General features: G+C 61.6%; 48 protein-coding genes and 2 tRNA genes (1 of these 50 cut by a window edge). 20 read left to right on the forward strand and 30 right to left on the reverse strand.

Annotated elements, in window-relative coordinates:
* Positions 1–77: 77 nt before the first annotated feature.
* Positions 78–1,469 (reverse strand): RNA-binding domain-containing protein, encoded by a 1,392-nt coding sequence (locus HMPREF3166_RS07715; RefSeq protein WP_070488542.1) that lies wholly within the window; start codon positions 1,467–1,469, stop codon positions 78–80.
* A 245-nt stretch (positions 1,470–1,714) separates the two neighbouring features.
* On the opposite strand from HMPREF3166_RS07715, the gene HMPREF3166_RS07720 reads away from it, so the two are divergent.
* Positions 1,715–2,398, forward strand: a complete 684-nt coding sequence (locus HMPREF3166_RS07720) for a TetR/AcrR family transcriptional regulator (protein WP_246816964.1) — start codon at positions 1,715–1,717, stop codon at positions 2,396–2,398.
* A gap of 8 nt (positions 2,399–2,406) precedes the next feature.
* Here the strand turns inward: HMPREF3166_RS07720 and HMPREF3166_RS07725 are convergent, their stop codons facing one another.
* Together HMPREF3166_RS07725 and HMPREF3166_RS07730 are read right to left on the reverse strand one after the other, a co-directional pair.
* Positions 2,407–4,326 (reverse strand): alpha/beta-hydrolase family protein, encoded by a 1,920-nt coding sequence (locus HMPREF3166_RS07725; RefSeq protein WP_049050534.1) that lies wholly within the window; start codon positions 4,324–4,326, stop codon positions 2,407–2,409.
* A gap of 15 nt (positions 4,327–4,341) precedes the next feature.
* Positions 4,342–4,602: a hypothetical protein gene (locus HMPREF3166_RS07730; RefSeq protein ID WP_049050535.1), complete on the reverse strand. Its 261-nt coding sequence runs from the start codon at positions 4,600–4,602 to the stop codon at positions 4,342–4,344.
* Between the two features lie 232 nt (positions 4,603–4,834).
* Between HMPREF3166_RS07730 and HMPREF3166_RS07735 the strand changes: the two genes are divergently transcribed.
* On the forward strand, positions 4,835–5,419 hold the full coding sequence (locus HMPREF3166_RS07735) for a hypothetical protein (protein WP_070488543.1): 585 nt from the start codon (positions 4,835–4,837) through the stop codon (positions 5,417–5,419).
* On the opposite strand, the gene HMPREF3166_RS07740 is transcribed toward HMPREF3166_RS07735, so the two are convergent.
* From HMPREF3166_RS07740 to HMPREF3166_RS07750, 3 genes are read right to left on the reverse strand one after another with little or no spacing between them, the layout of a single operon-like run.
* Positions 5,416–6,183 (reverse strand): anti-sigma factor, encoded by a 768-nt coding sequence (locus HMPREF3166_RS07740; RefSeq protein WP_070488545.1) that lies wholly within the window; start codon positions 6,181–6,183, stop codon positions 5,416–5,418. The genes HMPREF3166_RS07735 and HMPREF3166_RS07740 overlap by 4 nt on opposite strands.
* On the reverse strand, positions 6,180–6,776 hold the full coding sequence (locus tag HMPREF3166_RS07745; protein WP_070488547.1) for a sigma-70 family RNA polymerase sigma factor: 597 nt from the start codon (positions 6,774–6,776) through the stop codon (positions 6,180–6,182). The genes HMPREF3166_RS07740 and HMPREF3166_RS07745 overlap by 4 nt, the downstream gene beginning before the upstream one ends.
* A 34-nt stretch (positions 6,777–6,810) precedes the next feature.
* On the reverse strand, positions 6,811–7,218 hold the full coding sequence (locus tag HMPREF3166_RS07750) for a hypothetical protein (RefSeq protein ID WP_246816965.1): 408 nt from the start codon (positions 7,216–7,218) through the stop codon (positions 6,811–6,813).
* Between the two features lie 313 nt (positions 7,219–7,531).
* Here HMPREF3166_RS07750 and HMPREF3166_RS07755 point away from each other — a divergent pair, with 313 nt between their 5' ends.
* Entirely contained in the window at positions 7,532–7,801 is a 270-nt protein-coding gene (locus tag HMPREF3166_RS07755) for an antitoxin VbhA family protein (RefSeq protein WP_049050538.1), read from the forward strand.
* A gap of 134 nt (positions 7,802–7,935) precedes the next feature.
* Here the strand turns inward: HMPREF3166_RS07755 and HMPREF3166_RS07760 are convergent, their stop codons facing one another.
* Positions 7,936–9,666 (reverse strand): ATP-binding protein, encoded by a 1,731-nt coding sequence (locus HMPREF3166_RS07760; protein ID WP_070488548.1) that lies wholly within the window; start codon positions 9,664–9,666, stop codon positions 7,936–7,938.
* A gap of 351 nt (positions 9,667–10,017) precedes the next feature.
* Here HMPREF3166_RS07760 and HMPREF3166_RS07765 point away from each other — a divergent pair, with 351 nt between their 5' ends.
* Positions 10,018–11,919, forward strand: a complete 1,902-nt coding sequence (locus tag HMPREF3166_RS07765; protein WP_049050540.1) for a hypothetical protein — start codon at positions 10,018–10,020, stop codon at positions 11,917–11,919.
* A gap of 163 nt (positions 11,920–12,082) precedes the next feature.
* Here the strand turns inward: HMPREF3166_RS07765 and HMPREF3166_RS10455 are convergent, their stop codons facing one another.
* The 5 genes from HMPREF3166_RS10455 to gyrA form a co-directional block, all read right to left on the reverse strand.
* Positions 12,083–12,286, reverse strand: coding sequence for an integrase core domain-containing protein (locus tag HMPREF3166_RS10455; protein WP_080722669.1), 204 nt, complete (start codon positions 12,284–12,286; stop codon positions 12,083–12,085).
* A 221-nt stretch (positions 12,287–12,507) separates the two neighbouring features.
* Positions 12,508–12,580 (reverse strand) — tRNA-Ala (locus HMPREF3166_RS07770).
* A gap of 65 nt (positions 12,581–12,645) precedes the next feature.
* Positions 12,646–12,722 (reverse strand) — tRNA-Ile (locus HMPREF3166_RS07775).
* A 104-nt stretch (positions 12,723–12,826) separates the two neighbouring features.
* Complete coding sequence (locus HMPREF3166_RS07780; RefSeq protein WP_070488550.1) at positions 12,827–13,522, reverse strand: DUF3566 domain-containing protein; 696 nt, start codon at positions 13,520–13,522, stop codon at positions 12,827–12,829.
* Between the two features lie 156 nt (positions 13,523–13,678).
* Positions 13,679–16,192 (reverse strand): DNA gyrase subunit A, encoded by a 2,514-nt coding sequence (gene gyrA / locus HMPREF3166_RS07785; protein ID WP_070488552.1) that lies wholly within the window; start codon positions 16,190–16,192, stop codon positions 13,679–13,681.
* A 413-nt stretch (positions 16,193–16,605) separates the two neighbouring features.
* Here gyrA and HMPREF3166_RS07790 point away from each other — a divergent pair, with 413 nt between their 5' ends.
* Positions 16,606–17,229, forward strand: coding sequence for a cell surface protein (locus HMPREF3166_RS07790; RefSeq protein WP_070488554.1), 624 nt, complete (start codon positions 16,606–16,608; stop codon positions 17,227–17,229).
* A 140-nt stretch (positions 17,230–17,369) separates the two neighbouring features.
* Here the strand turns inward: HMPREF3166_RS07790 and HMPREF3166_RS07795 are convergent, their stop codons facing one another.
* The 6 genes from HMPREF3166_RS07795 to dnaA form a co-directional block, all read right to left on the reverse strand.
* Entirely contained in the window at positions 17,370–18,371 is a 1,002-nt protein-coding gene (locus HMPREF3166_RS07795; RefSeq protein ID WP_246816966.1) for an alpha/beta fold hydrolase, read from the reverse strand.
* 9 nt (positions 18,372–18,380) lie between these two features.
* Positions 18,381–20,405, reverse strand: coding sequence for a DNA topoisomerase (ATP-hydrolyzing) subunit B (gene gyrB, locus HMPREF3166_RS07800; RefSeq protein WP_035003291.1), 2,025 nt, complete (start codon positions 20,403–20,405; stop codon positions 18,381–18,383).
* A gap of 110 nt (positions 20,406–20,515) precedes the next feature.
* Positions 20,516–21,043: a DciA family protein gene (locus HMPREF3166_RS07805; RefSeq protein WP_246816967.1), complete on the reverse strand. Its 528-nt coding sequence runs from the start codon at positions 21,041–21,043 to the stop codon at positions 20,516–20,518.
* Positions 21,033–22,301 (reverse strand): DNA replication/repair protein RecF, encoded by a 1,269-nt coding sequence (recF, locus tag HMPREF3166_RS07810; RefSeq protein WP_070488558.1) that lies wholly within the window; start codon positions 22,299–22,301, stop codon positions 21,033–21,035. The genes HMPREF3166_RS07805 and recF overlap by 11 nt, the downstream gene beginning before the upstream one ends.
* A gap of 60 nt (positions 22,302–22,361) precedes the next feature.
* Entirely contained in the window at positions 22,362–23,546 is a 1,185-nt protein-coding gene (gene dnaN, locus HMPREF3166_RS07815; protein WP_034985185.1) for a DNA polymerase III subunit beta, read from the reverse strand.
* A 607-nt stretch (positions 23,547–24,153) separates the two neighbouring features.
* A complete protein-coding gene (dnaA, locus tag HMPREF3166_RS07820; protein ID WP_070488560.1) occupies positions 24,154–25,923 on the reverse strand; it encodes a chromosomal replication initiator protein DnaA in 1,770 nt (589 codons plus the stop codon).
* A 706-nt stretch (positions 25,924–26,629) separates the two neighbouring features.
* Between dnaA and rpmH the strand changes: the two genes are divergently transcribed.
* The 9 genes from rpmH (at position 26,630) to HMPREF3166_RS07860 (ending at position 34,015) form a co-directional block, all read left to right on the forward strand.
* Positions 26,630–26,773, forward strand: coding sequence for a 50S ribosomal protein L34 (gene rpmH, locus HMPREF3166_RS07825; protein ID WP_005292556.1), 144 nt, complete (start codon positions 26,630–26,632; stop codon positions 26,771–26,773).
* A gap of 84 nt (positions 26,774–26,857) precedes the next feature.
* Positions 26,858–27,259: a ribonuclease P protein component gene (rnpA, locus tag HMPREF3166_RS07830; RefSeq protein ID WP_070488562.1), complete on the forward strand. Its 402-nt coding sequence runs from the start codon at positions 26,858–26,860 to the stop codon at positions 27,257–27,259.
* A 91-nt stretch (positions 27,260–27,350) separates the two neighbouring features.
* Complete coding sequence (gene yidD / locus HMPREF3166_RS10010; protein ID WP_080722668.1) at positions 27,351–27,593, forward strand: membrane protein insertion efficiency factor YidD; 243 nt, start codon at positions 27,351–27,353, stop codon at positions 27,591–27,593.
* A gap of 87 nt (positions 27,594–27,680) precedes the next feature.
* A complete protein-coding gene (yidC, locus tag HMPREF3166_RS07835; RefSeq protein ID WP_070488564.1) occupies positions 27,681–28,655 on the forward strand; it encodes a membrane protein insertase YidC in 975 nt (324 codons plus the stop codon).
* A 233-nt stretch (positions 28,656–28,888) separates the two neighbouring features.
* Entirely contained in the window at positions 28,889–29,557 is a 669-nt protein-coding gene (gene rsmG / locus HMPREF3166_RS07840; RefSeq protein WP_035003274.1) for a 16S rRNA (guanine(527)-N(7))-methyltransferase RsmG, read from the forward strand.
* 97 nt (positions 29,558–29,654) lie between these two features.
* Positions 29,655–30,593 (forward strand): ParA family protein, encoded by a 939-nt coding sequence (locus HMPREF3166_RS07845; RefSeq protein ID WP_035003272.1) that lies wholly within the window; start codon positions 29,655–29,657, stop codon positions 30,591–30,593.
* 260 nt (positions 30,594–30,853) lie between these two features.
* Positions 30,854–32,131 carry a ParB/RepB/Spo0J family partition protein gene (locus tag HMPREF3166_RS07850; protein WP_035003270.1) on the forward strand — a complete coding sequence of 426 codons (1,278 nt, stop codon included), beginning with the start codon at positions 30,854–30,856 and terminating at the stop codon, positions 32,129–32,131.
* Between the two features lie 127 nt (positions 32,132–32,258).
* Positions 32,259–32,840, forward strand: a complete 582-nt coding sequence (locus tag HMPREF3166_RS07855) for a nitroreductase family protein (RefSeq protein WP_049050551.1) — start codon at positions 32,259–32,261, stop codon at positions 32,838–32,840.
* 203 nt (positions 32,841–33,043) lie between these two features.
* Positions 33,044–34,015 carry a hypothetical protein gene (locus HMPREF3166_RS07860; protein ID WP_035003266.1) on the forward strand — a complete coding sequence of 324 codons (972 nt, stop codon included), beginning with the start codon at positions 33,044–33,046 and terminating at the stop codon, positions 34,013–34,015.
* Here the strand turns inward: HMPREF3166_RS07860 and HMPREF3166_RS07865 are convergent.
* The 7 genes from HMPREF3166_RS07865 to HMPREF3166_RS07895 all read right to left on the reverse strand — a co-directional run bounded on the left by HMPREF3166_RS07865 (position 33,989) and on the right by HMPREF3166_RS07895 (position 45,423).
* Complete coding sequence (locus HMPREF3166_RS07865) at positions 33,989–35,176, reverse strand: N-acetylmuramoyl-L-alanine amidase (protein WP_035003397.1); 1,188 nt, start codon at positions 35,174–35,176, stop codon at positions 33,989–33,991. The genes HMPREF3166_RS07860 and HMPREF3166_RS07865 overlap by 27 nt on opposite strands.
* Positions 35,177–35,351: 175 nt before the next feature.
* Positions 35,352–35,675, reverse strand: a complete 324-nt coding sequence (gene trxA, locus HMPREF3166_RS07870; RefSeq protein ID WP_035003263.1) for a thioredoxin — start codon at positions 35,673–35,675, stop codon at positions 35,352–35,354.
* Positions 35,676–35,871: 196 nt separating this feature from the next.
* Complete coding sequence (gene trxB / locus HMPREF3166_RS07875; RefSeq protein WP_049050553.1) at positions 35,872–36,906, reverse strand: thioredoxin-disulfide reductase; 1,035 nt, start codon at positions 36,904–36,906, stop codon at positions 35,872–35,874.
* Between the two features lie 38 nt (positions 36,907–36,944).
* Positions 36,945–37,562 (reverse strand): RNA polymerase sigma factor, encoded by a 618-nt coding sequence (locus HMPREF3166_RS07880; protein WP_049050554.1) that lies wholly within the window; start codon positions 37,560–37,562, stop codon positions 36,945–36,947.
* 198 nt (positions 37,563–37,760) lie between these two features.
* Positions 37,761–41,642 carry a murein biosynthesis integral membrane protein MurJ gene (locus tag HMPREF3166_RS07885; protein ID WP_246816968.1) on the reverse strand — a complete coding sequence of 1,294 codons (3,882 nt, stop codon included), beginning with the start codon at positions 41,640–41,642 and terminating at the stop codon, positions 37,761–37,763.
* 53 nt (positions 41,643–41,695) lie between these two features.
* Positions 41,696–44,506, reverse strand: coding sequence for a hypothetical protein (locus HMPREF3166_RS07890; protein WP_070488567.1), 2,811 nt, complete (start codon positions 44,504–44,506; stop codon positions 41,696–41,698).
* Positions 44,507–44,607: 101 nt separating this feature from the next.
* Positions 44,608–45,423, reverse strand: coding sequence for an NUDIX hydrolase (locus tag HMPREF3166_RS07895; RefSeq protein ID WP_070488569.1), 816 nt, complete (start codon positions 45,421–45,423; stop codon positions 44,608–44,610).
* A gap of 551 nt (positions 45,424–45,974) precedes the next feature.
* Between HMPREF3166_RS07895 and HMPREF3166_RS07900 the strand changes: the two genes are divergently transcribed.
* From HMPREF3166_RS07900 to HMPREF3166_RS07920, 5 genes are read left to right on the forward strand one after another with little or no spacing between them, the layout of a single operon-like run.
* Positions 45,975–47,471: a CCA tRNA nucleotidyltransferase gene (locus tag HMPREF3166_RS07900; RefSeq protein ID WP_239316835.1), complete on the forward strand. Its 1,497-nt coding sequence runs from the start codon at positions 45,975–45,977 to the stop codon at positions 47,469–47,471.
* Positions 47,468–48,310 (forward strand): hypothetical protein, encoded by an 843-nt coding sequence (locus HMPREF3166_RS07905; protein WP_070488571.1) that lies wholly within the window; start codon positions 47,468–47,470, stop codon positions 48,308–48,310. The genes HMPREF3166_RS07900 and HMPREF3166_RS07905 overlap by 4 nt, the downstream gene beginning before the upstream one ends.
* On the forward strand, positions 48,311–49,063 hold the full coding sequence (locus tag HMPREF3166_RS07910) for an AzlC family ABC transporter permease (RefSeq protein ID WP_035003245.1): 753 nt from the start codon (positions 48,311–48,313) through the stop codon (positions 49,061–49,063). It begins immediately after the preceding gene.
* On the forward strand, positions 49,064–49,456 hold the full coding sequence (locus HMPREF3166_RS07915; RefSeq protein ID WP_070488572.1) for a branched-chain amino acid transporter permease: 393 nt from the start codon (positions 49,064–49,066) through the stop codon (positions 49,454–49,456). It begins immediately after the preceding gene.
* Between the two features lie 48 nt (positions 49,457–49,504).
* Positions 49,505–50,065, forward strand: coding sequence for an NUDIX hydrolase (locus HMPREF3166_RS07920; RefSeq protein ID WP_070488574.1), 561 nt, complete (start codon positions 49,505–49,507; stop codon positions 50,063–50,065).
* A 21-nt stretch (positions 50,066–50,086) separates the two neighbouring features.
* On the opposite strand, the gene HMPREF3166_RS07925 is transcribed toward HMPREF3166_RS07920, so the two are convergent.
* The 5 genes from HMPREF3166_RS07925 to HMPREF3166_RS07945 form a co-directional block, all read right to left on the reverse strand.
* Positions 50,087–51,100, reverse strand: a complete 1,014-nt coding sequence (locus tag HMPREF3166_RS07925; protein ID WP_070488576.1) for a bile acid:sodium symporter family protein — start codon at positions 51,098–51,100, stop codon at positions 50,087–50,089.
* 132 nt (positions 51,101–51,232) lie between these two features.
* Positions 51,233–52,714, reverse strand: a complete 1,482-nt coding sequence (locus HMPREF3166_RS07930) for an MFS transporter (protein WP_371327269.1) — start codon at positions 52,712–52,714, stop codon at positions 51,233–51,235.
* 100 nt (positions 52,715–52,814) lie between these two features.
* Positions 52,815–53,849, reverse strand: a complete 1,035-nt coding sequence (locus HMPREF3166_RS07935) for a nucleoside hydrolase (protein WP_070488578.1) — start codon at positions 53,847–53,849, stop codon at positions 52,815–52,817.
* 1 nt (position 53,850) lies between these two features.
* Positions 53,851–54,780 carry a ribokinase gene (locus HMPREF3166_RS07940; RefSeq protein ID WP_034985164.1) on the reverse strand — a complete coding sequence of 310 codons (930 nt, stop codon included), beginning with the start codon at positions 54,778–54,780 and terminating at the stop codon, positions 53,851–53,853.
* Positions 54,781–54,875: 95 nt separating this feature from the next.
* On the reverse strand, positions 54,876–55,502 hold the full coding sequence (locus HMPREF3166_RS07945) for an SdpI family protein (protein WP_070488580.1): 627 nt from the start codon (positions 55,500–55,502) through the stop codon (positions 54,876–54,878).
* A gap of 84 nt (positions 55,503–55,586) precedes the next feature.
* Between HMPREF3166_RS07945 and HMPREF3166_RS07950 the strand changes: the two genes are divergently transcribed.
* A protein-coding gene (locus HMPREF3166_RS07950; RefSeq protein ID WP_070488582.1) for a leucine--tRNA ligase crosses the window boundary here: on the forward strand, positions 55,587–57,671 show its 5' portion. It continues 864 nt past the right edge of the window; the window shows 2,085 of its 2,949 coding nt (coding positions 1–2,085); the start codon lies at positions 55,587–55,589; the stop codon falls past the right edge of the window.

Below are 57,671 nucleotides of genomic sequence, written 5' to 3' on the forward strand. Positions count from 1 at the left end.
TACGTTGTTTATCGCAGGTCAGAGGCTCGAAATTTGTTTCTAGTAGGTTTCGAGTACCTTTCGAGTAGCTTTCCTAGCTACCTAAGCGGCCCCTTTACAGACCACACGGCACGCGGATCGCGCGGTCCATTTCCACGCCAATGAACCAGCCCAGCATCACGCATGGCCTGCAATGCACGGCGCACTGGCGGGGCCGACAAGCCCAGCGCCTCGGCAACATCACCCGTGGACATTGGCCGACCACTCATTTCTAGAGCAGCAAGCACATCCTCGGAATGACGAGGGAGACCACCCAGCACTTGGGCGTCTAAACGCTGTGTTGCGTTCAATGTAAGAACTACGCTGCCACTAGTTTGCGTATATACCGGATCAGCAAACCCAACCCGCCGCATACTTGCAAACATACGTCGGATTCCCTCACCCAGTTCCTGGCCAATGCGGAGCTCAGCGGTTACTCGCGCAATCAGAGGGTTGCGCGCAAAGCGGGCAATGGACTCCGGTTTAGTCGGATCTACAAGGCCGGGGAAGCGCCCCGGGCTAGAGACCTCAATCCGGCTCGGGAAAATTTCGAAACGAATGTGATCCCCGACCATGCTGTACGAGCGATGCACCACCGCGTTGACCAACCCCTCAAGCCAAACGTCGTGAGGGATAAGGTTCTCATCCTCGAAAAGACCCGCGCCGGTGAGCCGTCGAGTATTTGGCAGCATTCCGCTAATTGCTTCCTGAGCTGCTTGAATCTGTTGCGGTATCGGACCATCAAAACGCTGGTCATCCATCAACTGCTGCATCTGGCCAGGCAATCGCTCGTCCTCGCCAAAACGTAAAACCCGGATGTGTGCGTTCGGGAAGAACTCTTGAGGATTGTGCCCGAAAAGCAATATCGCAGCAGCACGTGGCCTGCCTTCCCGGTCAATCAGGTTGCGCGCCTTCAGAGCATCTTCGGCACTCGAAGAACCAATGGTCTCGGCATAAGTCTCAACCAGATCCATGTTGAGGTCGTTCGGGGTAGCGTTCGCGGGAACCGTGGCATCGTATTGCTGCTCACCCTTGGTGTAACGAAGCTCCAGAATGTCATCAGCCCTCAAGTGCTTCGTTTCATCACCCACTCGCAAGAAGCAGTCCCCTGACTTCAGGTAATGGACCCGCTCACTGGGCAAGACGTGGAAAAGATACACCTGCGTACGATCATCCACGTCGCACAACTCGATCTGGACGCGAACCGTCGGATCCGTGTGATCCAACGACGTCTGCCGCAGAGCATTGTCTTGGGTAGCGGTCGGCTTTCCTTCGAATTGCCGGTCCGAAATGCCAACCGCAATTACGCCGCCCTCAGAATTGGCCATGCCGACAATTGTCTTAGCCAAGTCCTTCGGCTTAATGCGGAAAGATTTGCGCTCGAACCACTGGTCTTCGGGGAACTGCAGAAGCTGGTTCGGCTCCTCGTGGAGATTTCGCTGCACACTCACAATCTAACATTCTACTCGAAACATTTTCGAGTACGTTGTTTATCGCAGGTCAGAGGCTCGAAACTTGTTTCTAGTAGGTTTCGAGTACGTTTCGAGTAGCTTTCAAGTAGCTCCTTTCGCAACCTTGGAAGCCGATAGGTTAGCCTGAAAGAAAGCTATGCATACCCGCAATAACAGCGATGCTGGGGCGGGCGTGGTTGTAACGGTAGGCGTCACCAAGAGAAGAAAGAGGAGTGAATCCGCGCGTGCGAACAGGCGAGCAACACATCGATACCGCCGCGTGGATGCAGGCCATCTTCAACCGCAGCGAGCAGGCCGACACACGCCGCGAACGGACCAAGCAGGCGCTGCTACGGGCCGGCATCGAGCTGATCGCCGAGGAGCAGACGGATCTTTCCATCCTGGCGATCACCCAGAAGGCCGGGGTCTCGAACGGCAGCTTCTACAACTTCTTTAAAGACCGCACGCAGTTCTTCGACGCGGTCGCCGAGTACGCGGTAAACAACCTGGCCAGTATTTTTGACCTGGCGGCGGACCAGGATCTGGACTCGATCGACGCGGCGGCGACGAACATCCGCATCCTGGCGTATGCGCATCGCCTGGTGCCGACGCTCTCGAAGTCGATTGTGCGCCGCTCCCCAGACTTCTACACCATGCCCAACGAGCTGGTGCGCAAGCTGCGCGAACGGATCAGCGCGGGTGTGAACGACGGTTCCTTCCACGTGGCCAGCACCGAAACGGCAGCGGCGATTATCTTCGGCGCCAACGCGATGCTGGGGCAGCGCCTGCATGAGGATCCGACGTTGAACAGCAGGACCGCCGGGGACGACCTGGCGCTGGATCTGCTGCGCATGCTGGGGGTTAGCGAGGAGCGCGCCCTGCAGGCCATCGCACGGCCGATCGACGAATACCTGACGCCACCGCAATAGGCGCGGGGCTAGTCCTCCCGTGCCACGCCGAAGCCGAAGCGGTCGAGGAAGCGGTCTTCCTCCCGGCGCGTGTCCCGCGAATGCTCCGTGATCCAATCCGTAATGCGCTGCTGCAGCTCCGGATTCAGGGGCGCGCGCACCAGGTCGGGGCCTAGGATCCGCTCCCAGGTGGGGACCATGATTCCGCGGTAGTTATGGCCGTGACCTGCGGGAGTCTGCTTGGAAGTCAGCATGTCCATAGCCACCTGCCAGCCGGTGGTAAACGGAATCCAGCGGAGTTTATGCACTACATCGTTGTGCTGGGTGGCCGGTGCGGGCACGCCCCGGGCGCCGGATTCGCGCAACCAGTCTGGTTCCTTCCAGAACAGATCCGTATCCCACCACACGATTGCATCGGAGGCGTGCTGCACCACGGCCACCCGCGGATGCTGCCACTGCTGGCCGTATTCCTGGCCGCGCCAGTCGCGGTCCAAGTGGTCGGCGTGGCTGATGAAGCGCACGTGCCGGCCTTGGTCGTACAGCGGTAGGCGCTCTGGCGAACCTTCACTGCGGTAGGTAGTCATGTCGCGGATCATTTTGGTGAAGCGTGGCGCGCCCGACAGCACCGCCCCGTCCACCTTCGCCAGCATGTCCTCCAGCCCATCGAAAGCTGCTGCCGTGCCATACGCCCCCAGGGATTCGCCGGTCACAAACACCTTTGGCGCATTGGGCATGCCGTCTAGCAGCTCAAACACGGCGTCAATAAGTAACTTGGCAGCGCGCACCGGGGTATCGCGGTCAAGAACGTAGGCGACGGGCGACTGCACGTAGGAGTACTGCATCGCCACGTTCACGCAGTTGCCGCCCGTGAGGAACTCGACGGTATCCAGCTGCCAATCCGGCACCCAGCCCGTGCCGGTGGAGGTGTGGATGACGATGGCCGAGCGGTGCAGGGCGCCCGTCCGCAGCAGCTCCCGTTTCACCAGTTCAACGATGCTTTCCAGCGTGCGCCCGGGGGCCAGGCCGCCGTAGATGCGGATCGGCTCGTGCACGTCGGTCAGGCCCGTGACCTCCGTGATGTCGCGCGCCCTAGGCCCACCGCCGACCAGCACACGGCCTTGGGCGCCCAGGGAGATCCACCTTTCATGCGACCACACCGAACCGGAACGCTCGGGCTCCCAGGGTTGCTGGTAGCCCCAGTACACGCGGCGGTTGACGAGCTCGGCCTTCTCGTTGAACTTCTCGAGGAACTGCCGTAGCAGGATCTTGTCGGAGATGAGGTAGGCGATGACGCCCACCGCTCCAGCGGCCACAGGCACAGCAACGGGGGCGGGGACGAACCGGCGCAGCGAATGCCGGGTGAGGTCGAAGCTGGACTGTAGTAGCTCGCCGAGCAGGAGAAATGCGCCGTAGCCGAGGGTGCTGACGGCCACTCCAACGAAGGCGGAGGGGGCGCCGAGGCGCTGGCTGTTCACCAGCGCGGCGGATTCGCCCTGGCGCTTGTAGAAGCGGTAGGCGGCGACGGCGGTGGCCAGGGTGACGGCGGCGTGCATGGCGCGGTAGGCCTCGCGGTAGCCGGGCTTGTTCACGAGTTCCCGCAGGTCCAAGCCGGCGGCGCGGAAGGCGGGCAGTACTGCGCTGGCGATGATGGTGCCGTTGAAGTGCCCGACCGTCTGGGACGTGGAGGCGTTACCGGCCACGGCCCACCAGGGGTGCGGCAGCAGGGAGGGCGAGAGGGCATTCCACATGCCGATTTCCGCGCCGATGATGGCGAATCCGCGGCGGGGATCCAGGGCATAGCGCCTGTTCAGGCGCACGCCTGGGAAGAGGTTGGCGTAGAGGTCAATCGCGCCGGCGGCAGCGCGGAAGGAGTAGGACAGCGTGGTGAGGGAGGCCCACTTCGCCCGCCGTTTTAGGCCCGGGAGGATTCTTCGCCGCAGATTACGCATGGATGGTGGTCGGTTCTAGTGCTGGGCTCCACGCAGGGTGGTGTGCGTGACGTAGTACTCTTCGTAGTCCCGCAGGGTGCGGGCTTTCTCGTTGAGACGGGCCATCACGGCCTCGCGGGCGCTGTCGCGGTCGTTGTAGAACTCCAACGGGTCGCCGACGCGGACTTCCTCGCCACGCTCCACCAGCATGTACGCCTTACCCTCCGGGCCGACGATGGTCTGCGGCGTGCCGGTGAAGGGGTCGGTGTAGCGATACGTGGTGGTCGTGCCGGTCATTAGTCGTGGGGCTCCCTGGGTTGGGTTTGCGGTTTGATTAGGGTCGCTGATTCCACATTACTTGCAGCGACGGGGGCTGATCTACACAAATGGGGGTTTAGCACCTCGGCAGAGGCCGAACTCAGAGCAAACCCTCTCGGGGGCACCCTTTTGCATACCTCAGCAAACAATTATGTTTCTTATTCACCGTTAAGTATATGATTTCCCTGACCATTATCTTTTAGGAGTAAAAATGCGCCGCTACGCACTTGCGATCGTCACTGCAGCTTCTCTTGGCCTCGTGGCCTGCAGCTCGAGTGATGAGCCGAAATCCACTACCGCTGGAACCATCACCGCAGCTGAATCCGCGCCTGAGAATGAGGAGTCGACCGAAGACGAAGGTGACGCTGGCGAACTGAACAAGCCGCTTAGGATCTCTACTCTCAGCGACAATGACGTGTTCATGACCATCAAGGAAATCTCCCTGGGTAAGGAATGCCGCTTTGGGGTAGACGATCCGGAGTACTCTTTCGACCAAATGAACGACGATCAGCAATACCTACAGATCCTTGCTGAGATCGACGTGCAGAAGCTGGACAATCCCGCCAGTGGTGGCTCGGTCTACCTTGACAACCCTAAAGCAGTGGACGGTGATGGCTTCGCTAAGGAAGCCGAGCTCGGGTTCGACTGTGAACAAAGCGAAGGATACGAAGACTGGGGAGAGGGCACCGAAGTGGGCGACAAGTCTCGTCGTTACGGAGCCTTCATCGTGCCGAAGGGCGTGACCGAAGTCCGCATCCAGGGCAAGAAGTTCGCTGTGGAGCCCGAAGGGAACTAGAGCTTCCCCTCGGCCAGCACGGTCCCGCCCGGCGCGGCGCTGCCGTCCATCGGCTCCTCGGTGACGCGCACCATCATCGTGTCCGCGGGCAGCGGCATCCACACGTTGTCGTGCGGGTCCTGACCAATCACGCCGGCTGATCGGGCGGCGCCGCTTTTGTTGATAGACCACACCTGCGCGCCCATGCCGTCCTTCAGTACGGGCGCGCCGTTGACCATCGCCCCGCCGGAATCCATCTCCGCCGAGACCACCACGTCCAGCGTTGACCCTTCGGCCTTCAGCGAAACACTGCGCACGTCACCCATCGCCATGATGGAGTGCATGTGGTCTTCCGCCTCCGCACCCTGCATGGGCTCCTCACCGTTCGCACCCTGACCAGCTCCTTCGGAGTCTGAGAACACCTCCGGGGCGTCTCCCCCACCGTCTTCGACGGGCTGGTTGGTGTTGTTCTCTGCAAGGTCGGCGTTCTCGCCGCCACCCCATAACCCGCTAGTGGTGCCCACAATCCCCACGCCGGCCAGCAGAACAACTGCGGCAGCCGCGGCAAAGGCAGTGCGCGCGAATCCACGACGAGCTCCGCGCGCCTTCGACATAGGCACTACGTTATCCTCACCGGCCTCTGCACCCGGCGCGACCTGCGGATACTCGCCCGAAGCGATCGCATCCATAATGTTCGACTTCAACTGCGGCGGAGGCGCCACCGGTCCGGCCAAGTCCGCCAGGTCGGCTTCTAGCTCGCCGAAGTCCGGCTTCTCGTCTTTCATCGGGCACCCCCTTCCGCCAGTGCGTCACGTTGTTCTTTAAGGATCTTCTCTAGCTTACGAAGCCCATCACGCACGCGCGTCTTCGCAGTTCCCAGCGGTACACCGGTGGCTTCCGCCAGTTCCGCGTGAGTCATGTCGCCGAAGTAGGCCAGCAGAATCGCGGTCTTGTGCGGCTCGCCCATGATCTCCAGCGCGGTCCGCACGGCGTGGCGTTGCACGTTCCTTAGCGCCTCGTCTTCCACGCTTTCTTTATTTATTGACGCCACCAGGAAGGCCTCCCGGTCATCCCGTTTCATAGTGGCGATGGCGCTTCGAACCCGGTCAATGGCGCGGAGCCTCGCCCGGCGGAGGATCCATGCTTTGGCCAAACCTTTGGCTGGGTCGAAGTCTGCAGCGTGCTGCCATACTTCGATGAAAACTTCCTGGGTGACTTCCTCCGCCTGCGCTTGGTCGTGGAGAATTTGCAGCGTGAGGCCCAGGACATTCGGGGCGATGTGGTCGTAGAGGCGTGCGAAAGCCGCCGCATCACCCTGTTGGGTGAGCAGCATCAAGCTCTCGAGGGTTTCTCTATCGACGATGGCCACCGTTTTCATCGTAACGCCCCGGGGCCTACGACCTGCTAGCTTTCTACTTGTTCTGCTTGCCCTGCAGATCCGGCATCATGCTTTCGTCGGTCTCCATCATGTTCTCGACCTTGTCTTCCATTTTGCCGTCCATCTTGTTGTCCATCTTCTCGGACATGGCGGGCTTGTCCGGCATCATGCTCTCGTCGGTCTCCATCATGTTCTCCGTCTTGCCGGACATTTGGTCACCGCCCTTCATGTCTTCGGTCATCTCTTCTTCAGTCATTTTGCTCTCGCTGGTCATTTCGGAAGAAGTGGTTTCGCTCATCTTGGAATCCGCAGCGTCATCGTCCTCGTTGCACGCAACCAGGCCCAGACCCATCACGCCGGTCAGGGCCACAGCAACGGCGGCACGGCCCACAGAGAATCCGGCTGCACGGTTAGCTGCAGAGTTGGTCTTGCGAATCATCATTTGTACTGCTCCTTCGGGTTAGCGATCGTTTTCCACACGACCCCGTCGCAGGGCCGCTTCATTGGTACATACGGCGCCCTCCCCCACACCGGATTGGGAGTTTTCGAGAATTCTTAAATTCCCGAACACTTGCCACGAGATGCCCCACCAGTTCGCAGAAGTGCAGTAAGGCAAACAAACGTTTGATTACCGAGCAGATGAACCACTTTAGATGTCTTACCCCGTCGCTACAGTAAGTACTACATCCACCGAAGATGCCAAGGCATTTGCCCACCGTAAACAACTCAACAACATATCGGAAGGGACACAGACCATGACCCCCGACAATCGCACCGAAGATCAGAAGGCTGCTGCCGTCCGCGCCTCCATGACGATGGCCGGATACACCATGACAACCCGAGACGAAGAGGATGTCCGACGCATCCTCCGAGGAGAAATCACCGGCGACGAAGCTGTACTGGAAGTACTGGAACGACACGGTTTGGGCGACAGCGAACGCGCCGAAGTCCTCCGCACACGCATCGCTGAGAGTAAGAAGGAAAGTCAAACAGGCAAGAGTGATGACCTAACGGACAATGCGTAGAACTTCCCTGCCTAGCCGTCTCCTCAAGGATTCCCACTTTGCATCAAACTGAGAATCAAAGTGTCAAACTGCGAATGAAAGTGTGACTTTCAACGAATCATTTCACAGTTTCATTAACACTTAGACTCCAACCGCTACTCGCGGCTGTAAACCGTCGCTTTTCGCCCCTGACCCCCGACCATGGACACGTATCCCTGTGCGAGGAGTGGATCAAGTGCGTAGCGGACCTGCGCAGGAGACAGACTCGTCCTATCCTGCAACTCCTTCATTGTCGCCGACCCGTTCAAGCCAATGGCTTCATAAACTTTAGGAACGTTCTTTCCCAAGGATCGTAGAATCTGCTCGTCTGTGCTCTTACGACGCGCCTTATCGCCAGAACCGGTCTCCTCTCCGACGGCGTAATAGACGCCGTCTTCGCAATTAAGGAACTCATTATCCGAGAGCTGATCAAGCATCCGTCGACATGCTCTCTCGCCCAACGGGGCGTACATCTGCACGATGCGCTGCCGCGTCGCCCCGCCCTGACTACGTAGATTCACCAGTAGATCTTCCTCAATCGGAACGAGACGCCGCTTTCCTTGTCTTTGCAGATCCTCGAGCCATTTATCCTCGATCTCACTGAAACGTGAACCGCGGGGAAATAACACTTTAAACGTGACACCGGTATCGATGAACTGCGGCTTTGGCAAACGAGCCTCCCTCGTAGCAGTGAGAATCTCTTGAATTCCACCACCTTCACCCTCGATGACGCGCTCGCCATCCGACGTCCTTAGATAGCGTGCAATCTCATAAAGCCGCTTGTTTACAGGGGCTTTGGTCAGCTCCGGGCTTTCCAGCTGGGATGCGGATAATCCACGCAAACCACCCGGGCTGACCACTACAAGCATCTTCTCCGTAATTCGAACCTCTACTTTTTTGCCCACCTCCACGGATGGCCCTAGATCCCGGTGAACCAGGGCATTCGCCAGCACCTCTCGGATAGCCGAAGGCGGAAACTCCGGTTCATCGACAAGATGGCCAGTTTCCGTATACCTGCTCACCGTGTCCGAGTTTTGCCTGATCCAGTTCATCATCTCCACAAGCATCTCCGGCAGTGGACCTTCGATCTCCTTGAGATTTTTATGGCGCCCCATTCCATCACCTCGAGCTAACCTCACCGCAACAGTTGCGCCAAGAGCAGGTTCAACTGACTGAGGCAGATAACCGAGCGCATACAAACCTCCCAAACGAAGATTGCCCTGGTTATCGGTTACGTTAGAAATTTGGAGCAACTGTGAGTCATCGTCAATCCTGGATAGGCGAGTTCTAGACTGGCGCACCGATTCGATAAAGCTCCTTAGCGCCTCGCCATCGAGCACACCAGTATCGGTTCCATGAACAATCTGAAAATCGAAGTTCGTTTGTTGGCTAGCCGTTAGCGCAGAGAGCTCTAGCATCTTTAGATCGTTAGAGTTCATCTGATAATCGCCATCAGCTTGACGCAGGTATGCCTTGTTCTTGAACCTTGCCGGTTTCTCTGTCGGTGTCAACGGCGTGACTTCCACCACTAAAACGTGTTTTCCGTCAACAATGTGGTGAAAGAACTCAAGCTGCGGGGCCGGCTTTACTGAAGACCGGCTGACCGATGCGATCGCCTTCTGCATTTCCGCTGGGTTTTCAATACCGGTGACTTCAAAACCTTTTCGCTCGCTAACGCCAAGAATGATCGCGCCAGCTTGCGGCATATTGGCGAATGCGCATAGCGTCTCACCGATGTTCTCCGGAACACCTCCTGCCGCGGTTTTACATTCAACAAGAGTCGTGTCGTCCCCGAAGGCACGGAGCTCCCTGATCATTTCCGCAAGACATTCGGCATTCCAGCTCATGATGATCAGTCTAGATCACTTTTCACACTTTCACTACCTGCTCATTCACAGTTTGAACCTCAAAGTGCGAATCAAAGTGTTAAACAATTAGCAGTTTCACACTTTGATTTATGAGTTTGGATTTTAACCCTTAACCCGAAAGCGCTCTGGACACCACAGATACAAGAAGGGTTAATAGACAAAAGGGGATGCGGACAGAGGGTTACAGCACGTGCATATTGCCATAAATCTGCTCATCCCGTGAGCCGGCGGAATCTAGTCGATGTAGATGTTATTGACGAACGAGACTGGCCTGGAAAGCAAGAGAATATTAAAACACTCCACTGCAAACCAAAAGGTTAAACTGGCGAAATGACCATGTCACTTGACTATGTGCGCTGGATTGGAATTGCAGCGTGGACCAGTGGTTTAGCCATCCCACGAAACTGCCAGGCGTTGGCTGTTCTTCCGGGGGATTCTCCCAGAAGAATCTTAATCCAGAGCGCCGGTGGACGCGCCACAACATTCGAGGACATTGAGCGTGAGTACACACATATCCAGTGGTTGCTAGCTGGAGCTCCTAGTGATGAATCTGTGCTGGATTATGTGAACCACCAGCAGCTCTGTTTAACGCATTATGACCTCATCGACCATGACTTCGCCATCCTGGATGTCAGCGATAGCGCGTGCGGGAGCAAAAACTACTCCTTCAGGCAGTCGTCTGCAGCTGATCGCCGCCCCGACTACAGTCCCAAGGAAGCATTAGCTGCAGCTCAGCGCCTCAGCAACTCCGCGATAGGATCGGCTCTTTCAGAACATATTCCTGCCTGGAATATGGCCGAGTCATTAGGGCTGCTAGCTCTTGCTGTTCGTGAATACTTCACGGGCGCGGTAGTACGGAAACTTACTCGGAAATATGTAGAGGATCTTCGTTCGGATTCTCTAAACACCCAGGAAGTTCTCGGTTATGGCCGCCTCGCCTATAGTGTGGCGTTTAAAGTTAATGATGACTCTGCAACCACCGCTCCGGTGATCACCCTGCACGTTCAGGAAGATGATCCTCTTTTCACAGAATCTGTGTTGAGGCACATCGTTGACCGGGCACAGGCCTTCGCTAGCGCATGTGGAAGTGGCGTTCATTGCGAGTCAGTATTCCATAACATCATTTTCCACCAGGCGTTCCCTAGCACCGTCCATGAACCGGATGCTGAAGAAACACCAATCATCCTGTACCGAATCCCGCTCAGCGCTGAGCTTCTCCCTGTCCAATCCTTAACGCAGGTGTTGGGTGACAGCGCCGCCCGCACAGCCGATAACGCCCTGAGGGAGCCTCCCCAACGGAGTTTGTTAAGTATTCGTCGACTCCCAGATAGCGGCATCATACGGGTACGCAGCTTCATCCCAGGAACAAGCATCGTCGATCGTGCAATTCACCGCGGCGGCTATCTCGCATCCTCGGAACTTGTTTCTAAATTACAACAGGAAAAGGCGATGGCTGATCCTGATTGTCTCGCCGCAGCTGTAACACCGACGCTGATCTGGGAATCTCTCAGCACTTGGGGTCTCGCATCCGGCAGCACCGCAAGTTCAGTGTGTTCCGTGCTTAGCGTGCGTGCCAATAGCACCTCCGCTGTGGAAGGTTCCATTCATCAACCACTGTTAACAGTTGAGGTCGATGAGCAGGCGCCACTCGGCACTGTGGCACATGACGTGTGTGATGTTCTCGATGACCTGGGCATCGATCCCTTTACGGACTTCCCGATTGAGTTACTGTGGTTCGATCAACCGAAAGAGGCCGGCGTCAGCACCTCCTCTCCCAACGCTGCACCGCCACAGGCCACGTCGCTGGAACTCCCCATCTTATGGCCCCGTGCGTTAGGGGCACGATCAATAGCTGCCACAAATCAGGCACTCGCGCTCGCCGTCGTTCGCCGTGCTCTACGCCACTGTTGCACCAAAGGCCTGTCATGGATCGGGGTAGCTCATGCTAGAAAAACCTCTGCCAGTGGGAGGCATCTGATTAGGGTGGCGGTCGCGTTCGAGTCTGAATACGCAGACAAAGTAGCCGTCAATCAGGAATTGACCCTCGCAGTGAATGCGGTTTTTGCCGAAAACTCTATCGGTCCACATGTCACGTGCGAGGCTATCGATGCTAACCAAATGACTGACGTTTCAACATGGGTCACGGCGGCTGGGTACCATCCCGTTACTGGTTTCCTGCCTGCATATATTCAGCTTGAACACCTCGACACCGGCTATGCACCAAATTCTTGATCGCTATCACCCGAGGTTTAATACCCATGCTGGGGTGGTCTGAGAATTAGGTTCAGTAGGCTTAAGCGACTGCCTGCTGCTTTTTCTTCCAATTCTCCGCATACCTGCCCGGTTTGAGATAGCCCAACACCGAGTGCGGATGTTCAGATTTGTACCGGCGCGATCACCAGTCAACCATGACCCTGGCGTGGGTGAGATCCTCAAAAAGATTATCCTCACGTAGCTCGTCGCGCATCCGGTTATGCAATGACTCGACAAACCCGTTACGCCATGGTTGACCTGGCGAGACAAAAGCCATGAGCGCCTCATGCTCACTTGGCCCAGTCCCGCAAGCCACGTACCATGCCCGACGGTAACTCACCGTCATTAGAGTATTGGCTTATACGGGCATTCGATGGGCCGAGATGACGCTGGACACCTACGCGGATCTCCTTGACTCAGATCTAGACCGAGTGGGGACTGAAATCGACTCCCTCATACGCAAGAACGCGGCGCAGAAGAATCCTCGTGTGAAACCAGTGTGAAACAAAACAGTCAGGGCCTTGCTAGGAGTGTTCCCGGCAAAGTCCTGACCTGCGTTTTTAGTTGTGGAGCATAGGAGAATCGAACTCCTGACCTTCTGCTTGCAAAGCAGATGCTCTACCAATTGAGCTAATGCCCCTTGACTATCGAACCAAGCTTCCGAAACTATATCAGACGCTTTTATCTCTAGCGAAGAGTGTTCGATGGTGGGCCTAGGAGGACTTGAACCTCCGACCTCTTCGTTATCAGCGAAGCGCTCTAACCGCCTGAGCTATAGGCCCTCGAACGAGTAGAAACATTACCCACCAACCCGGCCAATCACCAAATCGCCTGTTCAGTAGCGGTTTTTATGGCCGGAAAGTGGGCGTCAAAAAGAACAAAAGAGTTAGCGATCCAGCTGGATGCGCAGACCGCCCAGAATGCTCGACGAGGCGTTGTAGATCAGCGCGGCAACGGGCGCCAGAAGGGTGAAGAGCACGACCTCGAAAAGACCAATGGCCACAACACCACCGAAGTACATTCCGGCGGACATGCCGGAGGAATCCGTCAGGTCACCAATCAACGAATCCAGACGGTCCCACGTGCCCGCAGCGCCAAGAACGATGTAGATCAGCGCCATAGCCACAAACCACACCGCAAACAGCGCCAAGTTGAAGATAAGGGCCATCTTCAGGGCACTGATCGGCTCGATGTACGTGATTGTGCGCTGCACGCCCCGCTTGGCCGGGTTGCCGGGTTTGTTGGGCTTGCTGGGCTTATTGTCGGGCTGAGCGGGCTGGGTAGCCGCGTTGGTCTCCGGCGCCTTCTGATCGGCATTCGCGGTAGCCTTCTGCCCGGTCTCCGCGGCGGCCTTGTCACCAGCCTTCGAGGTGGCCTGGTTCTTCACCGCAGCCTGATCCTGCACCGGCGCCTTGGCCTTCTCCGCCGGAGCGTTTTTAGCCTTATCCGCCGTTGCCTTCGCGTTCTTTGCGTTCTTTGCCTTCGCATTCTGCGCGTTCGCTGCGTTCTTGGCGCTCTTGGCCTGCGCGTTCTTGGCATTCTTCGCGTTCTTCGCGTTCGGCGGGGGCGTTTTGTGCGTCATCGCATCTCCGTACTTGTTCGTACTCTTCAGTACTCGTTCGTGCTCGGTTGTGCTCTTTTATGCCTTTACGACAGTAGCCTAGCGGTATCGACCGCCAGGCTACTTCGGTTCAATGCTTACCCTGCAGGCCTACCCGGACTGCCCGGGGTACTCGGCCTACTCGGATTCCGTTTCCGCCTTCGCGGTGGCCTCGGCAGACTCCTCTGCCTCTTCCTCCACGTTGCGGTCCACGGCAACCAGCTCGTTGCCCTTGGCCAGGTCCACCAGGCGCACGCCCATCGTCGCGCGGCCGCTGTGGCGGATCTGGCTGACCTCGGTGCGGATCACACCGCCGTTGGAGGTCATGGCCAGGATCTCGTCGTCGTCGTTGACCGTCAGCGCGCCGATCAGCTTGCCGCGCTTCTTGTCGTACTTAAACGCAACCACGCCCAGGCCGCCACGGCCCTTCGTCGGGTACTCCTCCATCGGAGTGCGCTTGCCGTAACCGCCGGAGGTAGCCACGAACAGGGAAGAATCCTCTGCCACGACCGTCAGCGCCAGCAGCTGGTCCTCCTCGCGGAAGCGCATGCCCTTCACACCGGCGGTAGCGCGACCCATCGGGCGCAGCGTCTCATCGTCGGCGGTGAAGCGCATAGCCTGGCCCTCTTCGGAGACCAGCAGCAGGTCGTCCTCGGCGGTGCACAGCTGCGCACCGACCAGGCGATCGCCCTCGTTGAGGTTGATGGCAATCAGGCCGCCGGAACGGGCAGTGTCGTAATCCGTCAGGCGGGACTTCTTCACCCGGCCGTGAGCGGTAGCCAGCACCAGGTACGGGGCATCCTCGTAGGACTGGATCTGGATAACCTGGGCGATCTGCTCGCCCGGCTGGAACTCCAGCAGGTTAGCCACGTGCTGGCCACGGGCCGTGCGGGTGGCCTCCGGCAGCTCGAAGGCGCGCAAGCGGTACACGCGGCCGAAGTTGGTGAAGAACAGAATCGTGTCGTGCGTCGAGCAGACAAAGAAGTGGCGTACCACGTCATCCTGCTTCAACTCGGCGCCACGCACGCCCTTGCCGCCGCGGCGCTGGCTGCGGTAGCTATCCACCTTCGTGCGCTTCGCATAGCCGGTGGAGGTGATGGTCACAACCACGTTCTCGCGGGCAATTAGGTCTTCCTCGGACACGTCGCCGGAAGCGGCGATGATCTGCGTGCGGCGCTCATCGCCGTACTTATCCACGATCTCAGCCAGCTCGGTGCGGACGATGTCGCGCTGGCGCTGCGGGGATTCCAGGATCGCCTTCAGGTCGGCGATCGTCTCCTCCAGCTCCGCCAACTCGTCAATGATCTTCTGGCGCTCCATCGCGGCCAGGCGGCGCAGCTGCATAGCCAGGATGTGGTCTGCCTGCACCTCGTCGACATCCAGCAGGTCGATCAGGCCGGTGCGGGCCTCGTCCACCGTCGGGGAGCGACGGATCAGGGCGATGACCTCGTCCAGCATGTCCAGCGCCTTCACCAGGCCACGCAGGATGTGAGCGCGCTTTTCGGCCTCATCCAGGCGGTACTGGGTACGGCGCACGATTACGTCGATCTGGTGGTCCACGTAGTGGCGCAGCATCTGGTCCAGGCGCAGGGTGCGCGGCACGCCGTCCACGATGGACAGCATGTTGGAGCCGAAGCTGGTCTGCAGCTGGGAGTGCTTGTACAGGTTGTTCAGCACCACGCGCGGCACAGCGTCGCGCTTCAGAGTGATGACGATGCGCATGCCCACACGGTCGGAGGATTCATCGTCGATCTTGGAGATACCGGCGATCTTGCCGTCGCGGATCTGCTCCGCAATAGAAGCCACCAGGTTGTCCGGGTTCACCTGGTAGGGCAGCTCGGTGATGATGATGACCTGGCGGTTGCCTTCTTCCTCAATGCTGGTCACGCCACGCATGCGGATGGAGCCACGGCCGGTGCGGTAGGTGTCCTGGATGCCCTTGTCGCCGACGATCAGGCCGGCGGTCGGGAAGTCCGGTCCCTTCACCCGCTCCATGCAGGCTTCCAGCGCGTCGGCTTCCTCAGCCTCCGGGTTGTCGAGCAGCCAGTAGATGGCCTCCGCCAGCTCGTTCAGGTTGTGCGGCGGAATGTTGGTAGCCATACCCACGGCGATGCCGCCGGAGCCGTTCATCAGCAGGTTCGGCACGCGGGACGGCAGCACTGTCGGCTCGGTGGTCTTGCCGTCGTAGTTGGGCTGGAACTCGACGGTGTTCTCGCGGATGTCGCGCACCATCTCCATCGCCAGGGGCGTCATGCGGCACTCGGTGTAACGCATGGCGGCCGCGCCGTCATTACCGCGGGAACCGAAGTTGCCCTGGCCGTCGACCAGCGGGTAACGCATGGACCACGGCTGAGCCAGACGTACGAGGGTGTCGTAGATCGCGCTGTCGCCGTGCGGGTGGTAGTTACCCATCGTGTCGGCGACAGGCTTTGCGGACTTCACATAGCTGCGCTCGGGGCGGTAGCCGTTGTCGAACATCGCGTAGAGGATGCGTCGGTGCACGGGCTTCAGACCGTCACGGACTTCGGGCAGGGCGCGTCCGACGATCACGCTCATGGCGTAATCGATGTAGCTGGACTTCATTTCCTCCTGCAGATCGATCGGTGTGATTCGATCAAAGAGGTTGTCGCTACCGTTGTTGTCGTCGCTCACTGTTTTGAGAAGCCTTTCTGTTTAGCCTTCAGACCTATCTATTCTACCCCCTTGTTGTGGGTTTCCTGTGCTTTGGAGGCTTTGTGACGCCACCTTTCCCGCCGCGTTAGGTGAATTCGAGACAGGATCGTCTCTACGGCTTGAACTGATTTGGAACTTATAAATGAATTGTTAATACGTCAGTTACCCCCATAAGTGGGTAAACTAAAGTGGCTGGTGTGAAAAGTTGCGCATATGTGCAATATCGCGCTGACCAGTCTCTTTAAAGAGAAAGCCTTGTTAACCCACCTGAGCAGGGATTTTTGTAATTTCTAGCACTGAAAAATCCCAGGGCGAAAGCTACTTTAAAAATGTCCGACGTTTCACCCAGAAGCCAAACGGTTTGGCTACACACGAAAACACAGGAGAAAGACATGAAGCTGTCCAAGAAGATCACCGCTACCGCCGCTGCTACCGCCCTGGCTTCCGCAGCCCTGCTGACCCCGGTTGCTAACGCTCAGGAAGAGGGAGGCTCCCCGGCTCCGGAGGCTCCGGCCGAGGGCGAGCAGCCGGGCGAAGGCGAGGGCGACGAGAACGGCAACGAAGACGACCAGACCGGTGACGACAGCACCGAGGACGAGCCGGCCGGCTCCTCCAACATGAGCAAGGAAGACAAGATCGCTGCTGGCATCGGTGGCACCATCGTTGGCCTGGGCGTTCTGGGTGCAGTCCTGGGTAACGCCGGCGACAAGGGCGAGGACAAGGCCGACGACGAGGCTGAGGCTCCCAAGGACGGCGAGAAGGAAGAAGCTCCGGCTGAGGGCGAAGAGGCACCGGCCAAGGAGGACATCGAGGCTCCGGCAGCTGAGGCTCCAGCCGAGGGCGAGGCTGAGGCACCGGCCGCAGAGGCTCCGGCTGCAGACGCTGAGGCACCGGCAGAGCGCAACGTTCAGCTGGCTAACACCGGCGTTAAGCCGGAGATCTCCATCCTGGCTGGCCTGGCTCTGATCTCCATGGTCGCAGGCGCTTGGATGATGTTCGCTCGCCGCCAGGCATAACTCACGCTTCTACTGCGTAATCACGGAAAAGCGGATCACGCCTTCCGCTGAACCCACGAACCCGCGGCTCCTTCTCACTCTGGAAGGGCTGCGGGTTTTCCCATACCTTCGGATGCTTTAGGCACGCTCCGGGCGCACCGCTAGTCGGCCATCCCCCGCCAGAACTCTTCCAGCCGATCGGAAACCAACTCCGGCTCCCGCGCCCAACGGTTATGCCCCAGCTGCGAATCGAGCTCCTCCACCTGCACCACATCGGCAGGCAACTCCGACCCCAGGTTCTCCGCGGAAGCTATCGGGCAATCCTCGTCGTTCGCGCAGCGCGTCAGCAGCACCGGGGTGCGCACGGACTTCTTCGCCTCTTCGTAGTCCATGTCTTGATCCGCCAGCTTGTGCAGGCGGTTTGTTTGCCCATAACGGAACCACTCACGCAGCTGCGTACCCGATTGGCGCCCATAGCCCGCCAAATCCAACACGCCCGCCGGCTGGTACCCAAACAGCAGGATATTCAGCATGATCTGGTAGGTACCGAAGCGCAGGCGCGTACGCTGCTTACCCTCAAACCCCTTGTAATACGGAGTGCCGGATCCCACGCCCATCATCCCGCGAATGCCCAGCTCTGCAGCCTCGGGGCGCGCAAGAAACAGCGCACCGATCTGTCCGCCCATCGAATGGCAAAGCATTAACGTGGGGTGATCCTTATTGACGCCCAACGCTTCCTTCGCAGCCCGAATCGTTCGCGGATAATCTTCAGAGGCCAGGTGGTGGTAACCCCACTGGTGCTTGCGGGTGGCCACGGCCGTGGAACTACCCTGCCCACGCAGCTCGCCGGTAACCACCGGGTATCCCCGGTCCGCCAACTCCCAGGCGATTGGGTCGTAATAGCGGGCACCCATTCCAAAGCCCGGCCAGACCACGATCAGCGGGCGGGCACGATCCCACGCGGCATCCGCTGGGCTGTTCGCTGAGTTCGCAGCGCTGCTGGAGGCGGTGGCGTCCGTACCTTCCTCCCCCACCTTCGCCGTGCCGGGCAGGAACAGGCGAACCTGCGACGTGGTGCCGTCGGCCATCTCAACCGGCAGCAGGGTCGGCTCGCGGCGCGGCTGCGTACGAGTGGTTTTCCCTTGGTGTTTCGAATCGCTCACAACACTCGATTAAACATCAAGGAAGCGCACGTCGCGCGCGTTCTTGGTAATGAAGCTGCGGCGAGCCACAACATCGTCACCCATCAGCACGCTGAAGATCTCGTCGGCGGCCGCGGCATCCTCCAGGTCCACGCGGCGCAGGGTGCGCACCGTCGGGTCCATGGTGGTTTCCCACAGCTCCTTGGCGTTCATCTCACCCAGACCCTTGTAGCGCTGGATGCCGTCGTCCTTGTTGATCTTCCGGCCTTGAGCCAGGCCCTCCTCGAGCTGCTCGTCGCGCTCGCGGTCGCTGAAGGCAAAGCCCGGCTCGCCCTTGGCCCACTTCAGCTTGTACAGCGGTGGCTGGGCCAGGTACACGTAGCCCTCCTCCACCAGTGGACGCATGAAGCGGAACAGCAGGGTAAGCAGCAGCGTGGCGATGTGCTGGCCATCCACATCGGCGTCGGCCATCAGCACAATCTTGTGGTAACGCAGCTTCTTGATGTCGAACTCGTCGTGGATGCCGGTGCCCAGGGCCGTAATAATGGCCTGGACCTCGTTGTTCTTCAGAACCTTATCCATGCGGGCCTTCTCCACGTTCAGGATCTTGCCGCGCAGCGGCAGGATGGCCTGGTACATGGAATCGCGACCGGACTTCGCGGAACCACCTGCGGAATCGCCCTCCACGATGTACAGCTCGCTGAGCTTCGGATCGCGGGAACGGCAATCGGCCAGCTTGCCCGGCAGGCCGCCGATGTCGGAGGCGGACTTGCGGCGCACCATGTCGCGGGCTTTGCGAGCGGCATCGCGAGCGTGGGCGGAGGCCACCGCCTTGTCCACGATGGCCTTCGCCTCCGCCGGGTTGGCATCCAGCCAATCCGCCAGGTGCTCGTTCACGGCCCTTTGCACGAAGCCCTTGATCTCGGTGTTGCCGAGCTTGGTCTTCGTCTGACCCTCGAACTGCGGGTCGCCGACGCGCACAGAGATAACCGCCGCGAGGCCTTCGCGCACGTCGTCACCGCTAAGCTTCGGATCCTTGGCCTTCAGCAGCTTGTGCTCGCGGGCGTAGCGGTTCATCAGGGAGGTCAGCGCGGCGCGGAAGCCTTCCTCGTGCGTACCACCCTCGAAGGTGTTGATGGTGTTGGCGAAGGTGTGAACGGACTGGCTAAAGCCGCTGTTCCACTGCAGCGCAACCTCTACCTCGTGGTCCTCCTCGGCCACGTCGAAGGAGATGATGGTCGGGTGGATCGCGGTGCGCTTGCGGTTGATGTAGGCGACGTAGTCCTTCAGGCCCTCCGGGTAGTGGAAGACGCGGGTGCGCGGACCCTTTTTCTTCTCTGCCTCTGCCGCCTTTTCCTCGGCGGACTTCGGTGCCGCCGCATCCTCGGCTGCGGTCTCCAGCTCTTCGTCGTCCTCGAGGTTCTCGCGCTCGTCGACGAGCTTAATGGTCAGGCCCTTGTTCAGGAAGGCCATCTCCTGCAGGCGCTTCGCCACAGTATCGAAGTTGAACTCGACGGTCTCGAAGATCTCCGGGTCCGGCCAGAAGCGCTGCTTCGTTCCGCTACCGCGGGCCTTCTTCACCTGCTGCAGCTCCTCGGGCACAGCCTCGTTGAAGTTCTGACGCCACAGGTACCCATCGCGCTTAATCTCAGTCTCCATGCGGGTAGACAGGGCGTTAACCACCGAGATACCCACACCGTGCAGACCACCGGATACGGCATAGGAGTCCGAGTCGAACTTGCCGCCCGCGTGCAGCTGCGTCATAACAACCTGCACGGTCGGCGGGCCGGTCGGGTGATCCTCCACCGGAATACCACGGCCGTCGTCGATGACCTCCACGCCACCGTCGGCCAGCAGCGTTACGCTGACTTCCTTGGCGTAACCCGCCATGGCCTCGTCAACCGAGTTGTCCACAACCTCCCACACCAGGTGGTGCAGGCCGCGCTCGCCGGTGGAACCGATGTACATACCGGGGCGCTTGCGAACGGCCTCCAAGCCCTCGAGGATCGTAATTGAACTCGCGCCGTAGTCGCTCTGCTTCTGTGGTTCAGCCACGGTGGGTCAAACTCCTTTTCTCGCGCGTAAATAACCACCCCATTCTAGCGCGTCGGGGGCCTAAAGGTGCCATTGGACAGGCCGTTTGAGCTATTTGAGCTGTGTTTAGATCATCCGAAGTCGTCTCGCGGCCCGCGCCCTTGCACGCGCAGCTTGCCGTATTTCGGCCGGCGGATGTTGGGCCCCTGGATTCGCAGTTGCGCCACCACGTCCTCGCCCGCACGCTTGGCAATGGCCTGCAGAATTACGGTTTGCATGTAGCGCAGCTGAGTGGTCCACGGGGTGGAATCGCACTCGATCACCAGGATCTGCGCTTCCTCCTCATACCGCACCGGGCGGGTGTGTTCGGCGATCTTGTCACCCACCAGCTCCGGCCAGGCGTTCATGATCCGCGCAACGCTCACCCGCTGCTGCCAGCCCTGCCGCTTGATCTCGCGCCCAATTAGCGCACCGAAACGCTTCGGGTCGCGGTAACTACGATCGAGCCGCCCATCCATGCGGGTCTTGTACCTGGTCGCCTTGCGGAACGTTGTCTTCTTGTTCTTTTTTGGTGACGCCACCAGCGGCAACTCGGCCTGCGGGGAACCACCGGCCTTCTTCATGGCAGCGAGGGCTTGGGCTACTGGGTCAGTCGCCATTGGCCTCGCCATCCTTCACAATGCGTTCCGTCGCGGCAGTCTTGAGTTCATCAATAGTGTAGATCTTTGCTACATCCCGCAGGGCATCTGGAATGTCCTCATCCACCGCGGCCGTGATGAGGACCTGCTCTGCGCTGGAAATGAGGTCGACGAGGTGGTGGCGTCGAGAAGAATCGAGCTCCGCAAAAACATCGTCGAGGATCACGACGGGCTCAACCCCGTCCCCGCGCTGCATAAAAAACGCGGCGAGCCGCAGCGAGAGGGCAAATGACCAAGATTCGCCGTGCGAGGCGTAACCCTTGGCTGGCTGGTGGCCGAGGATCAAGTTCACGTCGTCGCGGTGGGGACCAAGCAGCGTGGTGCCGCGCTCGACCTCCTGGGGGCGCTTGGTGGCGAAGGCCTGCAGCAGCGTGGCCTCGGCGATCTCGGGGCTGAGAAGCGCCGTGGGCTGGTCTGGCTCGCTAACGCCCAGGCGAATGCCCAGGTCAGCGAGCTCCGCATCGATGGTGGACGTGTAAGACATGTGCGCGGGGCGCGACTGTGGAGCCAATGATTGGTAGGTCTGCTGCAGGTGCGGGGCAAGGTCGTGGACGATCTGCACCCGCGCCGACATGATCTGCCCACCCAGCGCGGCCAACTGGCTATCCCAAACATCGAGAGTGGCCAGGGCGGATTCCGCATCGGCCTTGATGTCCTCCGAGAGGTTGTGGCTGGCCCCCTTCGGGGCGCCGACGACAAGCCGCAGAGCGAAGGCCGACTGCCGCAGCAGCGCGTTCCGCTGGCGCAGGGCCTTGTCGTAGTCCGCCTTCACGGCAGCTAGGCGCGGGTATCTGGAAATCATGATTGTGTCTAGGAAATGACGCCGCTGCTCGGGTTCGCCGCGGATCAGCGCCAGATCCTCCGGGGAAAACAGCGTGGTTCGCACAACCCCCAGCAGATCCCGCTGGGAATTCATGGCAGCGCGGTTTATGTGCGCGCGATTCGAGCCGCGGGCGCGGATGGCCAGGTGAGCGGTGAGCTCGCGGCCATTGTTCACGGCGGTGGCGGAGATGTTGGCGATGTCCTGCCCGCGCCGCACCAGGGCGGCATCGGTGTTGACGCGGTGCGAGCTTAGATGGGCTAGGTAACCGAGTGCCTCGACGATATTGGTTTTCCCGTGGCCATTAGGGCCAGAAAAGATCGTGATGCCAGGGCTGAGTTGCAGGTCGAGTTCCTCCCACGACCTGTAATTACTCAGACGAAGATTGGAGACGTACACGGTTAGCCAGAAATCAACCTAGAAAAACAACCTCGAGAATCAACCTCGGCCTAGCCTGGCTTAACCCGGCAGGCGTACCGGCATCAGCAAGTAGGTGAAGTCCGTCTCCGGGGTTGCGAAGTTACCCTCTGCGTCTGCCTCGGGCAGCTCGCCCGGATCCGGCAGCAGGATCGCGGGACGGGAGGCCATGGTGAAGCCGAAGACCACGCGCGGGGTGTGGATGGCGGCCAGGCCTTCCTTCAGGTAACTGGGGTTAAACGCGATGACCAGCGGCTCGCCGGCGAAAGCGCAGTCCAGGGTTTCCGTAGCGGAACCGACATCGCTGCCACCTGCGGAAAGGGTGACGGTGTTGTCCTTGAAGTCCATCCGGATCTGGGAGTTCCGCTCGGCGACGATGGAGACGCGCTTGATGGCCTCCTGCAGCGGGGCAATCTCCACGCTTGCGAGTGCGGTGTGCGTCTTCGGCAGCAGCGGGCGGAACTTCGGGAATTCTGCGTCGAGCAGGCGCGTGGTGGTGTGTCGCGACTCGGTGGAAATACCCAGCAGGCCATCGGCGCCGATGTCCTCGCCACTACCCACTGCGATCTCGATGGGATCGGTGTTGTTCGGATCCATGGAGCGCGCAGTGTCTGCCAGAGTGCGAGCCGGGATCAGCAGCTTCGCCTGCGCGTCGGCCTGCGCCGGATTCCACTGGAAGCTGCGGACGGCCAGGCGGAAGCGGTCAGTGGCGACCATAATGACATTCTCGCCGTCGATTTCCACGTGTACGCCGGTGAGCATCGGCAGGGTGTCGTCGCGGCCGGCCGCCACAGCGACCTGCGAGATAGATTCCGCAAAGAGATTCGGGTCGATAGTGCCGGTGACCTCGGGCAGCTCCGGCAGAACCGGGTAATCCTCGATGGTCATTGCGGGCAGTTCGAACTTGGACTTGCCAGTCTTGAGAGTCACGGTAGTGCCGTCGAACTCGATGTTGATCGGCTTATTCGGCAAAGAGCCAACGATGTCGGAGGCCAGCTTGCCGGCTACGAGAATCTTGCCGGGCTCGTTGACCTCGGCATTGATGCGCACGCGAGTGGAAACCTCGCGGTCGAATCCGGAAAGCTCCAACCCTTCGTCGTCGGCGACAATCATCACGCCGCGCAGGATGGGCTGGGTCGGCTTGCTAGGCAGGGAGCGGGCTACCCAACCGAGGGCGGATGCGAAGTCATCCTTGGGAACAATGAAACTCACTGTTTGGCTATCCATGCTCAATCTAACTTCCGTGCTCTCGTCGCTCTCGTGGTTTTCGAGGTTCTCGGGGTCTAGCGGGCCTCGAGGTTCGTCTGATCAAGATTAACCCACAAGCTCTATTTCTGTTTATTCCCTTTTATTTAGAGAGATAGCAGTCGTAGTAGGTGTTGTGGATCCTGTGCACAAACCCTAATCGATGCATGTCGCACCGCAGGTTCGGGTGTTGATGATCCGGTGGACAAGCTGTGAATAACAGATCTCGACTGTGGATAACTTCGGCGGGTCGCGAGTTGTACACATCTTCTCCACTGCTGTTTACCCAGTTTAGGCGCAGTTTTCCCCAGGGGGCGGGGCGCTGTTTTGTGACGCAGCTAACTTTTCATCCTCTGCGGCGCACCCGGAGCCCGCCGAAACCGCTACCCCTTGAATTACAACTTTGAAATTACATCTGTGGAAAACCCTGTGGAATTGTGGATAACTCAGTTGAATCCTGGTCTAGTAAAGGTCAGAGCCTCGTGAGTTATCCCCAGGCTCGCTGTGGATAACTCGGTGAATCTGGGGAAAACTGTGGGAAACTCGCGCCCTGCTCTGCCGCCGGGGGTGCTGCTACCGGGCGACGAAGCTAATCCCGGGCATGGGACTTGATCTTTTGTGTTAGTTCCTGCACCTGATCGAAGACCTTCTTGTTCTCCGACAGGGATTCCCGCACGCGCCGCTCCGCGTACATCACCGTGGTGTGGTCGCGGCCGCCAAATGCGCTTCCCAGCTTCGGCAGGGATAGATCCGTCAGCTCGCGGCACAGATACATGGCGATCTGCCGGGCCTGCACAAACTTCTTGGCCCTACCCTTCCCCACCAGCTCGTCCGTGGTCAGGTTGAAGTAGTTCGCCACTACCTCGATGACGTGCTGCGGTACGATTTCCACGTCTTGATCCGCCGGCGAAATATCGCGCAGCGCAATCTCGGCGGTCTCCACCGTCAAAGGTTCGTGGCTCAGCGCGCAGTAGGCCGTCACGCGGATCAAAGCACCGTCGAGCTCGCGGATGGACTTTTCGTAGCGGCTGGCGATCAGCACCTTCACGTCCTCCGGCAACTGCACGTTGTCGGATTCGGCCTTCTTCGTCAGAATCGCAATGCGCGTCTCCAGATCCGGAGTCTGCACGTCCGTAATCAGGCCGCCTTCGAAGCGCGTCCGCAGGCGATCCTCCAGGGTGGTCAGCTGCCGGGGAGGTCGGTCGGAGCTCAAGACGATCTGCTTATTCGCCTGGTGCAGTGCGTTGAACGTGTGGAAGAACTCCTCCTGCGTGGACTCTTTGTTCTGCAGGAACTGAATATCATCCACGATCAGCATGTCCAGGTTGCGGTAGCGCCGCTTGAAGGACTCACGGGTGTCGTTAGCAATCGAGTTAATGAAGTCGTTCGTCAGCTCCTCCGAGCTCACATACTTCACCCGCATATTCGGCTGCAGTTCTTTGGCGTAGTGCCCGATGGCGTGCAGCAGGTGTGTTTTGCCCAGGCCCGATTCGCCCCAGATAAACAGGGGGTTATAAGCCTTGGCCGGTGCCTCGGCCACGGCGCGGCAAGCCGCGGCGGCGAAGTTATTCGAGGAGCCGACCACGAAGTTTTCGAACGTGTAGTTCTTGTTCAGCAGCGATTCGCCGTCGAGCCCGTCGTTGAAACTCGAGGACGGCTGCGGCGAAGAGGTATGGGGCGAAGAGGTGTGCGAGGAAGGAGTATGCCGCGGGGCTGGACGGTGCGCGGTCTCCTTGTTCGTCCAGCGCGTAGGCGTCGGAGACGGGTTCGGGTCGATATGGTTCTCCGACGCAGCGTATTGCCCGGCGAGTTCGTCGGCGTCATGCTCCCGACGCCGCGCCGCTTCCTCAGCAGTTTCGGCCGCGGCGCTATCCCCAGCCTGCGCCGCGCCGTCCCTCTGCTCGGCCTTGTTGACCAGCTCCTCTACCTGCGACATCGAAAGGTCGTCTGCGGTTGCCACCGACCCTTTTTGTGACGCCCCTTCGTGGGCATCGCCGGCAGCATCAGCATCGGTGTGGCTGTCGTTGGCTGCCTCGGCGCGATCCTCGGTTTCCCCGTTAGTGCTGGTGATGGCGAGGCTAACGGAGAGATCCAGCCGCGTCTTGAGGACGTGCTTGATGGGATCGATCAGGTCTTTCTCGATCGATTCCTTGGTCCACTTGTTCGGGGTCTCCAGCACCACAATGCGGCCCATGAGCCCCACCGGCCTGACCTTGCGCAGCAGGGAGCGCTGCTTGGGGGAGATCGCCGGCAGGTCCGGATCGGGATTAGCCGACGAGCTATCGGCAAGCCAATCGTGCATGATGGCATCCCACATGTCTGGGAAGTGTTCCTCGATGGAGAAATTCGAGTGGCTCATGGGGCTCCAGGGTTGGTCGGGGGTGGCCGAAAGGTTAACGGGGGTTAAACCACGGGTGGTTTAGCTAGTCGGGCTGTTCTGTAGTTGTTCACGGCCCAGTGCACAGTGCGAAACACCGATTGTCCTGCGTTTCCACACAGTTATACACACCTGTGGATAACTTCTCTGCACATGTTATCCCCAAGGTACAGCGCTCTTGTGGATAACTCTAATTAAAGTGTGAAAATGCCCGTGACCTGCATGTATAAGGTGTAAAGTAAAGGTTTAATGTTTGGGGGTGGAGGAGTTTTCCACAAGGCCAATCGATATTTGACGAAGTCCGTTTCCGTCCTTAAGGGTTTTTGTTCACACCCAGACTTCGGCGGCAGAAATGGGTGATTGCGGTGCGGTTTTATGCCCATTGAGGTGGCACTTCTCGCGCTAGTTACCGTAGTGACTTTCTAAAATTTGGATAACTTCCGTCACAGCACGTATCCTTGACTCGTCTATGGCAACCCACGTACGACAGCAGGTCACCACGCTGTCTATCGGGTGCCTCCGGTACCGGCTCTTAGGTCCTCCGGGACTTTGCCGGTGCAATTGTCCACTTAAATTTGTGGGCGCGCCGCTGGCTTAAGCGTTGATCCCAGCTCATGAAGGGGCTGGGTGTCTGTTGTGGCTGCACGTGGCTCGTCCGCTGATAGCGAAAGTTAAGGAGTGAAGTACCGTGGCCAAGGGCAAGCGTACTTTCCAGCCCAACAACCGTCGTCGTGCACGTGTGCACGGTTTCCGTACCCGTATGCGTACCCGCGCCGGCCGTGCCATCGTTTCCGCACGCCGCAACAAGGGCCGCAAGTCCCTGACTGCCTAAATTAGGCACAGACGTTCGCTCCACCCCAATACTCTTGGGGTGGATTGTCGTAGGGGCGTCAATAAGTAAGAAAGAGCCACCACAGTGCTAGCTCCCCAGCACCGGCTTCGGTCGACTGCCTTGTTTGGGCAGACGATACGGAAGGGTCGGAAGAAGGGTAGCCGCACTGTGGTGGTTCACGTTTTAGCGGGTGGCGGCGGGGCCGAAGAGCTTCCGCTGCCGTTGCAAGAGGGGGCGACTGCCGGGCCACGCATGGGGCTAGTGGTTTCGAAGGCGGTCGGCAACGCCGTGACCAGGCATAATACCTCGCGGAAGCTTCGTCATGCCTTCCGTGCTGTGTTGGACGAAGGGCTGCAGGAAGGCAGCCTGGAGTTCCCCGTCGGCACCACGGTAGTGATCCGTGCGTTGCCTAAGAGCGCCACTGCGAGCTTTGAGGAGTTGGTCGGCGATGTGCGCAGCTGCATCCGGCGAGCCCTCGCCCGCTAGTGGCCACTCTCCCACGTCCGAGCCCTCGCCCAATGGTGATGCGAGTACCAGTAGTGATGGTCGTAATGGTCGGCCGGGTGTCGGGGCCCGAATGGCTCGCCGATTGATCCTTGGTTACCAAAGTTATGTGTCACCCCTTAAAATGGGGCCAACATGCCGTTTTGATCCTACGTGCAGCAACTACGCCTTAACCGCTATAGGCCGCCATGGCCTGATTAAGGGGTCGCTTCTCGCGTTGGGTCGTTTGGCCCGCTGTGGGCCTTGGCATCCGGGAGGTTGGGATCCTGTCCCGCCTCGTCGTCCCCTGTGCTCGTGGGGCGGGCGGCGCCGCTAGCTGTGTTCCTTTTTTGGACGCCAACTATCGGCGGCGCCGGCCCTACGGGCCTTAATAGATCAATTTCAGGAGAAACCTCGAGTCGCCATGGATTTTGTTTATTATCCAGTGTCCGGCGTTTTGTGGTTCTGGCATAAGCTGTTCAGCTACGTCCTGAGCCCAGATTCGGGCATCACTTGGGCGCTGGCAATCATGTTCCTCGTGTTCACCATTCGTATCCTCTTGGTGAAGCCGATGGCTAATCAGCTGCGTTCCAGCCGCAAGATGCAAGAAATGCAGCCAAAGATGCAGGAGCTGCAGCGAAAGTACAAGAACGATCGTCAGACGCTGGCGATTGAGATGCGCAAGCTGCAGAAGGAAATGGGCGTAAACCCGTTGGCTTCCTGCCTGCCGATGCTTGTGCAGATGCCGATCTTCCTTGGCCTGTTCCACGTGCTTCGTTCCTTCAACCGCACGGGCACCGGTGTGGGTCAGCTGGGAATGACGGTCGAGGAGACTCGTAATACGCCGAACTACTTCTTCGGTGTGGACGAGGTTCAGTCCTTCCTGGACGCTCGTATCTTCGGTACTCCCCTGTCCGGTTTTATCTCCATGGACCCGGCCAACTACCGCGCGTTCTCCGCGGATGGTCACGTGGACTTCACCCGAACCAACATCATCCTGGTCGTTGTCCCGCTGATGCTGCTGGCTTCCGTGCTGATGCACTTCTCGGCCCGCATGTCTATGGATCGTGCTGCAAAGCGCCGTGCGGAGAACCCGATTAAGGCTAACGACCCTAAGGCCATGCAGTCTCAGATGCAGATGGACATGATGCAAAAGCTGATGCTGTGGGTCATGCCGGTTCTGTACCTAATGGGTGGCTTCGCTTGGCAGGTTGGTCTTGCCCTGTACATGGCTACCAACATGACGTGGTCCTACCTGCAGCAGTACTTCCTCTACAAGAAGATGGATGCTGAGGAGGAGGCGGAGAAAGAAGCTATCGCGGCTTCCAAGCGCACCTCTGCTCCGAAAGTCGGCGCCCGCCCGGATAACCCCAAGAAGAAGGGTAAGAAGCGGAAGTAGCCCTAAACCGCGTTGAACCGTCACCGTTATGGTGGCGGTTCTTTTGTTTTCTCTAGTTTCTCTGCACAATCCGTTCGCGGCTTGAAGACTCGGGTGCTGCTTTGAGGTCAACGGACTATAGAATGGGCGGAGTAATAGAAGCCGAATGTTTCACGTGAAACATCGTGTGGAACAACCCGGATTGTTTCACGTGAAACATTGCCCCTACCTCCCACCGTTGAAGGAGTGTCTAGATGGCAAATCGAGACGACGTGAACATTCAAAGCCCGGAACTAGGTGAACCTCCAGCGGCCGCCCAGGAGGTTTTCGGCGATCGTCTTCCCCTTGCCCGGGAGTATGCGGAGTTCTTGGCAACAGCCGGCATTGAAAGAGGACTGTTAGGCCCACGCGAGGTTCCACGTATCTGGGAGCGGCACGTACTTAACTCCGCTGTCCTTGGGGAAGTTATTGATGAGGGATGCCGTGTTGTCGATATTGGCTCCGGTGCCGGTCTACCAGGTATCCCGTTGGCGATCGCGCGTCCGGATCTAAAGGTTCAGCTCCTGGAGCCACTGCTACGACGCTATAACTTCCTGTCCGAGATCAACGACCGACTCGATCTGGGGTGCGAGGTCGTCCGCGGTCGTGCCGAAGAGCCAGATGTAGTTAGAGCTTTGGGCGGTGCAGATGTTGCTACGTCTCGAGCTGTGGCACCGCTCGGTAAACTCACCCGTTGGTCACTGCCTCTGGTGCGCGTTGGTGGAGCGATGAAGGCCCTTAAGGGTGGTTCGGTCGCAGAGGAACTCGAGCGAGACGCCAAAGAGATTGCTAAAGCGGGTGGCGGGGATGGAACCATCCAGCTAGTAGGCGAGTCTAAGGTGGCGGAACCTACACACGTGATCACTATTCCGCGCATCAAGTAGGGCTCTCATTGTGGCCTCTGTGAGGCTGATCTATCCTTTACATACACCTCGATGTTTCACGTGAAACATCATCTTTCGACTTCAGGATTGGACATAGATGTCGACCTTCGACATGGATGAAACACCCATCGGGCGAGCTGCCCAACAGGCTGCGCGCTTGAAGAACCCGAATCGGAACAAACTTCCGAGGCCGGAGAAGTGCAGGAAGATCACCATTGCCAACCAAAAGGGTGGCGTGGGCAAGACGACCTCTACTGTTAACCTGGCGTGGTCCCTCTCCCTTTTGGGCATGAAGGTGCTCGTTATCGACCTGGATCCTCAAGGCAACGCATCGACGGCACTTGATGCGGTGCATCATGTCGGCACGCCTTCGTCTTATGAGGTACTGCTGAATGAGATGTCTGTCGATGAAGTGATGCAGGGCAACGACGAGAACGAGAACATCTTCTGCGTCCCAGCAACCATCGATCTGGCGGGAGCCGAGATCAATCTGGTTAACGAAGTTCGACGTGAGTATCGACTTTCCTCCGCGCTCAGCGACGGATGGATCGAAGAGCACGGTTTCGATTACGTGTTCATTGACTGCCCCCCTTCCCTCGGGCTCCTCACGATCAACGCAATGACGGCCGTGGATGAGGTACTGATCCCAATTCAGTGCGAGTACTACGCCCTGGAAGGCGTAAGCCAGTTGATCGATAACATCGCAATGATTCGCGAGAACCTGAACCCGAACCTGCACATTTCGGGCGTACTTTTAACGATGTATGATGGTCGCACACGGCTTTCGCAGAACGTTAGCGACGATGTTCGAACTCACTTCGGATCCGTGGTTCTGGATAACCATATTCCGCGTAATGTGAAGGTATCCGAGGCTCCGAGTTACAACATGACAGTGCTGCAGTACGACGGCGGCGCCCCTGGGGCGCTTGCCTATTATGACGCAGCTAAGGAATTCGCTCAGCGCGGCGATTACCTCCCGACAACGGAAACCGCGCCGATTGGAATTGCTCCCGAACTTCATGATCAGGGTGAGTAATAGTGGGGAAACGCAATAAAAAGGATTCCAAACTGTCGAAGAAAGATCTAAAGTCCGCCGAAAATAGCGTTTCGAAGGATTCGCGTAAAGTTTCAAAGCCGCACAATGTGGCCAATTCACCTCAGAGTCAGGAGAGTCCGTTGCCGAAGAAAACGCCGGCGGGCGCGAAGATGCCCGAAAATGCTGGTAGAAGCTTAGCGTCGGAAGCGGGGCGAGCTCTGAGTGCAACCAAGTCCAGTGGTGGCTCTCGAAAGCCGCAGATGCCCTCTCCTAACGCTGTAGGCAATGCTCGACGGGGCGGACTTGGTCGAGGTCTTGCATCGCTCATCCCGACCGGACCTGCTCGCCCCTCTCTTGGGGATGGTGCAGCCGACATTGTATTGGGTAGCGGGAAGAGCATCGGTAGCGGTGGAAAGAAGGCCGATGCTGGTTCATCGTCCGGTAACGGTGGCAAGGGTGATCGCGCGGTAGAAGATTCTGCCAGATCTCAGAAGAGCCCTGTGAACCCTCAAGCGGATCAAAGTGACTCTGACAAGCCGAATTTTGATCGACCTGATGAGAATCTGGGGGGTACCTCGAGTATGGACGCGAAACGTCACAGTGACGCTTCGCGTACGGTTATCCGAGAGGCTTCCGGTACGGAATGCGACGCCATCGAGAACCGTTCCGCTACCCCGAGCGACGTGAATGTTTCACGTGAAACATCGCAAGATGATTTCGGGGCAACCTACCAAGAGCTCCCCCTCGGTGCCATTCGTACAAATGCAAAGCAGCCGCGCGAGGTATTCGACGAGGAGGCCCTTCAGGAGCTCGTCCACTCCATTAAGGAGTTCGGGCTTATGCAGCCGATCGTCGTGCGCAGGGCCCCAGACGAGGATTCCACGTATGAGCTCATTATGGGTGAGCGACGCCTGCGCGCAGCAAAGCGAGCGGGTTTCGAAGTAATTCCCGCCATCGTCCGCGAGACCGCAGACGACGAGATGCTGCGCGACGCGCTGCTAGAGAACATTCACCGCGTCCAGTTGAATCCGCTGGAAGAAGCCGCGGCGTATCAGCAGCTTATGGAGGAGTTCGGCGTAACCCAGGAACAGCTGGCTAAGAAGATCGGTCGATCTCGTCCTCTGATCACTAACATGATCCGCCTTCTCCAGTTGCCTGTATCCGTGCAGCGGCGAGTCGGCGCCGGAGTCCTTAGTGCGGGTCACGCTCGCGCTCTCCTGGGCTTAAAGAGCGGCGCTGAGGAACAGGAGAAGCTTGCCACCCGTGTTGTAAGCGAGGGATTGAGCGTGCGCGCCACGGAGGAAGCGGTGACCCTCCTGAACCGTGGCGATAAGGCAGCCAGTGCTACGAAGGCTACTGGACGCAGCCCCCAACAGCTGCCAGAAGATGTCTCCAACTGGGTGGATAATGCCTCCGATGCATTGGAGACCAAGGTCAGTGTCCAAATGGGGAAGAAAAAGGGCAAGATCGTTGTTGAATTTGGAGGCCCTGAGGACTTCGACAGGATCATTGAGCTGTTGAAGTTTAAGAAGCACTAAAACGCTTAGCTAAACCCAGACAAAGCAAACCGGCATGTAGCTAACTCAGACTAAGAGAACCACCGGAAGGCCAACCCAGACAAACTGAACCAGCGGAAGTTAACCTTAAGAAAAGGAGCAAATTTCTATGTCCTTGACCGTTACCGAAGCCATTTCAACCCGCCGGGCAACGCGCCAGTACACCGACCAGGCGATTCCAACGGAAGTTTTGGATCGGGTAGTTGAGAATGCTCTTGAAGCCCCTAGCGCGTTCAACGCGCAGATGCGTGACCTGGTAGTAGTCCAGGATCAGGCCGTTAAGCAGGCGATTTTTGATGCTTCGGGACAGCAGCAGTTCCTGGATGCTCCGGTCGTCTTCGTTGTGGTCGGCCGCTCCGAGGTGGTGCCTGACGACGCTGAAGAGGTTCTGGGAGCAGAGCTTACGGAGAAGGTTCGTGGCTTCAATGGCTCCGCGTCCCCGGAGAAGCTGCGCGAAATTGGTATCAGGGATGCCATGCTCGTTGCTGGATTTTTGCTTCTTGCAGCCCAGGAACAGGGTCTTGCCACCTCCCCCACCACCGGTTGGAACGAAGAGGGCGTCAAGAAGGCAATTGGCCTCGAGGGGCGCGATGATCGTTCGATCGCACTCGTAGTGGCAGCCGGCTACCCCAATGAGGAGCCCACTCACCCGGGTCGTGCGGTGAACCGCCGAGTGGATAACCACTATTAAACGCAGAATCCTCCACTCTGAACCCCGATGTTTCACGTGAAACATCGGGGTTTTGTGTAGCAAGAAACTAGCGATTTCGCCACGGGAACGATTGGTGCCCTATAGGATCTTCGTAGAAACCAACCGCACGCAGCCGATTGTGCATTCCAGACTCGCTACTTTCAGGGACTCTTGGATGTCTTCAATGAACAGAAAGGAGCGCTGTGGAAGTACACATTAAAGCCATCACTCCTCAGTGTTCCGAAGATCTCGAGCCCAGTGCTGCGGCATCGACATTCTGGGCGCTCCCCCCGGGCTACGAGAATCAGAGTAGTTCGTCCAAAGACCCGGTATTTGATAAGCAGGTATGGCTGCAGAACGTCCTCCTGGAATGGGGAATCTGCGGATACACGGCATTCGTCGGCACCGGAGATGCAGGCACCCGACCGGTCCCTGCTGCGACGGTTTTCTTTGCTCCCGCGCGCTATATGCTAGGCATTGCGAACCTGCCAACTGCACCGATTTCCCCTGATGCAATCCTTCTGAGCACGGTGCACGTGGCTGTGCCGTACATGGGTCTATACCTAGAGCATCAACTCATCGATACCGTGCTTACCGAGGCGCACCGTCGCGGGGTGAAGGCCGTGGAGGCTTTCGCTCGAGTTGAGGACTTTGACGAGGAACTTGCTAGGCAGCTTAGTGAGGCTTCGTGGCCGACGGCGCAGGAAGAGCCGGAGGAGCCTAAGTGGTCACCAGAGGAACAAAATCGCAGGTACAGTGCCCTTGAATCCCTGAATTATGTGCCCGAATCCTATCGGGGTTGGAAGACGGCCGCGGAAACCCACGGGATAGACGAGGACATTCTGGATAGTGCCCCGATGCTCTCCGAGGACATCCTTGAGGCGGAGGGTTTCAAGGTGGTCAAGCATCACCGACACTTCCCGCGCTATCGCTTTGAGATCAGCGGGTCGCATAGCCTTTTTGGGGACTTCGCTGAGGAGGATCACGCACAGGTCAACGGACCGGAGAAGCTCTCCACGGTTATCGGTGGCAACCGGACGCCAAAAGCATCTGGGGTGCTCGGAAGCCTTGAAACTCCGGAAACGTTCGGGACTACTGGACAGCGCGAGACGAGCAACCGGGTCTCCGCGCCTAGTCCGGTGCAGAATCTACTTGTTCGGAAGCTCTTCCTGTAGCAGCTCCACAAAGCTAAAGGTGCCAGTAGCGTGGACATCCTTATCCAGCAGGTATAGGCGCTTAACGGCCACAACGATGGCCTCGGCGATGGTATCGCGCATCGCAGGATCAGTGAGGATCTCAACATCCTTAGGGCTGGTCAGGTAACCGGGCACGACCTGCACCGTCGGCATGCTGGTTAGGCGCAGAATGTCCCACGTCTGACCGTGGTTAAAGCAGTTCTGAAGCGGAGTGCGGGCCACAATCTCGCGCTGAATAAAGCCAGAGAGCTTCTCGCCCACCATCGATGAGTAGCCCGTCAGCGAGCCGAAGTAGAACGTAGCCGCGCCGTTGGCCTTCTCATTCGGATAAATATCGGCGCGCAGGCTAATCATGACGTCTGCGCCGAAAGCATTCGCGATATTGGCACGATCCTGGTTAGTGGGATTGGCAGACCGGGGGCGCGAAAGAATCGTCTCCATCCCCGCTGCGATCATACGGCCTTCTACCCTGCCGGCGAGGTCCCAGAGGATCTCCTCCTCCGAAATCTGTCCGAAGGGGCCGTCAACGATGTATCCCTTGTCCGAGCCACCCAGGCCCGGGTCGATCACCACACGCTTGCCGGTCAGCTGCGGTCCGGCAGAGCGAATCTGCTCCTTCTCACGGATGGACTGAGGCGAGCCGCCGGTGATCCTCCGCCCCAGGTAAGACAGTGCGCGCAGGGTGTCTGGGCCGACAACCCCGTCGTTATTCAGCCCGTAGTTCAGCTGGTAGTTCACCACGGCGGAGTGGGTACGCGGACCGAAGTGGCCATCCACACGGCTGGTGTAAAAGCCTAGGTCGTGCAGCTGAGTCTGCAGCTGCGCCACGTCGTCGCCGACGAACTGGTTGCCCTGCAGCGAGAGCACACGCGCCCCCAGGGTGTAGGAGGCCTCACGTAGCGCACGCAATGTGCCGGGAGTGATGGTGCCGTCGGCAATGATGCCACGCTGCTGCTGAAACGCCTTCAGCGCCTCCGCCAGGGCCTCGTCGAAAACTTCTTCCTCGCTGGTCCAGCGCTGCGACTTACTGCCGGTCGTGTCGCCTTCATACCCTTCCAGCAGACCGAGGCGCGCCAAGGTGCCGCGGACCTCAGCGACGCGCGGGCTGCGGTCGCCGACCTGGAGAAGCAAACGATCCACTGGGTTCAACACTCCAATTCTTCAAACTTTCGCGGCACTAAAGCCACTGTATCCACTGTGAGACAAATCACATTTAAGATCTTTCGCCGACAGTGGCGAGTCATAGATGCAATTCTAGGGACAAATCCGCCGATCTGCTTTACTTGCAGGTCAGGCGTGTTTTATCAGCTGTTTTCTAAAGCTGCGCTTCAATCGCAGATCGCAGCGTGTCCCGATCCTGAGCGCCGGTGAATTCCGCGACCTTCTCCCCGTCCTTGAAAATCATTAGGGCGGGGATGGACATGACCTGGAACATAGCGCCCAGCATGCGCTCCTCATCGACGTTCACCTTGGCAATCTTCGCCTTGCCATCGAACTCCGCCGCCAGTTCGTCGAGAATGGGCGTCATAGCTAGGCAAGGGCGGCACCATTCGGCCCAGAAGTCGACTAGAACAGGCTGGGTAGCCTCGACGACCTCGGACTTGAAGCTGGACTGGGTGACGTTCACGATGTCGGACATAGTGGCGACAAACCTCCTGGTTGGGAGCGCTTTTCTTTAGGTTGGAGGTTACCCTTCAACGTGTAAATATCCTATGTCCGACCGGCCATAGTTACCTAACGGTGACCGAACTTGTCCGATCCGTTACAGGGCCGGTGGTCCGTTACAAGGCCGGCGCCCCGCCACAGGCCGGCGCCCTGCCGCAGCCAGTGTGCTTCTACAGGGTGGCGAGGTAGGCCTCGGCGTCCAGGGCGGCGCGGCAGCCGGAGCCGGCTGCGGTGATGGCCTGCTGGTAGTGGGAATCCACCAGGTCGCCGGCTGCGAATACGCCCGGCAGGCTAGTGCGGGTGGAGGGCTCCTCGACCTTCACGTACCCGTTCTCCTGCAGCTCCACCTGGCCCTCGAAGACGGTGGTGCGCGGGTCGTGGCCGATGGCTACGAACATGGCATCCATCGCAACGTCCTTCTGCTCGCCGGTCTGGGTATCCTCCACCACCAGCGTCTCCACGGACTTGTCGCCCTTGACCTCCACGACCTTCGCGTTGGTCAGGAACTTGATCTTCGGGTTGTTACGGGCGCGCTCCTCCATGATCTTGGAGGCGCGGAACTCGTCACGGCGGTGAATGATGGTGACGTTCTCGCCGAACTTCGTCAGGAAGTCGGCCTCCTCCATGGCGGAATCGCCACCGCCCACCACGGCGATCTGCTTGTCCTTGAAGAAGAAGCCATCGCACGTCGCACAGGCGGATACGCCGCGGCCCAGCATCTCCTGCTCGCCGGGAACGTGCAGGTAGCGCGGAGCAGCACCGGTAGCCAGGATCACCGTACGGGCCTGGTACTCCTCGCCATAGGCCCACACCTTCTTGATCTCGCCGGTCAGGTCGACCTTCTCCACGTCCTCTTGGCGCAGGTCAGCGCCGAAACGCTCGGCCTGGGCGCGCATCTCTTCCATCAGGTCCGGGCCCATAATGCCCTTCTGAAAGCCCGGGAAGTTCTCCACCTCGGTGGTCTGCATCAGCAGGCCGCCGTACTCCACGCCCTCGAAAACCACCGGGTTCAGCTCAGCGCGTGCTGCGTACACGGCGGCGGTGTAGCCGGCCGGGCCGGAGCCGATGATGATGACGTCGTGAACCTTGCCTGCCTCCGCGTTCGCAGCGCCGTCTGCACTGGTGGCGCTGGCATTATCCGCGTCCGCGGCACCCTTCGAATCATTGTTGAGAATACCGCTGGCCTGCAGGAATGGCTGGTTCATATCTATCCTTTGAGGTCGAAGATGTTGTTCACCTCAGTTTAACCGGCCACGGCCATTCCGTATTCCTCTGCCCCGCCGAGGTGCTCGTACATCATCCTTTTTGCTCGGTTCTTCCGCGATTTCACGGTGCCCACGGGAATCCCCAGTTGCTCCGCGGTTGTCGCCTCGCTCAGCCCTCTAATCTCCGTCAGCACCATCACGTCACGCATCTCGGGCGAAAGTTGCCGCAGGCTGCGGTGCACATCCAACCGGGCGACCGTCGCTTCCTCTCGCATCCCCCGCGCGGGCAGGGTTCGCGTACGCTCGTTGAAATCCTCGCGACCCGGCTGTGCTTCGCGGCTGTAGCGCTGCATGTATGACAGCGCCGCGTTGCGCATAATCGTCGCCATCCAGGTGCTCACGCTGGCGGAGCGCTCCCCGTTGAAGCGCGCGGCGAATCGGTGCACGCGCAGCAGTCCCTCCTGGTAAACGTCCATTTGGTGAGCCTCGGGCACGTTGACTCGCCGCACCGCCCACCACAGCGTGCGTTGGTGGCGGTCGATCAGCTCGCGGAACGCGCCGGGTTGCCCCTCGTTGTGGCCGCGCAGCAGCTCGTGGTCGCTTTGTTGCGCTGGCCGTGTGTTGCTCTTTGTTCTTTGTGACGCCCCCAGCATCATCTTCCCCCTAGTGTGTCTTCGGGAGCCGTGCCGCCCCCGTGCCCAACACTTTATTCTTCGGCGGGCAGATTGTGGGTTCGAAGTTCCTGGCCTGTGGATAACTGGGAACGGCGCCTGCCTCATTGTGAACTTCACAGTTGAGGCAGGCGCCGTGATGCGCTATGGGAGCGCGGGCGTTCTGAGCGTCTGTCCGACCAGCTATCCGACGGGTTGTACGGGGCGTGCGGGGCGGGAGCCCTCTTCCGTGTTGGCTTCGTCAGCGTCCGGGTCGTCGGCATCTTCGTCACTGGTCTGCTCTAGCCAGTTTCCGACGGCGGTAACCTCCGCCAGCGTGGCGGATCGCGGCAGCGGCAGGCCGGTGATCCAGATCAGCAGGCGGTTGCCCTTGGCGGCGCTGACCTTATCGGTATCGTATTTGCCCTTCTCACTACCCTTCTGGCTTCCCGCGGCGTCCTCGTTCTCGCCGTCGCTGTTGCCTTCACCCGGCGCGGCGGAGGAACCCTCGCGGCCGGCACCCCAGCCGGAGTCGCCAGTTGTATCTGCGTGGTCCGCACCCATGCCGGCCAGATCCACGGTCACGTCATCGGCGTCCGCATGCACGGTCTTCAGCAGCGTCGTCTGGTCCAGGGAGGTCAGCTTGCCGTTGGTGTCAGCCTGCGCCAAGCGCAGCTCCAGGGTGGTTCCCTGGGTCAGGCCGCGCAGCTGAACCTGCGACAGGGCGGTGCCCTCTGGCAGCGTCATCAAGAGACCAATTCCGGGCTTCGTGGTGCCAGGCTCGCCGCCCAGCTGCACGGATGCAGGGTTGGACTGCCAGAACGTCTCCGGGTCGCCATCGGTGATCAGGCGCGCCAGATCCGGGCGGTCCAGCGGCCAGCTCACGTCGGCGGGCAGCCACTCGAGCGGGCGGCTCAGAGGAACCTCCGCTGGGTCCCCCCCACGGACTGCCTGCGCACCCTGGCGCAGCGAGTCGGTGGACAGCGGCGAATCCTTCCGGTCGCCGCCGACCACACTGACCACCGCCGCAACCAGCGCGGCGATAACCAGCACGGAGGCGAACGCGATGGCGGCAGCGGCTGCCATGCCTACCGGGCGGTTGCCGCGGGCACCGAAGCCGGACTGTGCACTCGGGTCCGGAGTTGAATCCTCCTTGATGGCCAGCCCGCCAGCCTGTAGCTCTCGCAGATCCTTCGCTACCTTGCGCAGGTCCTCCGGACCCACCTTCTCGCCGTCGAGTTCGTAGATCTTCTTGTAGGTGCGGGTGAGGTTCTCCGGCACTTCCTCGTAGGGAACGTGCTCCAGCAGCAGGCGCAGCGCCACGGCCACGCCGTGTGCATCCTGCGCCGTGTCATCGTTCGGCAGCACACCCGGGAAGGCCAGCACGGCCGCGCCATCGGTGCCGATGCGCACGCGGTCGCGGTGATCCAAGCCCAGCGAGGTGCCGCTGTCCTCGGCCTGCGCGGCAGCGTCGGCCAGGGAGGACACGGCGAAGGCAGCCGCCAGCGGCTCCGGCTGGCTCTCCGCCACGGTGGTCAGCGGGGAACCCTGCACCCAGCGGGACACGATGACCACCAGGTTGCCGTAGTCGATCACGCGGTTGACCTGCGCCATACCCGGCACGTCGAATTGCTTTAGCTTCGCGGAGAGGCGCAGCATCTCGTCCTTCGCACGCGCCACCTCCACGCCGTTGACGGGCACGGATACTCCAGGGTCGACCTGTGAGCGGGCATAAGCCACCGGATCCATGATGGTCAGAGCCACGATGTCGCCGGTAGCCAGCTCGCGGCCTTGCCAGAAGCGGGCGGCAGACCAACCGCCGTGGTCGGCAAGCAGGCGGTAGCGGCCCTCCAGCAGTGGAGCGCCCGGAACCAGGCGCGGACCGCGCACCCGGCCCGCCGCCAGTGGCGGCAGCGCCACGCCGGCCATCATGTGGTCCAGAGCAATGGCCTCCCGGGCGGCCAGCTCCTGGGCCGACAGGCGACGGGGCTGGTCCTCTTCGATGGGTTGCTCGTCGCTGGGAAGTGGGCGTCGAGAAGGAAGAACCCGCGACATACCCGGGATGCGCGACAGGGCGCCCACCAGGGTTTGGATCTCCGGCAGCGGGGCACGCACCAGGATCAGCCCGGTAACGCCCAGGAACAGCACGCCGGCGATGAGCAGGCGGATGATGAACCAGGGGTTGGCGAGCGTCGGGAATGCGAAGTGCGTCAGCAGCACGTCCACCCGCCAGGCGACGAGCGCGCCGATCAGCGAGGAACCCAGCGCCCACAGCACGGTCTTCGTCACCTTGCGGAACTGCAGGTCCCCCAGCGAGCGCCGCAGCAGGCGGTCGCCGATGATCGCGCCGGCCATAAAGCCCAGGCCATTGGCGGCACCCAGCAGCACCACGACCAGGCGCGGCTCGGTGGCGATCTGCGGGGCGATGTAGGCGAAGGTCAGCTTCGTCGCGGTAATGCCCGCGATGATGAAGGTGGGGGTCCAGACCTCCTCGCGGGCGTAGAACACGCGCAGGTGCAGCAGCACCAGGGCGTAGGGGATCAGGGTGAACGCGGAGAAGCTGATGGTCCAGCCCAGCACGTTCGCGTCCTCCAGGGAGAACTCCTTGTAGGCGAACAGCGCGGCGGAGATCAGGGTGCCGAAGCAGGTGAAGAACACGATGATCGGCACCATCGCCAGCATCGTCAGCTTCGAGGCGACGGTCAGGTCGCGCACCACGGCCTTGTCGTCGCCCTCCGCGGCGTTGCGGGATAGGCGGGGCATGACGGCCGTCAGCAACGTCACGCCGATCACGCCATAGGGCATCTGCAGCAGCTGCCACGCCTGCATGTAGATCGTTGGCGCGACCTCCCACGTGTCGGAGGCGATGCGGTTGTTCAGCAGCCAGCCGACCTGGGAGATCGCCACGTACACCACGATGGCGATGGCCATGCCGCCGAAGGACTTCAGGCGCTCGTCGATGCCCCACAGCGGGCGCAGGTTAATGCCGGCCTTGCGCAGGAAGGGCACCATGATCAGCGCCTGCATCACCACGCCCGCGGTGGTGCCCAGGCCCAGCAGCAGCACGTGCGGGTCGGTAATGGTTACGTTGTCCGTGGGCTGCAGCTTCGTATCCCGCGGCAGGAACATGTACAGCCCCAGCACGGCGAGTGTGACCACGTTGTTGGCCACAGGCGCCCACGCGCCGGGTTTGAATACTCCCTTGGTGTTCAGGATCGCCATGAACACGGCAAACATGGCGTAGAACATGATCTGCGGCAGCACCAGGTAGGCGAATGCCGTGGACATGCCGATGTTCACGTGGCCTTCGGAATCCAGGCTCATGCGCACCAGCAGCGGCGCGCACGCCACGGAGACCAGAGTGATCACCAGGGTCAGCGAGAACGTGAGCGTCAAGAGTCTTCGTATGAACGCCTCGCCGCGGTCCGCGTCCTCCTTCTCGGCGCGTACCAGCACGGGCACCACCAGGGAGGTCAGCACGGCACCGAGGACCAGCTCGGTCACCAGGTTCGGCAGCGTGTTGGCCGTGTTGAACGCACTGGCCACCGCTCCACCCAGCGCGGAGGCGATGAACACCGTGCGCAGGAAGCCCGTGATGCGGCTGATTAGGGTGGCGATGGCCATGGAACCGCCGGCGCGGACGATCTGCTCGTCGCTCTGCTTTTGGCTCTGGCCGTCTGTGTTGTCGCCGCTGCCACTGTTGCCAGTGCTGCCACTGCCGCCAGTGTTCGCGCCGTTGCCGGTCGTTTCGTCGGCTGCGGTCGCGGTGGCGCTCGCACTGGCTGCGGTCGCGGTGCCCGCGGTTGCGGTCGTGGCTGCCGCGCCCTGAGCCACGGTCGTGCCGTCGCCGTTGTGGGCACTGTTGCTTTGGCCGCTCTGGCCACCGTTGCTCTGGCTCTGGCCGCTCTGGGAGGTCGGGGCTACCTCTGTAGGGCTTTGTGACGCCCCGTCTCCACCCGTCGGCGCTCCAGCCTTCGCGCGGTCTTTCTTCGGCGCTAGCGCCGGCGGCTGGGTCGCACGGAAACGTCCGCGCTGTCCGGCCGAGGGGCTAGCCGGTTGGTCATCCCTCTCTTGCTCAGAAGTCACTACTCCATCTTTATGCAACAACCGTGCATTCCCTAACGGAGCTCTGGGCGTGTCTAGTTTTGATCGCCTTCCTGCGGTCGCGGGGCAGGCCGAAGAGCAGTGGCCGTTTTGCGCTTAGAGGCGCGCCCACTCCGGCGGTCCCACAGCATCTTGCCGGCCGCGCCGATGCCCAGCAGCAGCCCGGCAATGATGGTCACCCCACGGGAGGACAGCCCCGGCACGGACTGCACGCGCAGCTCCACCGGATCCGAAATGCGGGTTCCGTCCTCCAGATCCCCCTTGCCGTCCTGGCTGTTGGTCGCCAGCCACAAAGATAGGTTGACCTGCTCGGACGTGTCCGCGATGTCGGTAGTTAGCGACCAGGTGATGGAGCCCTTCGCCGGGATCGTCGGCGAGGCCGTGGAATCCACGTGGACGGTGACATCCGTGTCGGCGTCAGAAGAATAACCAACCTTGGCCGTCACCGGCAGGGGCAGTCCATTGCGCGCAACCACCAGCAACGGCGAGGAATCCGACGTGCGGGTAAAGACGTTGCCCGGTGGCAGCAGGCTGATGGAGCGGCGCAGCTGGGAGGTGACCTGCCCCACGCGGGCGAGGTTGGTGCCGAGTTGCTCACGCAGGACGTCCACGTGGCCGCGCTCGCGCTTGCGGTAGGTGGAAAGGCCGCGCAGAAGGTCGGAGAACAGGGGGCTGGTGAAGCCCTCGCGGGTCAGCGCAATGGCGGAATCATTTTGCATAAACAACGTGAGCTCCCGCAGCTTGCGGGCGGCATCCGCCACCGTTCCCAGGTAAGGCGAGGAGTACGCGCCGGGGTCGGTGTAAGGCACCGTGGTGCTGCCGGAGCTCACATCCGCCAGGTCGATGCCGCGGGGCTGCACGGCCTCCGGCAGCGGGGCGGGCGTGGCCGAGTGATTGTCCAGGTGCTGGCTGATGGTTTGCAGGAAGCTGCTGGCCTGGGTCTTGTTCACGGACCACGCGGCGGGCGGTACGGCGAGGGTCGGGCGGCCGGAGTCGAGCTCCAGGTTCAGTACCGCCTGTGCGCTGGCCAGGCGGGCGACAGCGCTATCGTCGGCGAGGTTAAAGCGCAGGTCAGGGTTGGAGTATGCGGCAATCTCCGGGTGCTCGCCAGTGGCCTTGAGCACCGTGCCGAGGTCCGCGGAGTACGTCAGCGCGGTGGCGGTGGTCTGCGCTGCGCCGTTGGCCGGTGCGTCGCCCTGCGCGCCGGCCTCCTCGCCGGCGTTGCCGGTCCGCGTTGCACCTGGGAGGTTCACCAGGCGCTGGTTCCATGCCTCGTCGGTGGGGTTGGGCGCGGCGGCATCTGAGCCGTCCGCGCTGCCCTCGCCGGAGCCTGCGTCGTTTGGATTCGGGTCCGGCGCAGCCGCCGGCTGCTCGATGTTGACCGTATTCTCCGCCACCAGAGCGGTGACGTGCCCGGCCTGCGGTATTGCCGGCTTACCCTGCACGGACTGCTCAAACCGACGCGACTGGTCGGCCTCGATCGGCTCCACACCCTCCGGAGTCTTGCTGATCCCCGCCGCCAGAACCTGCTGTGCCTCCGGGGCGACGTAGCCGGCGTCCGGGATCACCACGTTCTGCGTCGGCACTACGCCCAGGATCCGCTGAATCACCCCGGCGCCCGTGCCCAGCGCGCGCACGCGCAGCCAGTCGGAATCCACCTGCGAAAGCCCATTGATGTCCGCCCCGGCGTACGGCAACGCCACCGAGCAGTTGCTCTGCACGACTTCCCGCAGGTCAGCGATCCATTTCTTCGCATCCGCATTGCCGGGCATGTGCTGGGCGTCCACTTCTTCGCCACCCAGGATCTGGTCCCAGGAGTCGCGTAGCCGCTGCGGTTCCTCCACCGGGTCGGGAGTGCGCTCACCCACGAAGTATCCCTCGGCCAGGCGGTTTACCGTATCCAGCAGCTCCGGGTCGATGGCGATGCACGTCGCCTGCTTCAGCTTGCTCGACTTCGCCTCGCGGTACGCATCCAGCAGCCCCCGCAGCCTGCCGCCCTCACCGACCTCGGCCGCCAGCACGTCCTTCGTCACAAACGCGGGCCGCCGCTTCGGCGCATCGCCCGTCTGCCCCGCCGCCATGTACGTAGGCCCCGCCAGCGGATACACGACCGTCACTGGGGTGCTGGGTTGGTCTTCCTTTCTTGTGGACGCCCCCACGCTCAGCGTGGTTCGCGCCACCGCCAGGTACTGCGTACCTCCCTGCTCCGGGCTCTCCGGGTTCGTGTCTTGGCCGCTCAGGCTAAACAACAGGGGATAAGCGCCGGGTTCCTCAAAAGCATGAGGCGGAAGGTTCAGCGGTTGGGGCGAGGGGGCGTCACGAGAAGAATCGATGGAAGCACCGGCCGCAGGAACGGTGACCGTGACCTCGCGCGTCTCGCCGGGGCTGAGCGTGCCGTCGAGCTGCAGAGGCTGGCTGCTGAGGGAGTATTCGCCCTGGTTGGCAAGCTGCGCGACGCGCACCTCCGCGGCAGTGGCGGCCGAGCGATAGAACAAGGTGAGCGAAAGATTGTTCAGCGCGTGGGAGCGGTCGTTGCGGATGCGGAGGGTGTAAGTCTGGCCAGCGGCGGCGTGGACGCTTGAGCTGGTGCCAATACCGATGATCTCCAAGTCCACGTCCTGCTGCGGATCCGTCGCGCGGGCCAGCGGGTTGGCCCAGGTGGAATCTTCGCGAACCGCGGGGTCGGTGGGATCCGGGGCCTGCCCTTGGGCTGAGTCTTGAGTGGTGGAGGCCGAGGGGGCGTCATTAATAGGGTCAGCAACCGCCGGGGCCACAGGCAGGGCAAACAGGCCACAGAGCGCGACAGAAACACCAAACGCCGTGCAGGCGTGGGGGAATCTAGACATTGCGCTCACCTTTGTGCACGATTACACGCTTACGTAAGTAATTAGTAGTTGTTAGTCGCTATTAGTTCTAACAGCAACGGCTGGCAATCCGTTAGCGCTCCTTAGCGTGGCGTGGCACGGCCAGCTTCGGCCTCGGCGCGGGCGAGGTCGGCGAGGTTATCGAAGGCTTGGCGGGCAAGGCGCCGCTCATCGGCATAGGCCAGGTGCTCGATCAGGCGGTTCACGGGCAGCCAGCGGACTTCGGTGACCTCCGGGTCCTCGTCGTTCAGGTCCCCATCGACATAGCGAAGCAGGTGGTGGTGGACGGTTTTATGGATGCGGATGCCCTCGGAGACGAACCAGTAGTCGATGGTGCCGAGGTCGGCGATGACCTCCCCGGCCACGCCCGTTTCCTCCCACACCTCGCGTTCGGCGGTGGCGTGCTGGGATTCGTTTGGCTCGATGTGCCCCTTCGGCATGGACCACAGCAGCCTGCCGCGGCGATCCAGGCGGCCGATAAGGGCCACATAGATTGCGGAGAAGTCGACCTCGCCATTAGGCTGCACGGCTTCCGCCAGGCCGGAAAGGACGAGGCCGCCCGCGGAGGTCTCCACGGAGGTCGGCAGGCTGGAGTGCTCGTCGAAAGAACGCGGACGCGAGTTGCTGCGGTTGCGCTGGCGGTTGCGGTTGTTGGAGCTGGTGCCCTTCCTGCGGTGCGGCTGGTTCCGGTGGCTCTTGCGCTTGCCCTGGTTGGAGCTGTTCTGGGAGTTCTGGCCGCTGCCTTGCTGGCTGCGCTGGCTGTTGCCCTGCTGGCCGGAACGGCCGCCTTGCTGCTGGGCGTTTTGGCCGCTCTGGCCGTTGCCAGAGCGGTGCCTTCTTCTTGAACGGCGGCGCCGGCGGCGGGGCGTGCCGTTTCCGGTGCTGTCGTTTCCACTCATTCTGATAACGATAGCCGGTTATCTGTGCAATGTGGAACTGAATGGAAGCGAGTGGAGGCGAAATTGTAACTGAATTTGTAACTAGTTGCGGGTGGTGCGCGGGCTGGGCACGTGGGATGGGCTGCGGGCGGTGCGTAGGCGGTGTGCGGGTATTGGTGGTGCGCGTGTGCAGGCTTCTGGGGGTTCCGGCAGGGCCGTAAGCCGGTGAATGTCGTTAGAACGGGAATACGTTATTGAAAGCGAGCGTCGATTATGTAAAGTGCCTGGTCAGAGGATTGCGGATTTTCTGGGCGTCAGCTTTTGCTCGGCGTATTCCCGTTCTAACGACATTTGCCGCCCATCTAGGGAGATTTTGAGGGGGACTTGGCGCCTGTGCGCGGGGTTGGGGAGGATCTGAGGGGGACTTGGCGCCTGTGCGGGAGGTTGGGGAGGATCTGAGGGGGCCGCTGGCCCGTCCGAGGGGGCTAGTAGAATCTGGCAACGTGACGAAACCCGCCCACTCCCCCGCAAACTCGGATCCTGCGCCGGAAAAGCCGCGCACCATTGAAGGCATGCTGCAGGAGGCCTTTACCTCCCTGCGCGCGCTTGACCGCGACCTTTTGCCACTCACCCAGGCATTCCACGACGCTGGCCACAGCCTCTACCTCGTCGGCGGGTCGGTGCGGGATGCCCTGTTGGGGCGCCTCTCCCACGACCTGGACTTCACCACCGACGCCCGGCCGCAGGCCATCGTCGACATTGTCACGCCCCTGGCGGAGACAGTGTGGGACACGGGCATTGAATACGGCACCGTATCGGCGCTGGTCAAGGGTCAGATCCTGGAGATCACTACCTTTCGCGCCGACCAATACGACGGCCAGTCCCGCAACCCCGAAGTCTCCTTCGGTGACAGCCTCGACGGAGACCTCATCCGCCGTGACTTCCGTGCCAATGCCATCGCACTGGAGCTCTCCCCCGACGGAAACCACCAGCTCCGCGACCCCCTAAATGGCCTCGAAGACCTCCAGGCCGGAGTGTTAGACACCCCGGATAGCCCAGAGATCAGCTTCAACGACGACCCGCTGCGCATGCTCCGCGCGTGCCGATTCGTCTCGCAGCTGGAGTTCGGCGTCACAAAGAGAGTCAAGGAAGCAATGACGGCGATGAGCGAGCAGATCAGCCGCATCACCGTCGAGCGCGTGGCCGTCGAACTGAACAAGCTGATGCTTGGCGCGGCGCCGTGGGTGGGCCTGGACCTGATGGTCGAGACCGGGCTGGCCGACCACGTGCTGCCGGAACTGCCAGCTTTGAAGCTCACGCAGGACGAGCACCGCCAGCACAAGGACGTGTACTGGCACTCGCTGAAGGTGCTGCGCAACGCCGTGAACCTAGAGGCAGAGCGCGGGCTGGAGCCCTCGCTGGAACTGCGCATGGCCGCGCTGCTGCATGACATCGGAAAGCCCGATACCAGGGCTTTTACCGAATCTGGCGCGGTGACCTTCCACCAGCACGAAGTCGTCGGAGCGCGCATCACTCGCCGCCGCCTGCGCAAACTGAAGTACTCCAAGCAGCACGTCCAAGACATCGGTCAGCTGGTATTTCTGCACATGCGCTTCCACGGTTACGCGGACACGCAGGGCAAGGGGCAGAACCAGGATGCTCGCCGCGGTGCAGGGGAAAAGGACAACAACGAATCCACCTGGACCGACTCCGCCGTGCGCCGTTATGTCAACGACGCCGGCGAGCTGCTGCCACTGCTGCACCTGCTGGTGCGCGCCGATTGCACCACCCGCAACCAGCGAAAAGCCCAGAGGCTGCAGCGCACCTACGATAATTTGGAAAAGCGTATCGAGCAGCTGCAGGAGCAGGAGGACCTCGCCGCTGTCCGCCCCGACCTGGACGGCAACGAGATCATGCAGATCCTGGACCTCAAGCCCGGCCCCGATGTGGGCAAGGCCTGGGCGTACTTGAAGGAGCTGCGGCTGGATCGCGGGCCGATGGAGCGTGAGGACGCCATCGCCGCGCTGAAACAATGGTGGGGCGAACAGAAAGGTGGGTCGCAAAAGTGAGCGCTGACCAGCAGCCGAATGGCACAGAGAACCAGTTCAACGTGCGGCCCGGTGACGTGATCTTCCAGGCGCCCGCCGTGGTTGTGGATCCGGAAGGCTACCTGGACACCGCCGACATCGAGCCCGCACACCTGGAGGCGTTCGTGGATGCCTTCGGCACTTCCCCCGGTGTGCTCGCCGTGCCGGGGCTGCCCGGCGCGGACGCGCTACTCGTGCTGGAAGTTCAGGACGACCCGGATGCCGGCGGTGCCACCATCGTGGCTGTCCGCTTGGGCCTCATGAGCAGCGAAGCCGTTGCCAATCACCTGCCCTCTCTAGCGGAGAAGCTCACCAAGCCGAAGGTCTTCTTCATCGGCGGCGACAACGAACCCGTCGTGCTTGCCGTCGGCCTGTTGGACGCTGACCGTTTGGAGCTGGACGCTGCGGGCGCCTCTGCGGCGAGCAGCAATGGTGAAGCGGCGAGCGGCAGCCCTGAAGCCCCCGCCCCCAGCAGCCCTGAAGCCAACGCGGCCCCTGCCGCCCGCTTCGGCGCGCGCGGGCAGTTCATGCTGATCAGCACCGCCGAAGAGGCACCCAGCGTGGACGAGCAGGTAGCGCAGGTTGTCGGCCACGTGGATCCCTCCATGCTGCGCGGCCTGCGGCTCTTCCACAGCTACGTCCTCCTCAACGACGCCGACGTGCGCGGCTGGCTGGATTCCGGGATTGCCGGCCTCCAGGACGCAACCGCAGAAGATGTGTTCACGGACCGACCGGCGGAGACGTGGCGTCAGATTATGAAGAACAGCCCCTTCCCCAAGAACCTGTTCGCAACCTGGGCGAGCCACCCGGAGCGCAACTAAATGGCCGCGAGCAGCACCCACCGCGACAGGAACGCTGACTGGCGCGCCGGGATCGCCGACGCCTGGCCCGTGGCCTTGGGCATGGTGCCGCTGGGCCTGGCCTTTGGCCTGCTGATCACCCAGGTCGGCTTCGCCTGGTGGTGGGCGCCGATTTTCTCCTTCGTCATCTACGCGGGCTCCATGGAGTTCCTGGCGGTGTCGCTGGTCACGGGTGGCGTGGGTCCGCTGAGCGCGGCGCTGTACGGGTTCCTGGTGAACTTCCGCCACGCCTTCTACGCCCTGAACTACCCCATCGCCCAGGTGCGCGGCTGGCTGGCCAGGGCTTATGGCATCTATGCGCTGACAGATGAGACGTATGCGATCCTCGCCGCCCGGCGCGACGCGAAGTGGTCGACTGCCCGCGTGATGGCGGTGCAGATTCTGCTGCAGATCGGCTGGGTCGGCGGTGGTGTGCTCGGCGCGCTGTTCGGCAGCGCCCTGCCCTTCGAGATCCAGGGCATGGAGTTTGCGCTGATCGCCCTGTTCACGGTGCTGGCGATCGAGGCTTTCGTGAGCTTCAAGGACCTCTCCCTGCCGATCGTGGCGGCGCTATGCGGGCTGGTCGGCCTGCTGATCTCGCCGGACAACATGCTGATGATCGGCATGAGCCTGTACTTTGTGAGCCTCATCGTGCGTTTCCTGTGCCCGCCGCTGGACCGCGCGCTGCGGCTGAAGGTCGGCGCGGATAACGCTGCCTCCCGGGAGGTGGAGTAGATGCCCACCACCACTGCCGCGCTTGCTGCGCCCGCCGTACACCTACAGGCCGCCGCGGGTCTCCCCGCGGGCGTGGAGCTCGGCCCCACCCTCGCGATTCTCGGCTCGATATTCATGGTTACGCTCGCCCTGCGCGGCCTGCCTTTCGCCGCGCTGCGCTTCTTCCGCGAATCCGACCTGGTCGCCTGGCTGGGCCTGGCCATGCCCGTTGGCGTGATGACCCTCCTGGTCGTCTACACCGTCTCCGGCCAGGCCGACGCGCCGGGTGGCTTCGCGGCGGTCGCCATCGCCCTGACCTTCACCGTCGCCCTGCACCTCTGGCGCCGCTCGGCCACGTTGTCGATCTTGCTGGGCACGGTGCTGTATCTGGTGCTGGTGAACCTTATTTTTTGACGCCCCCTCCCCCGCCGCACCTAGCCCCAGCACCGTAGAATAGCGCCCATGCCGACCCCTGATTTCATCGTTGAACTGCGCAAGAAAATCGGCCACGACGAGCTGTGGCTGCCCGGCGTGACGGCCATTGTCATCCGAGACGTCCCAGAGGACGCACCCATCTGGGCCGTGCCGGAGGTGCTGTTGGTGAAGCGCGCCGACGACGGTCAGTGGACCCCCGTGACGGGGATCGTGGACCCGCGGGAGCAGCCGCACCTGGCGGCCATCCGCGAGGTGCGAGAGGAAACTGGCCTGCACGTGCAGGTGGATGCGCTGCTGGGCGTGGGCCAGGTCGGCCCCGTGGAATACCCGAATGGGGATGTGACCAGCTACGTGGACACCACCGTTCGCTGCACCGTGATTCCCGACCCCGAGACCGGCGAGTTCAATGACGAGCCGGTGATCGGCGACGACGAGTCCACGCAGGTGGGCTGGTATTCGATCTCCCAGATGCCGCCGATGCAGCCGCGCTTCCGCCTGGTGATTGCCGACGCGGTGGCGCAGATGAAGCACCCGGCGGGCTTCCGCCCGCGCATGGGCTACGTGAAGCGGCTGCAGAAGCCGGAATAGGCGCAGTAGGCGCCCGCGCGGCTACCAGGTGTGCGCGCCCGTAGTCTTCCCGCCCTCGGGGAAGCGCGCGGCATAGGTGCTGGCACGCAAGGAGCAGATCACCAGCTGCACCTGGTGGAAGATCATCAGCGGCAGGATCATCATGCCCAGGCTCGCCCCGCCGAACATCACCGCCGCCATCGGTAGCCCCGAGGCCAGGGACTTCTTGGTGCCAGCGAACTGGATGGCCACCTGGTCGGCGTAGTTGAATCCCAGTTTCCGCGAGGTCACGCTCGTCACGCCCAGCATCAGATGCACCAGCGCGATGGAGCCCAGCACCAGGCCCAGAATCGTCAGCCAGTTGACGGAACCCCACACGCCGGAGACGATGCCCTCCGAGAAGCTGACGTACACCACCAGGCCGATGGAGATCTGGTCCACCTTTTTCGTCGCCTTGGAGGCCGCGAACTTGAACACCCACCTGCGCAGCAGCTGGCCGATGGCAAACGGCAGCAGTAGCTGGACTCCGATGTCGAGGAACGTGGTGGCGTCAATATGAAAGCCTTCCGAAGAAGACATCAGCAGCAGCACCAGCAACGGTGTGAAAAGAACTCCCAGCAGGCTAGAGACGCTGGCCGCGACGATCGAGGCGGCGACGTGGCCGCGCGCGATGCTGGTGAAGGCGACGGAGGATTGCACCGTCGATGGCACGAGGGTGCAGAAGAGAATGCCCAGGTAAAGCTCGTTTCCGACGACCGCCTTCAGCGGCATCATCGCCACGCCGATCAGCGGGAAGACCACGAAGGTAAACGCCATGATCAGCAGGTGCAGCCGCCAGTGCATCAGGCCCTTCAGGGCCTCCTGCGGCGACAGGCGCGCGCCGTAGAGGAAAAACAGGAACGCGATGGCGACCTTCGTGATGGTGTTGGCGACATCCGCCGCCTCGCCGCGCACGGGCACAATGATCGCCGCGACGACCGCGATGACGATCAGGACGATGAGGAAGTCCGGCCGGTAGTTAATGATGCGGTGCCATAGCGACTGTTTTTCTACCATGGGTCTTTATCTTATTGACGCCCTCGCCTCCGCGAACCTTGACCGTCCACAACGGGCCAGGCGCGGGTGGGGTGGGCGCCTGCGGGGGCCGGGGCGCAGAGTGGTGCGTGGACCCGCGCGCGGCGCCGGGGGTTAGACGATGGCGCGGTCGAGCTCCGCGACGGTCTGCTTCGGGATCAGCGCCGCCACGGCCGCGGCGATGCCGAGGATCACCGCGGCGACGATGAACGCGGTGATATAACCCGCGGCAGAATCCGAGCCCTGCGGGGAGCCCGCGACCTGGAAGACCGGCAGCACGGCGAAGGACACGCCCGCGCCCAGGTTGAAGGCTGCGGAGTTCATGCCGGGCAGGAAGCCCTCGTTATCCTTCGGGGAGTTCATCACGCCCAGGTTGTTGATGACGATGTTGCCGATACCCGCGTAGGTGACACCCAGCAGGATCACTGTGATGATCAGCACCGGCAGCGAGTGCACGCCGACGAACGCCAGAGCCAGCATGAGGGCCGCACTGGCGAGGTTGGCGATGATGATCAGCCGTCCGTAGCCGACCCTCGGTGCCCAGCGTCCAGCGAAGGGGCCGACGGCCCAGCCGATGAGGGCGTAGGGGGTCAGCAGCCACAGGGAGGCCTTGTCGGCCTCCAGGCCGAAGCCCGCATCCGGGTTTTGCGCCAGGGAGATAGCCAGGCCGTTGACCGCGGCGAACACGCCGGTCATGGTCAGCACCGTGGTGGCCAGCAGCGCCCAGGTGTGGCGGCGGGCCAGGTACTTCGGGGCGACCAGCGGCTGGTCGTGGCGGTTTTCGTACTTCCAGAAGGCCAGGAAGACGACCGCGCCGACGATGAACATGGCGATGACGTACAGCCAGTTCGCTGCCCCGGCCTTGCCTGCCTCGTTGACGCCCAACGTGATGGACAGCACCGATACCACCAGCAGAGCAGCGCCCGCCCAGTCCATCTTCACGTTGTCCGACGGCTTGGATTCCGGTGCGCCGAAGGCAACGACCAGGGTGGCGATGATGCCAATGATGGCGATGAGCCAGAAGACGGAGCGGAAGCCCCACTGCTCGGCCATCCAGCCGGCCAGGATCACGTCGATGCCAGCGACGCCGCCGTTGATGGCGGCGAGCAGACCCATGAGGGTGCCCAGGCGGACCTCCTCCTTGACCTGGCTGCGCAGGATGATCAGGGTCATGGGGATCGTCGGCCCGGCGATGCCCTGCATGGCGCGGGCGACCATCAGCACGCCAATGTTCGGCGCCAGCGCGGCAATGAGACCGCCGAGGGACATCACGCCCAGCATGATGACGAGGATCTTCCGGCGGCCGACAATGTCGGACAGTCGCGGCAGGAACAGACCGCACATGGCTCCACCGGTGAAGAAGGCGGTCTGGGTAAGACCCGTGGCAGCCTCGTCGGTGTTCAGCTCGCGAGCCATGGTCGCCAACACCGGCGAGAGCATGGAGGCGTTCAGCTGAAACGCGACGGCCGCGGTGATCAGCACCGTCATCAACAGGCCGATGCCGCCGGGGCGGGAGTCGACCGGATCCGGCGAGGTTGCCGCAGCTGCGGCAGGGGCCGACGATGCGGCCGCGGGGTTCGGGTTGTTGGAGTTCATGGGCGGCTCCGATTCAACGTCAATTGAAAACCAATTGGGGTTCTAATAGTTGCAGCTAGAACTTTAAGCGATGAATGCGCGCCTGACTAGAACCGCCTAACTAGAATCCCGTACTCCCGATGCGCTGTAGTGCGTCGACCAGCAGGTTCCAGAAGCGCTCCGCGTCGACATCCACGGCCACGCGGGTGCGCAGGTTAGCGCCCGCTGCGGTGGCGGAGGCGGGGGCGTCAATATCAGAATCATCCGCCGTGCCCAGCGCCGTCGGGTCCTGCCCGCCATCCTGGCTACCCCAGGTGCGCCGCAAGTCCACGACCGTCGCCCCGCGCGTCAGCTCGCCCTTGGTCTCCACGTCGATCGGCGCCAGGATTGTGCGCACGACCTGCGGGTCTGCCACGGCCGCGACGGCCAGCGGGTCGTGCATCGGCGGGCCGGGGTAGTGCCGCTCCTTCATGTACGCGCCGCCGAAGAACTCCACCAGCTCCGCGATGAACTTCGCCACGTCCGTGTCGACCTCCGCCAGCTGAGCCATCCGCTGCGGCGTGGCCAGCACCTTGTGCGTGACATCCAACCCGACCATCGTCACCGGCCAGCCCGCGCCGAACACGATCTTCGCGGCCTCCGGGTCGGCCAGGATGTTGAACTCGGCGCTCGGGGTCATGTTGCCAGCGTGGTGCGCACCACCCATCAGGGTGACGCCACCTACGCGCTCCACCAGCTCGGGATACATGCGGGCGAACAGGGCGATGTTGGTCAGCGCCCCCGTGGGGACGAGGGTGACGGTCCCCGGCTCGTTGTCGCGGATAATGTCCGCGATGAGGTTCACCGCGTGGCGGGGATCCAGCTCGGCCCCGGCGGCGGGCAGCTGCGGGCCGTCCAGGCCGCTATCCCCGTGGATTTCCTCCGGAATGATCTGCGGCGCCACCAGCGGGCGATCCGCCCCGGCAGCGAAGGGAATGCCAGTGATGTTGCCGACGCGCGCCAGTGCCAGGGCGTTCTTGGTGACCTTCTCCAGCGTCTGGTTGCCCGCCACCGTCGTGACCGCCAGCAGATCCAGGTTCGGGTTTCCCCAGGCCAGGAGCATGGCGATTGCGTCGTCGTGCCCCGGATCGCAGTCCAGGATGATCTTCTGAGTCATTTTATGCGTCTCCTAGTCGACGGATTTCGTTCTCGGTGGCGTAGCTGCCCGCTGCGCCGCGCTTCTGCGTGGCGAGAGCCCCGGCCGCCGCGCCCAGCGTGCACGCATCCACCAGGTTCTCCCCCTGCGCCAGCGCCGCCGCGAGCGTGCCGCAGAACGCATCGCCTGCACCAGTGGTATCCACGACGCGCTCGACGTAGACGGCGGGGATGTGCACCGGTTCGGCGTCACCCTCCAAGATCATGGCTCCACGCTGCCCCAAGGTAACCACCACAGAGCGAGCGATGGGGCGCAGGCGCTCCAGCAGCTCCTCGATGGGCGTGCCGGGGGCGGCGTCGAGCACCGCGGCGGCCTCGCCCTCATTCAGCACCAGGGGGTCGGCCGCGGCGAGCAGGTCGGGGTCGCGCGTGGTCACGGGCGCGAGGTTCAGCACCAGCCGCGAGTCCGAATTCGCCACCAGCTTCGGCAGCTCCGCGCTGTGCTCGGGGGTCAGTTCGCCCTGCGCAAGCACGATAGGTACGGGTCCCTGGCGGCGCAATTCCTCCACGGTTTCACGTTGCTGAGCCGGGCTGACCAGCTCGTTTGCGCCCGAGGTGACGATGATGATGTTCTCGCCGCTCGGGTCGTTCATGATGAACGCGCGGCCGGTTGGCTGCCGGCTACTTACGATGTAGTCGGTGTTCACACCGTGTTCGCGCAGCTCTTTGATCGCGAGTTCGCCCTGCGGATCGGTGCCCACCGCAGATAGAAGGACGGTATTGACGCCCAAGTGTGCGCAGGCTGCCGCCTGATTGGCGCCCTTTCCGCCCAGCCCCTCTATGCCGGGTTCTGCGATGGTTGTTTCCCCTGGTTGGGGGAAGTTCTGGACGGTGACGAAGGTGTCGACGTTGGTGGTGCCGGATACGACGACGGTGGCGTTGGAGTCTCTCATGGTTCCCCAGAATACTGGGTTGCCGGGCGCGGTGGAGCTGCGGCGACGGGTGCAGTGGTGCTGGGCTAGGCCCGTGTGGGGTCTTGCGCTGGATTCTACGCTGGGTTCTGGGCCGAGTCTTGCGCCGAGGCGGCCCGCTGGGCGGCCTCCCAGTCCACGCCGCCGCCCTCGCAGGAGCCGTTCAGCGAGCAGCTGCCGCACGCCTGACCGCTTGCGCACGCCTCCGCGCTCACCGCGCCAGCTTCGGCGCCGACGCCAGAGCCGTCGGAACAGCAAGCGCCAGCGGAGTCGGAAGCGCCGGGGGCCTCGCTGGAATCGTCGCAGCAGGAGTCCGAGGTGGCGTCACCGCTAGAGCAACAAGAAGAATTGGCGGCCTCGAGCTGGGCGGCACGGGCGTCCAGGCGCGCGACGGCGTGGGCGCCCAACGCGGAGCCCAGGCCGATCAAGAAAGCGGCACCGACCAGCAACAATGCAAATACCAGCCACATCCAACCGCTCACCTTCAGGGTGATCAGCGCCGCGCCGAGGAACGCCGCACCAGCTCCCATCCAGGCAGGGCCGACGATGCGGTGCGCGGTGTTCCAGAGCTCCTCGGTCTTGCGAACCTCCGGAATGCGCAGGCCAACGACCGGATTACCCGGCAACTTCCCCACAGCCCCCAGCAGACCCGCGATGAAAAAGGCCAGGCCCACGACTACCAACACAACGGTCAACACGATCATGCGAAACAGTCTATTACTGCAGGTGGCCAACAAGCCAAACGCAATAACCTGCCCTGTCCAGACGACCTACTAGACTGTTAAAACATGACTAACGGCAGCACTGAAGACAATTCCTACCGCTACACTCCTGGCCTCGCGGCCAAGATCGAGGCCAAGTGGCAGAAGCACTGGGCCGACAACGGCACGTTTAACGCCCCGAACCCGACGGGCGACCTGGCGGAGCCGGGCGCGGAGCTGCCGGAGGACCGCAAATTTATCCAGGACATGTTCCCCTACCCCTCCGGTGTGGGCCTGCACGTTGGCCACCCGCTGGGCTACATCGGTACGGACGTGTTTGCGCGCTTCCACCGCATGAAGGGCGCGAATGTGCTGCATACGCTGGGTTATGATGCGTTCGGCCTGCCCGCCGAGCAGTACGCTGTGCAGACCGGCACCCACCCGCGCACCACCACCATGGCCAACATTGCCAACATGGAGCGCCAGCTGGGCCGCCTGGGCCTGGGCCACGATAAGCGCCGTAGCTTCGCCACCACGGATACGGATTACTACCGCTGGACGCAGTGGATCTTCCTGCAGATTTATAACTCCTGGTTCGACCCGGAGGCCAAGAACGCCAACGGCACCCTGGGCAAGGCCCGCCCGATTGCTGAGCTGGAGGAGAAGCTCGCTGTCGAGCGCGCCGACTGGGCGGACCTGAGTGCTGCCGAGAAGCAGGAGATCCTGGATAGCTACCGCCTGGTTTACCGCTCGAACTCGACGGTGAACTGGTGCCCCGGCCTGGGCACCGTGCTGGCGAACGAGGAGGTCACGGCGGAGGGCCGCTCCGAGCGCGGCAATTTCCCCGTCTTCCGCAAGAACCTGCAGCAGTGGATGATGCGCATCACCGCGTACTCCGACCGCCTGATCGACGACCTGGAGTGCCTGGACTGGCCGGAGAAGGTGAAGTCCATGCAGCGCAACTGGATCGGCCGCTCCCGCGGCGCGGAGGTCACGTTCGACTGCCTGGGCCACGACATTGACGTGTTCACCACACGCCCGGACACGCTGTTCGGCGCGACCTACATGGTGCTGGCTCCGGAGCACGAGCTAGTGGATACGCTCGTTGCGCAGTCCGGTGGTTCTTCTGCGGGTAGTGACGCCTACACGGATGTCGACCCACGGTGGACCTACGGCCAGTCGACTCCAGCTGCCGCAGTGGAGGCTTACCGGGCGGCAATCGCCGCCAAGTCGGACCTGGAGCGCCAGGAGAACAAGGAGAAAACGGGCGTTTTCCTGGGCGTTTATGCTACTAACCCGGTGAACGGCGCGCAGGTGCCGGTCTTCATCGCTGACTACGTGCTGACGGGCTACGGCACCGGCGCGATCATGGCTGTGCCGGCGCACGATACCCGCGACTTTGAGTTCGCCACCGAGTTCGGGCTGCCGATCGTGCCGGTCCTGGCGCCGGAGGGCGCTGAGGCTGGCGAGGCTGGCGAGGGTGAGGCTGGCGCGGGCGAGGGCGCCGAGCTCACCGAGGCTTTCACCGAGGACGGCCCTCACATCAACTCCAACAACTCCGACGGCCTGGAGCTCAACGGCCTGGGCAAGGCGGAGGCCATCGACAAGACCATCGAATGGCTGGAATCCAAGGGCGTAGGCAGCGGCAAGATCCAGTACAAGCTCCGCGACTGGCTGTTCGCCCGCCAGCGCTACTGGGGTGAGCCCTTCCCCATCGTCTACGACGAAAACGGCATGGCACACGGCCTGCCGGAGGACATGCTCCCCGTCGAGCTGCCCGAAGTGGAAGACTACAAGCCCGTCAGCTTCGACCCGGACGACAAGGACTCCGCCCCCCAGCCCCCGCTGGCCAAGGCCAAGGAGTGGGTCGAAGTCACCCTGGACCTCGGCGACGGAGAAAAGACCTACTACCGCGACACGAACGTCATGCCGCAGTGGGCAGGTTCTTCCTGGTACCAGCTGCGTTACATCGACCCGAACAACGACAATGCCCTGGTAGACATCGAAAACGAACGCTACTGGGTCGGTCCGCGCGAAGGCCGCCCCTCCGGCGGCGTGGATCTGTACGTCGGCGGCGTGGAGCACGCCGTGCTGCACCTGCTGTACGCCCGCTTCTGGCACAAGGTGCTCTTCGACCTGGGAGTAGTTTCCAGCTTCGAGCCCTACTACCGC

The sequence above is a fragment of the Corynebacterium sp. HMSC08A12 genome (assembly GCF_001807485.1).
Classification (GTDB): Bacteria; Actinomycetota; Actinomycetes; order Mycobacteriales; family Mycobacteriaceae; genus Corynebacterium; species Corynebacterium evansiae.

Excerpts from the sequence above, each read along its gene's own strand:
- HMPREF3166_RS07725 (WP_049050534.1), bottom strand. The coding sequence starts at position 4,326 with ATGCGTAATCTGCGGCGAAGAATCCTCCCGGGCCTAAAACGGCGGGCG.
- HMPREF3166_RS07730 (WP_049050535.1), bottom strand. The coding sequence starts at position 4,602 with ATGACCGGCACGACCACCACGTATCGCTACACCGACCCCTTCACCGGC.
- HMPREF3166_RS07735 (WP_070488543.1), top strand. The coding sequence starts at position 4,835 with ATGCGCCGCTACGCACTTGCGATCGTCACTGCAGCTTCTCTTGGCCTC.
- HMPREF3166_RS07740 (WP_070488545.1), bottom strand. The coding sequence starts at position 6,183 with ATGAAAGACGAGAAGCCGGACTTCGGCGAGCTAGAAGCCGACCTGGCG.
- HMPREF3166_RS07745 (WP_070488547.1), bottom strand. The coding sequence starts at position 6,776 with ATGAAAACGGTGGCCATCGTCGATAGAGAAACCCTCGAGAGCTTGATG.
- HMPREF3166_RS07750 (WP_246816965.1), bottom strand. The coding sequence starts at position 7,218 with ATGATGATTCGCAAGACCAACTCTGCAGCTAACCGTGCAGCCGGATTC.
- HMPREF3166_RS07755 (WP_049050538.1), top strand. The coding sequence starts at position 7,532 with ATGACCCCCGACAATCGCACCGAAGATCAGAAGGCTGCTGCCGTCCGC.
- HMPREF3166_RS07760 (WP_070488548.1), bottom strand. The coding sequence starts at position 9,666 with ATGAGCTGGAATGCCGAATGTCTTGCGGAAATGATCAGGGAGCTCCGT.
- HMPREF3166_RS07765 (WP_049050540.1), top strand. The coding sequence starts at position 10,018 with ATGACCATGTCACTTGACTATGTGCGCTGGATTGGAATTGCAGCGTGG.
- HMPREF3166_RS10455 (WP_080722669.1), bottom strand. The coding sequence starts at position 12,286 with ATGACGGTGAGTTACCGTCGGGCATGGTACGTGGCTTGCGGGACTGGG.
- HMPREF3166_RS07780 (WP_070488550.1), bottom strand. The coding sequence starts at position 13,522 with ATGACGCACAAAACGCCCCCGCCGAACGCGAAGAACGCGAAGAATGCC.
- HMPREF3166_RS07790 (WP_070488554.1), top strand. The coding sequence starts at position 16,606 with ATGAAGCTGTCCAAGAAGATCACCGCTACCGCCGCTGCTACCGCCCTG.
- HMPREF3166_RS07805 (WP_246816967.1), bottom strand. The coding sequence starts at position 21,043 with ATGGCGACTGACCCAGTAGCCCAAGCCCTCGCTGCCATGAAGAAGGCC.
- dnaN (WP_034985185.1), bottom strand. The coding sequence starts at position 23,546 with ATGGATAGCCAAACAGTGAGTTTCATTGTTCCCAAGGATGACTTCGCA.
- dnaA (WP_070488560.1), bottom strand. The coding sequence starts at position 25,923 with ATGAGCCACTCGAATTTCTCCATCGAGGAACACTTCCCAGACATGTGG.
- yidD (WP_080722668.1), top strand. The coding sequence starts at position 27,351 with ATGGCTCGCCGATTGATCCTTGGTTACCAAAGTTATGTGTCACCCCTT.
- yidC (WP_070488564.1), top strand. The coding sequence starts at position 27,681 with ATGGATTTTGTTTATTATCCAGTGTCCGGCGTTTTGTGGTTCTGGCAT.
- rsmG (WP_035003274.1), top strand. The coding sequence starts at position 28,889 with ATGGCAAATCGAGACGACGTGAACATTCAAAGCCCGGAACTAGGTGAA.
- HMPREF3166_RS07845 (WP_035003272.1), top strand. The coding sequence starts at position 29,655 with ATGTCGACCTTCGACATGGATGAAACACCCATCGGGCGAGCTGCCCAA.
- HMPREF3166_RS07850 (WP_035003270.1), top strand. The coding sequence starts at position 30,854 with ATGCCCTCTCCTAACGCTGTAGGCAATGCTCGACGGGGCGGACTTGGT.
- HMPREF3166_RS07855 (WP_049050551.1), top strand. The coding sequence starts at position 32,259 with ATGTCCTTGACCGTTACCGAAGCCATTTCAACCCGCCGGGCAACGCGC.
- trxA (WP_035003263.1), bottom strand. The coding sequence starts at position 35,675 with ATGTCCGACATCGTGAACGTCACCCAGTCCAGCTTCAAGTCCGAGGTC.
- trxB (WP_049050553.1), bottom strand. The coding sequence starts at position 36,906 with ATGAACCAGCCATTCCTGCAGGCCAGCGGTATTCTCAACAATGATTCG.
- HMPREF3166_RS07880 (WP_049050554.1), bottom strand. The coding sequence starts at position 37,562 with ATGATGCTGGGGGCGTCACAAAGAACAAAGAGCAACACACGGCCAGCG.
- HMPREF3166_RS07890 (WP_070488567.1), bottom strand. The coding sequence starts at position 44,506 with ATGTCTAGATTCCCCCACGCCTGCACGGCGTTTGGTGTTTCTGTCGCG.
- HMPREF3166_RS07895 (WP_070488569.1), bottom strand. The coding sequence starts at position 45,423 with ATGAGTGGAAACGACAGCACCGGAAACGGCACGCCCCGCCGCCGGCGC.
- HMPREF3166_RS07900 (WP_239316835.1), top strand. The coding sequence starts at position 45,975 with ATGCTGCAGGAGGCCTTTACCTCCCTGCGCGCGCTTGACCGCGACCTT.
- HMPREF3166_RS07910 (WP_035003245.1), top strand. The coding sequence starts at position 48,311 with ATGGCCGCGAGCAGCACCCACCGCGACAGGAACGCTGACTGGCGCGCC.
- HMPREF3166_RS07915 (WP_070488572.1), top strand. The coding sequence starts at position 49,064 with ATGCCCACCACCACTGCCGCGCTTGCTGCGCCCGCCGTACACCTACAG.
- HMPREF3166_RS07920 (WP_070488574.1), top strand. The coding sequence starts at position 49,505 with ATGCCGACCCCTGATTTCATCGTTGAACTGCGCAAGAAAATCGGCCAC.
- HMPREF3166_RS07925 (WP_070488576.1), bottom strand. The coding sequence starts at position 51,100 with ATGGTAGAAAAACAGTCGCTATGGCACCGCATCATTAACTACCGGCCG.
- HMPREF3166_RS07930 (WP_371327269.1), bottom strand. The coding sequence starts at position 52,714 with ATGAACTCCAACAACCCGAACCCCGCGGCCGCATCGTCGGCCCCTGCC.
- HMPREF3166_RS07935 (WP_070488578.1), bottom strand. The coding sequence starts at position 53,849 with ATGACTCAGAAGATCATCCTGGACTGCGATCCGGGGCACGACGACGCA.
- HMPREF3166_RS07940 (WP_034985164.1), bottom strand. The coding sequence starts at position 54,780 with ATGAGAGACTCCAACGCCACCGTCGTCGTATCCGGCACCACCAACGTC.
- HMPREF3166_RS07945 (WP_070488580.1), bottom strand. The coding sequence starts at position 55,502 with ATGATCGTGTTGACCGTTGTGTTGGTAGTCGTGGGCCTGGCCTTTTTC.